General features: G+C 44.4%; 58 protein-coding genes, 2 pseudogenes and 1 riboswitch (2 of these 61 cut by a window edge). Of the genes and pseudogenes, 16 read left to right on the top strand and 44 right to left on the bottom strand.

Going from position 1 to position 57,671, the window contains the following annotated elements; translation table 11 throughout:
* The 10 genes from DXA18_RS04895 to DXA18_RS04850 form a co-directional block, all read right to left on the bottom strand.
* Nucleotides 1–521: the 5' portion of a phosphatase PAP2 family protein gene (locus DXA18_RS04895; protein ID WP_118382937.1), read on the bottom strand. 190 nt of this gene lie to the left of the window's left edge; only the first 521 of its 711 coding nucleotides appear in the window; the start codon lies at nucleotides 519–521; its stop codon lies off the left edge, out of view.
* A gap of 116 nt (nucleotides 522–637) precedes the next feature.
* A complete protein-coding gene (locus DXA18_RS04890) occupies nucleotides 638–1,768 on the bottom strand; it encodes a glycerate kinase family protein (RefSeq protein WP_118382936.1) in 1,131 nt (376 codons plus the stop codon).
* A gap of 19 nt (nucleotides 1,769–1,787) precedes the next feature.
* Complete coding sequence (locus DXA18_RS04885) at nucleotides 1,788–2,447, bottom strand: YczE/YyaS/YitT family protein (RefSeq protein WP_243007040.1); 660 nt, start codon at nucleotides 2,445–2,447, stop codon at nucleotides 1,788–1,790.
* A 94-nt stretch (nucleotides 2,448–2,541) separates the two neighbouring features.
* Entirely contained in the window at nucleotides 2,542–3,015 is a 474-nt protein-coding gene (locus DXA18_RS04880; protein ID WP_118382935.1) for a virulence RhuM family protein, read from the bottom strand.
* Between the two features lie 325 nt (nucleotides 3,016–3,340).
* Nucleotides 3,341–3,973: a hypothetical protein gene (locus DXA18_RS04875; protein ID WP_118382934.1), complete on the bottom strand. Its 633-nt coding sequence runs from the start codon at nucleotides 3,971–3,973 to the stop codon at nucleotides 3,341–3,343.
* Nucleotides 3,974–4,024: 51 nt separating this feature from the next.
* Nucleotides 4,025–4,867: a KilA-N domain-containing protein gene (locus tag DXA18_RS04870; RefSeq protein ID WP_118382933.1), complete on the bottom strand. Its 843-nt coding sequence runs from the start codon at nucleotides 4,865–4,867 to the stop codon at nucleotides 4,025–4,027.
* 53 nt (nucleotides 4,868–4,920) lie between these two features.
* A complete protein-coding gene (locus DXA18_RS04865; protein ID WP_118382932.1) occupies nucleotides 4,921–5,214 on the bottom strand; it encodes a hypothetical protein in 294 nt (97 codons plus the stop codon).
* Nucleotides 5,214–6,923, bottom strand: coding sequence for a 23S rRNA (uracil(1939)-C(5))-methyltransferase RlmD (gene rlmD, locus DXA18_RS04860; RefSeq protein WP_118383024.1), 1,710 nt, complete (start codon nucleotides 6,921–6,923; stop codon nucleotides 5,214–5,216). Before rlmD ends, DXA18_RS04865 begins: the two co-directional genes overlap by 1 nt.
* A gap of 31 nt (nucleotides 6,924–6,954) precedes the next feature.
* Nucleotides 6,955–7,911, bottom strand: coding sequence for a 3'-5' exoribonuclease YhaM family protein (locus DXA18_RS04855; RefSeq protein WP_118382931.1), 957 nt, complete (start codon nucleotides 7,909–7,911; stop codon nucleotides 6,955–6,957).
* 57 nt (nucleotides 7,912–7,968) lie between these two features.
* Nucleotides 7,969–9,261 carry a S1C family serine protease gene (locus DXA18_RS04850; RefSeq protein WP_118382930.1) on the bottom strand — a complete coding sequence of 431 codons (1,293 nt, stop codon included), beginning with the start codon at nucleotides 9,259–9,261 and terminating at the stop codon, nucleotides 7,969–7,971.
* Between the two features lie 124 nt (nucleotides 9,262–9,385).
* Between DXA18_RS04850 and DXA18_RS04845 the strand changes: the two genes are divergently transcribed.
* The 4 genes from DXA18_RS04845 to DXA18_RS04830 all read left to right on the top strand — a co-directional run bounded on the left by DXA18_RS04845 (nucleotide 9,386) and on the right by DXA18_RS04830 (nucleotide 14,505).
* On the top strand, nucleotides 9,386–11,761 hold the full coding sequence (locus DXA18_RS04845) for an endonuclease MutS2 (protein ID WP_118382929.1): 2,376 nt from the start codon (nucleotides 9,386–9,388) through the stop codon (nucleotides 11,759–11,761).
* Between the two features lie 53 nt (nucleotides 11,762–11,814).
* On the top strand, nucleotides 11,815–12,516 hold the full coding sequence (locus tag DXA18_RS04840) for a response regulator transcription factor (RefSeq protein ID WP_118382928.1): 702 nt from the start codon (nucleotides 11,815–11,817) through the stop codon (nucleotides 12,514–12,516).
* A gap of 11 nt (nucleotides 12,517–12,527) precedes the next feature.
* Nucleotides 12,528–13,976 (top strand): sensor histidine kinase, encoded by a 1,449-nt coding sequence (locus DXA18_RS04835; RefSeq protein ID WP_118382927.1) that lies wholly within the window; start codon nucleotides 12,528–12,530, stop codon nucleotides 13,974–13,976.
* Between the two features lie 100 nt (nucleotides 13,977–14,076).
* Nucleotides 14,077–14,505: a sugar transporter gene (locus DXA18_RS04830; protein WP_118382926.1), complete on the top strand. Its 429-nt coding sequence runs from the start codon at nucleotides 14,077–14,079 to the stop codon at nucleotides 14,503–14,505.
* A 112-nt stretch (nucleotides 14,506–14,617) separates the two neighbouring features.
* Here DXA18_RS04830 and DXA18_RS04825 read toward each other — a convergent pair whose 3' ends face one another.
* The gene (locus tag DXA18_RS04825) at nucleotides 14,618–15,844 is read right to left on the bottom strand and encodes a substrate-binding domain-containing protein (RefSeq protein WP_118382925.1); all 1,227 of its coding nucleotides are present in this window, start codon (nucleotides 15,842–15,844) and stop codon (nucleotides 14,618–14,620) included.
* A 272-nt stretch (nucleotides 15,845–16,116) separates the two neighbouring features.
* Here DXA18_RS04825 and DXA18_RS04820 point away from each other — a divergent pair, with 272 nt between their 5' ends.
* Both DXA18_RS04820 and DXA18_RS04815 read left to right on the top strand, forming a co-directional pair.
* A complete protein-coding gene (locus DXA18_RS04820) occupies nucleotides 16,117–16,287 on the top strand; it encodes a DUF362 domain-containing protein (protein ID WP_118382924.1) in 171 nt (56 codons plus the stop codon).
* Between the two features lie 183 nt (nucleotides 16,288–16,470).
* Nucleotides 16,471–16,836, top strand: coding sequence for a hypothetical protein (locus DXA18_RS04815; RefSeq protein ID WP_118382923.1), 366 nt, complete (start codon nucleotides 16,471–16,473; stop codon nucleotides 16,834–16,836).
* A 110-nt stretch (nucleotides 16,837–16,946) separates the two neighbouring features.
* Here the strand turns inward: DXA18_RS04815 and dnaB are convergent, their stop codons facing one another.
* The 7 genes and pseudogenes from dnaB to DXA18_RS04775 all read right to left on the bottom strand — a co-directional run bounded on the left by dnaB (nucleotide 16,947) and on the right by DXA18_RS04775 (nucleotide 26,637).
* The gene (gene dnaB / locus DXA18_RS04810) at nucleotides 16,947–18,290 is read right to left on the bottom strand and encodes a replicative DNA helicase (protein WP_118382922.1); all 1,344 of its coding nucleotides are present in this window, start codon (nucleotides 18,288–18,290) and stop codon (nucleotides 16,947–16,949) included.
* Nucleotides 18,291–18,300: 10 nt separating this feature from the next.
* A complete protein-coding gene (rplI, locus tag DXA18_RS04805) occupies nucleotides 18,301–18,747 on the bottom strand; it encodes a 50S ribosomal protein L9 (protein ID WP_118382921.1) in 447 nt (148 codons plus the stop codon).
* A 1-nt stretch (nucleotide 18,748) separates the two neighbouring features.
* Nucleotides 18,749–20,803 (bottom strand): DHH family phosphoesterase, encoded by a 2,055-nt coding sequence (locus DXA18_RS04800; protein ID WP_118382920.1) that lies wholly within the window; start codon nucleotides 20,801–20,803, stop codon nucleotides 18,749–18,751.
* 240 nt (nucleotides 20,804–21,043) lie between these two features.
* Nucleotides 21,044–22,647, bottom strand: a pseudogene (gene ptsP / locus DXA18_RS04790) (phosphoenolpyruvate--protein phosphotransferase).
* A gap of 3 nt (nucleotides 22,648–22,650) precedes the next feature.
* Entirely contained in the window at nucleotides 22,651–22,914 is a 264-nt protein-coding gene (locus tag DXA18_RS04785) for an HPr family phosphocarrier protein (protein ID WP_118382917.1), read from the bottom strand.
* Nucleotides 22,915–23,045: 131 nt separating this feature from the next.
* Nucleotides 23,046–24,884, bottom strand: coding sequence for an ABC transporter ATP-binding protein (locus DXA18_RS04780; protein WP_243007039.1), 1,839 nt, complete (start codon nucleotides 24,882–24,884; stop codon nucleotides 23,046–23,048).
* Nucleotides 24,856–26,637 (bottom strand): ABC transporter ATP-binding protein, encoded by a 1,782-nt coding sequence (locus tag DXA18_RS04775; protein WP_118382916.1) that lies wholly within the window; start codon nucleotides 26,635–26,637, stop codon nucleotides 24,856–24,858. The genes DXA18_RS04780 and DXA18_RS04775 overlap by 29 nt, the downstream gene beginning before the upstream one ends.
* 168 nt (nucleotides 26,638–26,805) lie before the next feature.
* Between DXA18_RS04775 and DXA18_RS04770 the strand changes: the two genes are divergently transcribed.
* Nucleotides 26,806–27,681: a damage-control phosphatase ARMT1 family protein gene (locus tag DXA18_RS04770; RefSeq protein ID WP_118382915.1), complete on the top strand. Its 876-nt coding sequence runs from the start codon at nucleotides 26,806–26,808 to the stop codon at nucleotides 27,679–27,681.
* Here DXA18_RS04770 and DXA18_RS04765 read toward each other — a convergent pair.
* The 3 genes from DXA18_RS04765 to DXA18_RS04755 all read right to left on the bottom strand — a co-directional run bounded on the left by DXA18_RS04765 (nucleotide 27,659) and on the right by DXA18_RS04755 (nucleotide 30,448).
* Nucleotides 27,659–29,014, bottom strand: coding sequence for an MATE family efflux transporter (locus DXA18_RS04765; RefSeq protein WP_118382914.1), 1,356 nt, complete (start codon nucleotides 29,012–29,014; stop codon nucleotides 27,659–27,661). The genes DXA18_RS04770 and DXA18_RS04765 overlap by 23 nt on opposite strands.
* A gap of 143 nt (nucleotides 29,015–29,157) precedes the next feature.
* Nucleotides 29,158–29,787: an SGNH/GDSL hydrolase family protein gene (locus DXA18_RS04760; protein ID WP_118382913.1), complete on the bottom strand. Its 630-nt coding sequence runs from the start codon at nucleotides 29,785–29,787 to the stop codon at nucleotides 29,158–29,160.
* A 7-nt stretch (nucleotides 29,788–29,794) separates the two neighbouring features.
* The gene (locus DXA18_RS04755; protein WP_118382912.1) at nucleotides 29,795–30,448 is read right to left on the bottom strand and encodes a Crp/Fnr family transcriptional regulator; all 654 of its coding nucleotides are present in this window, start codon (nucleotides 30,446–30,448) and stop codon (nucleotides 29,795–29,797) included.
* A 97-nt stretch (nucleotides 30,449–30,545) separates the two neighbouring features.
* On the opposite strand from DXA18_RS04755, the gene DXA18_RS04750 reads away from it, so the two are divergent.
* Together DXA18_RS04750 and rd are read left to right on the top strand one after the other, a co-directional pair.
* Nucleotides 30,546–31,316 (top strand): ATP-binding protein, encoded by a 771-nt coding sequence (locus tag DXA18_RS04750; protein WP_118382911.1) that lies wholly within the window; start codon nucleotides 30,546–30,548, stop codon nucleotides 31,314–31,316.
* Nucleotides 31,317–31,562: 246 nt separating this feature from the next.
* The gene (rd, locus tag DXA18_RS04745; protein WP_118382910.1) at nucleotides 31,563–31,727 is read left to right on the top strand and encodes a rubredoxin; all 165 of its coding nucleotides are present in this window, start codon (nucleotides 31,563–31,565) and stop codon (nucleotides 31,725–31,727) included.
* Here rd and DXA18_RS04740 read toward each other — a convergent pair whose 3' ends face one another.
* Nucleotides 31,728–32,399: a Crp/Fnr family transcriptional regulator gene (locus tag DXA18_RS04740; protein ID WP_118382909.1), complete on the bottom strand. Its 672-nt coding sequence runs from the start codon at nucleotides 32,397–32,399 to the stop codon at nucleotides 31,728–31,730.
* Nucleotides 32,400–32,482: 83 nt separating this feature from the next.
* Between DXA18_RS04740 and DXA18_RS04735 the strand changes: the two genes are divergently transcribed.
* Nucleotides 32,483–33,082, top strand: coding sequence for a flavin reductase (locus DXA18_RS04735; protein ID WP_118382908.1), 600 nt, complete (start codon nucleotides 32,483–32,485; stop codon nucleotides 33,080–33,082).
* A 36-nt stretch (nucleotides 33,083–33,118) separates the two neighbouring features.
* Nucleotides 33,119–33,543: pseudogene (locus DXA18_RS04730) on the top strand (bacteriohemerythrin).
* A gap of 37 nt (nucleotides 33,544–33,580) precedes the next feature.
* Here DXA18_RS04730 and DXA18_RS04725 read toward each other — a convergent pair.
* The 6 genes from DXA18_RS04725 to DXA18_RS04705 form a co-directional block, all read right to left on the bottom strand.
* Nucleotides 33,581–34,168, bottom strand: a complete 588-nt coding sequence (locus DXA18_RS04725) for a GNAT family N-acetyltransferase (protein WP_118382907.1) — start codon at nucleotides 34,166–34,168, stop codon at nucleotides 33,581–33,583.
* Between the two features lie 279 nt (nucleotides 34,169–34,447).
* Nucleotides 34,448–35,146, bottom strand: coding sequence for an RNA polymerase sigma factor region1.1 domain-containing protein (locus tag DXA18_RS04720; RefSeq protein WP_118382906.1), 699 nt, complete (start codon nucleotides 35,144–35,146; stop codon nucleotides 34,448–34,450).
* 110 nt (nucleotides 35,147–35,256) lie between these two features.
* The gene (locus tag DXA18_RS04715; protein ID WP_118382905.1) at nucleotides 35,257–35,883 is read right to left on the bottom strand and encodes a 4Fe-4S binding protein; all 627 of its coding nucleotides are present in this window, start codon (nucleotides 35,881–35,883) and stop codon (nucleotides 35,257–35,259) included.
* A gap of 4 nt (nucleotides 35,884–35,887) precedes the next feature.
* Entirely contained in the window at nucleotides 35,888–36,529 is a 642-nt protein-coding gene (locus DXA18_RS04710; protein WP_118382904.1) for an ECF transporter S component, read from the bottom strand.
* On the bottom strand, nucleotides 36,522–36,713 hold the full coding sequence (locus DXA18_RS15615; RefSeq protein WP_158567089.1) for a hypothetical protein: 192 nt from the start codon (nucleotides 36,711–36,713) through the stop codon (nucleotides 36,522–36,524). Before DXA18_RS15615 ends, DXA18_RS04710 begins: the two co-directional genes overlap by 8 nt.
* A riboswitch (FMN riboswitch) is annotated at nucleotides 36,698–36,822 on the bottom strand. (Overlaps the previous gene by 16 nt.)
* Nucleotides 36,823–36,942: 120 nt before the next feature.
* Entirely contained in the window at nucleotides 36,943–38,175 is a 1,233-nt protein-coding gene (locus DXA18_RS04705) for a threonine/serine ThrE exporter family protein (RefSeq protein ID WP_118382903.1), read from the bottom strand.
* 292 nt (nucleotides 38,176–38,467) lie between these two features.
* Between DXA18_RS04705 and DXA18_RS04700 the strand changes: the two genes are divergently transcribed.
* A complete protein-coding gene (locus DXA18_RS04700) occupies nucleotides 38,468–38,707 on the top strand; it encodes a hypothetical protein (protein ID WP_118382902.1) in 240 nt (79 codons plus the stop codon).
* A 76-nt stretch (nucleotides 38,708–38,783) separates the two neighbouring features.
* Here the strand turns inward: DXA18_RS04700 and DXA18_RS04695 are convergent, their stop codons facing one another.
* Together DXA18_RS04695 and moeB are read right to left on the bottom strand one after the other, a co-directional pair.
* The gene (locus DXA18_RS04695) at nucleotides 38,784–39,311 is read right to left on the bottom strand and encodes a phosphatase PAP2 family protein (RefSeq protein WP_118383022.1); all 528 of its coding nucleotides are present in this window, start codon (nucleotides 39,309–39,311) and stop codon (nucleotides 38,784–38,786) included.
* Nucleotides 39,312–39,336: 25 nt separating this feature from the next.
* Complete coding sequence (moeB, locus tag DXA18_RS04690) at nucleotides 39,337–40,464, bottom strand: molybdopterin-synthase adenylyltransferase MoeB (RefSeq protein WP_243007037.1); 1,128 nt, start codon at nucleotides 40,462–40,464, stop codon at nucleotides 39,337–39,339.
* Between the two features lie 252 nt (nucleotides 40,465–40,716).
* Here moeB and DXA18_RS04685 point away from each other — a divergent pair, with 252 nt between their 5' ends.
* On the top strand, nucleotides 40,717–41,241 hold the full coding sequence (locus DXA18_RS04685; protein ID WP_118382900.1) for a nitroreductase family protein: 525 nt from the start codon (nucleotides 40,717–40,719) through the stop codon (nucleotides 41,239–41,241).
* Nucleotides 41,242–41,244: 3 nt separating this feature from the next.
* On the opposite strand, the gene DXA18_RS04680 is transcribed toward DXA18_RS04685, so the two are convergent.
* Both DXA18_RS04680 and DXA18_RS04675 read right to left on the bottom strand, forming a co-directional pair.
* Nucleotides 41,245–41,610, bottom strand: a complete 366-nt coding sequence (locus DXA18_RS04680; protein ID WP_118382899.1) for a cysteine hydrolase family protein — start codon at nucleotides 41,608–41,610, stop codon at nucleotides 41,245–41,247.
* Nucleotides 41,611–41,664: 54 nt separating this feature from the next.
* On the bottom strand, nucleotides 41,665–43,878 hold the full coding sequence (locus tag DXA18_RS04675; RefSeq protein WP_118382898.1) for a hypothetical protein: 2,214 nt from the start codon (nucleotides 43,876–43,878) through the stop codon (nucleotides 41,665–41,667).
* A 194-nt stretch (nucleotides 43,879–44,072) separates the two neighbouring features.
* On the opposite strand from DXA18_RS04675, the gene DXA18_RS04670 reads away from it, so the two are divergent.
* Complete coding sequence (locus tag DXA18_RS04670; protein WP_118382897.1) at nucleotides 44,073–44,786, top strand: LytR/AlgR family response regulator transcription factor; 714 nt, start codon at nucleotides 44,073–44,075, stop codon at nucleotides 44,784–44,786.
* A gap of 12 nt (nucleotides 44,787–44,798) precedes the next feature.
* A complete protein-coding gene (locus DXA18_RS04665) occupies nucleotides 44,799–46,067 on the top strand; it encodes a sensor histidine kinase (protein ID WP_118382896.1) in 1,269 nt (422 codons plus the stop codon).
* Between the two features lie 3 nt (nucleotides 46,068–46,070).
* Here DXA18_RS04665 and DXA18_RS04660 read toward each other — a convergent pair whose 3' ends face one another.
* The 11 genes from DXA18_RS04660 to DXA18_RS04620 form a co-directional block, all read right to left on the bottom strand.
* Nucleotides 46,071–47,192 carry a uroporphyrinogen decarboxylase family protein gene (locus DXA18_RS04660; protein WP_118382895.1) on the bottom strand — a complete coding sequence of 374 codons (1,122 nt, stop codon included), beginning with the start codon at nucleotides 47,190–47,192 and terminating at the stop codon, nucleotides 46,071–46,073.
* Between the two features lie 46 nt (nucleotides 47,193–47,238).
* A complete protein-coding gene (locus DXA18_RS04655; RefSeq protein WP_118382894.1) occupies nucleotides 47,239–49,548 on the bottom strand; it encodes a pyruvate formate lyase family protein in 2,310 nt (769 codons plus the stop codon).
* A 39-nt stretch (nucleotides 49,549–49,587) separates the two neighbouring features.
* Nucleotides 49,588–50,349, bottom strand: coding sequence for a pseudouridine-5'-phosphate glycosidase (locus DXA18_RS04650; RefSeq protein ID WP_118382893.1), 762 nt, complete (start codon nucleotides 50,347–50,349; stop codon nucleotides 49,588–49,590).
* Nucleotides 50,331–51,380: an ADP-ribosylglycohydrolase family protein gene (locus DXA18_RS04645; protein ID WP_118382892.1), complete on the bottom strand. Its 1,050-nt coding sequence runs from the start codon at nucleotides 51,378–51,380 to the stop codon at nucleotides 50,331–50,333. Before DXA18_RS04645 ends, DXA18_RS04650 begins: the two co-directional genes overlap by 19 nt.
* Entirely contained in the window at nucleotides 51,370–52,425 is a 1,056-nt protein-coding gene (locus DXA18_RS04640) for an ADP-ribosylglycohydrolase family protein (protein WP_118382891.1), read from the bottom strand. The genes DXA18_RS04645 and DXA18_RS04640 overlap by 11 nt, the downstream gene beginning before the upstream one ends.
* Nucleotides 52,426–52,551: 126 nt before the next feature.
* Nucleotides 52,552–53,658, bottom strand: a complete 1,107-nt coding sequence (locus DXA18_RS04635) for a sugar ABC transporter substrate-binding protein (RefSeq protein ID WP_118382890.1) — start codon at nucleotides 53,656–53,658, stop codon at nucleotides 52,552–52,554.
* A 35-nt stretch (nucleotides 53,659–53,693) separates the two neighbouring features.
* Entirely contained in the window at nucleotides 53,694–54,479 is a 786-nt protein-coding gene (locus DXA18_RS04630; protein ID WP_243007036.1) for a carbohydrate kinase family protein, read from the bottom strand.
* Nucleotides 54,437–54,637, bottom strand: coding sequence for a hypothetical protein (locus DXA18_RS16055; protein WP_243007035.1), 201 nt, complete (start codon nucleotides 54,635–54,637; stop codon nucleotides 54,437–54,439). The genes DXA18_RS04630 and DXA18_RS16055 overlap by 43 nt, the downstream gene beginning before the upstream one ends.
* Nucleotides 54,637–55,338: an ABC transporter permease gene (locus tag DXA18_RS04625; protein WP_243007034.1), complete on the bottom strand. Its 702-nt coding sequence runs from the start codon at nucleotides 55,336–55,338 to the stop codon at nucleotides 54,637–54,639. Before DXA18_RS04625 ends, DXA18_RS16055 begins: the two co-directional genes overlap by 1 nt.
* Nucleotides 55,278–55,583, bottom strand: a complete 306-nt coding sequence (locus DXA18_RS16050; RefSeq protein WP_243007033.1) for an ABC transporter permease subunit — start codon at nucleotides 55,581–55,583, stop codon at nucleotides 55,278–55,280. The genes DXA18_RS04625 and DXA18_RS16050 overlap by 61 nt, the downstream gene beginning before the upstream one ends.
* Before the next feature lies 1 nt (nucleotide 55,584).
* The gene (locus DXA18_RS04620) at nucleotides 55,585–56,337 is read right to left on the bottom strand and encodes an ATP-binding cassette domain-containing protein (protein ID WP_118382889.1); all 753 of its coding nucleotides are present in this window, start codon (nucleotides 56,335–56,337) and stop codon (nucleotides 55,585–55,587) included.
* Between the two features lie 292 nt (nucleotides 56,338–56,629).
* On the opposite strand from DXA18_RS04620, the gene DXA18_RS04615 reads away from it, so the two are divergent.
* A complete protein-coding gene (locus DXA18_RS04615) occupies nucleotides 56,630–57,313 on the top strand; it encodes an RluA family pseudouridine synthase (RefSeq protein ID WP_330424406.1) in 684 nt (227 codons plus the stop codon).
* 60 nt (nucleotides 57,314–57,373) lie between these two features.
* Here the strand turns inward: DXA18_RS04615 and DXA18_RS04610 are convergent, their stop codons facing one another.
* Nucleotides 57,374–57,671: the final stretch of a ribose-phosphate pyrophosphokinase gene (locus tag DXA18_RS04610; RefSeq protein ID WP_118382888.1), read on the bottom strand. The gene runs 893 nt beyond the window's last position; only the last 298 of its 1,191 coding nucleotides appear in the window; its start codon lies beyond the right edge, outside the window; the stop codon is at nucleotides 57,374–57,376.

The raw sequence follows: 57,671 nt of genomic DNA, 5'->3' as shown, positions 1-57,671 counted from the left end.
ACAGCGATAAACTTCGATACCCATTTATACCACTTCGGAATGCGGTCACATCCACGCAGACCAATGCAGCACATCCAGCTCACCAGACAATGGATCGACGGGAACAGATTCTGCGGTGCATCCCATTGATATAGCGCTCTTACAGCCTGCGTCCAGATATCATGACCGATCAGTTCCGGTCTGGTATTGGTCGTCGGAAATACCACAAATATCACCAGACAGACCAGTCTGGAACAGATATCCGCTGTAAAGAAACGATACCTGTGCTCGTCTCCCTGTGCCGAAATAAGCAGATAATTAATCACCCAAAAAATATAACACCCTAAATACACAACAATAAACGGTGGTAAAAATGGCACCAGATCATCCAGATTTCCCGAAAGATTATATGCCGTTCTTCCCACCGTAAATAACGGTGCTCCCCAGTATACCATACAATTTACTGTAAATGCCATAACTGGTGGCAGCAACGTACAGAATATTCTTTTTGTATCGATCTCTTTTATATTTATTTTTTTCATATCTGCTATTGTAACAGGTATGAAAGAAATAACAATGCTTTTTTGAATATCTTAATAAAACTTGAGAGATTCCTTAAGAATTTTCATCTATTTTGTTATCCGCAATCAAAAATTAATTATAAGATGCGAAAAACCTGTTCCACTGTATCTGAAAGATTTCTTCTCGCATTCTGTGTATTCATTGCCTCTTTTTTAGTAGTGATGTTTCTGATAATCGGAAAAAAAGCATCAATTCCTTTGTCATTACACTCTCGGGCACCATCAGATACTACGCCCGCGAACGCTAATACTTTTAACTCCTGATATTTATGTGCAAATCGCGCAACTCCGATCGGAGCTTTTCCCATTGCTGTTTGAGAATCAAGACAACCTTCCCCTGTGATTAATACATCCGCATCTTTCAGATCTTCTTTAAATTTTATGATATCCAGAATCAATTCAATTCCCGGTATAAGCTCAGCATGCAGAAAACTCAAAACTGCAAATCCTAATCCTCCAGCTGCTCCCGCACCCCTGAACTTTGAAAAATCTTCACCGATATGTCTTGACGTGATTTGTGCATAATGCTCCATATCACGATCAATTTTATTCATAAGTTCATCAGGGATTCCTTTTTGTGCCCCATATACATAAGTAGCACCCGTTAATCCACACAACGGATTTTCCACATCACAAGCCACCCGAAACCTGCACGATTTTAATATTTGGAGAATTTTGTCATCAGAAATTGAAGCGATAGCTCCTAATCCCTCTGCACCTCTGCTTACTTCGCAACCTTTTGAATCTCTAAATTCCCATCCCAGAGCCTGAAGCATTCCTACTCCTCCATCATTTGTGGCACTTCCTCCCAGCCCTAATATAAAATCACGGCAGCCACGAGTAACTGCATCTTTTATCATTTCACCCAGTCCATACGTAGTTGCTGTTAAAGGATTCCTGTTATCTGGCTCAACAAGAACCAGCCCGGCTACGGCAGCCGTTTCTATTACAGCCATATTTTTTTCTTTTATATACCCATAATATGATTCTATCTTTTCATTATTTGGTCCTGTCACGGTTATATTAACTTTTTCTCCTCCCAGCCCCTCCATGAGTGCCTCAACAGTGCCTTCTCCTCCGTCCGCCAAAGCTCTTACCACAACTTCCGCATCCGGATACACTCTCAATACCCCTTCTTTGACCGCATTCCCAGCTTCTCGTGAGCTCATACTACCTTTAAACGAATCAACAGCAACGACCACTTTCATATCAATTACCTCCATTTTATCAAATCATTGTAAATTGCTGTAAGTGCGCCTTCGCCGCTTTGTTAAAAAAATATATCACACGTCCTACACCCAGCATCGAGAGAACCGTACCCAGACCGATTCCCATCAGTGGATTACCAAACGCCAACCCAATTGCCAACGAACAAACCACACAAAAAGCATCAAAGCAATTCTTACAGAATCCCAGTTCCCTATTAAATCGTTCCGCCAGACTGCTTACGATACCATCGCCAGGATTGGGAATCAGATTCATATCCACAGTCATAGCTGCACCGATACCTGTAAACAGAATCCCCAACAGCAGCACTACCAGATCATTTATAAAAACTCCGCTTTCATAACCGATCACATATTGGAATAACGCCATAAAACGAGTGAACACAATGCTTACCACTACCTGAAGCGCATCAATCCATCTCCGGTTTTTCCCCTTGATAAAAAACTGTGCCACAACCAGCACACAATAAGCAATCAGTGTCAGGTTCGCAAAATTCATCCCGGTTCCCTGACTGATCGTGTATGGCACAGACACGATTGCTGACGCTCCAAGACCTGCCTGCGTATTCAATGTAATCCCTAATGCTAACAACACCATTCCGAATAAATATATTACAACGCGCATACTCATCTGTTTCTTTTTCGTTGAATCCAAATTCAAATTAATCATCTCCCGGCATTAAAGTTTTCTGAATAATCATAGCTTTATATCTGAGCATTTGTCAACTTTTCTTATCGACCACAGCGGTAAAAAGTTAAAAAGCACCGATCAACTTGTGACCGATGCTTACATGATCAAATATCCAGTTTTTTATCTGTTTTTTCTCCAATATTTTTATTGCATTCAGGTAGTCTTCTTCCACCGTGCTGAGTGTTCGCGCTTTATATTTTTTATATTCACCAGTTGCCCAGATTCTGAACTGTGTTCCTCGTTTTGATTTTACACGATAGCCAACAGAAATAATAACATCAAGATTGTAATAATCTACATTGTAAACTTTTCCATCAGTCGCAGTGTAGGCAAATTTTGCCCACACTGACTCTTTTTCTAACTCTCCCTCTTTAAAAATATTTCTGACATGTTTTCCAATCACACTACGATCTCTCTGAAACAATTCTGCCATCTGATCAATAGACAACCAGACTGTCTCACCATCAAAAGTAGTTTCAACTTTCGTCAGACCATCCTCTGTCGTATAAATAATCATATCTGCTTTTTCTTTGTCCATAAATTAATTTTCCTCCAAAATCAGATACATTATCAACGTGAACGAGTCACTATAGCGAAATCATCATTCCTCATCTTTGCCATTTATAATACGGTAGTAATCATCCATATCCACGCCGAGTTTTACCGTGGTATCTGGTTTTCGTTTGCCCAAAAGGCACACAGTTTCAACGGTATTACCAGATTCCAACAAAATACTTTATTGATCTAGGATTTCACAAACTAATCGACCTATAACTCGTATTAAATCCTTTGTCATCCAAATTAATAGTTGTGTGTTTTATACTCTCTTGCTTAAATTCGTAATCGACATACCAGCCTAAAAATCATCTCCAGAAAAATGTATAAACAACTTCTTCTTTACTCGGCATAACTGATTCAGATGGCAGTTCTTTACTAAAACACTCTAAATATAGTTTCCGCATCAAACACAGCCATTCCTCTAGTTCCTTCTTATCTATGTGATTCATTACAGAAGTCGGATCAACCCGGACATATGACATAACACTCTTTTTATCTAAATGTGCAAAAAATTTATCCCGATATATCCGAATCACTCTAACCATCACACTGTTGTCCAGTTTATAACGTATTTCCTGGATAGTATTTAATATTTCTTTATTGCTACGAAATAACTGCTCAACCTGATTTGTGGCTTTGAACAAAGAATATTCTTTACTGTCGGCAAAAATCTTGTTTAATCCCAAAACTACTCTGTACACTAACGATTCATATAGCGTAGTCCTTACAGTGGAATACTCCGGTACATCTTTGTCATGTACTCTTTTATTCCATTCCTTATCTACAATGTTAAAAATATATATTGCAGTCTGGATGTCTCTTAATTCATTAAACAAAAGATTTATATGCACATCCAGCCATTCATTATTGCTTGCAAATTCGTAATCATAATTTGGATTATCGCGTTCAAATTTAAAATTATTATCCATTTTTCTCAATTATAATTTTTCTCTGACATTTAAGTTACTAAAATTCAGTCTGTTTTTCTTCTATTTTTCTTCCAATTTCGGCAAATTATTTAAGTTTACCGTTTGCAATGTTTGCAATTGCTGCACTGCCAACTGTCGAAGCAATTCCATCCGCTCTTTCTGATTCTTTTCCTGATTAATTAAAATCGCATTATAACTTTCCAGATTCGCAAGTACCAGTAATTGATTCAGCGTTGCTGCGTCTCGCATATTCCCTTTCACTGTTGGATTTTCATCTTTCCATTGCTTCGCAGTCTTTCCAAACAAAACAACATTCAACATATCCGCTTCATTCGCATAAGTATACACTATCTGTGCGGGCGTTAATTCTGGGGGAATGAGGTTTTCTTTAATTGCATCTGTATGTATCCTGTAATTCAACTTAGAAATTTCTCTATTCAAATTCCAATTCAAAGATAAGCGACTGTTTTCGTCTGTCTTTAGACGCCTATAGTCTTTCATAATATAAAGCTGAAACTCAGGAGAAATCCATGTTGCAAAAGACATAGCGATGTCGCTATGGGCATACGTTCCTCCATAACGCCCTGCCTTAGAAACAATACCGATGGCGCCTGTCGCTTCGATCCATTTCTTAGGTGACATTGTAAAAGCATTCGCGCCAGCCTGTTTTCTAAACCCCTCGAATTCGAGGGGTTTAAAATCTGGATTATGCAGCCTTTCCCAGAGACCTAAAAATTCTATCACATCCCGATTTCTCATCCAGTTTTGAATAACTGCTGTCGGATCATCGCTCTTATATCGGGCAATATCCGTCAAGGAAATAAATTCATTTTCAAAATCCTGCGTATAAATTCCAATATCAACTCCAGCCGCATGAATTGTATCTTTAATTATTTTCCCCATTGTACCTCCCATAAGCAAATCATAACATTTTGAAACACCGTATCTTTTTCCCTTTAAGAGAAATCTACTGAGTAACTATCTTCATCTTCCCACATTTCCCGATATGCTTCAATATAATTCCTAATACAACCGGGATATACGTCCAAATACTTTCTACATACCCATTTGTACAATCCCAGGATTTTTTCATCACACGCAAAGTCTAGTAAATAATCTAACAAATGTGACAATTCATCTTCCGATACAGTTCTGCTGCACACATCTTCAACTAACGGCAAATAAACCTCATAAGCTTTCTGATGTAATTGAACTATCCGCTCTGCAAACCGGCAAATATTTTCATCCATTAGATTTCCTCAAAATACTTAAGTGCCTCCGTTATCGCTTCCACCTTTTCTTTCGGCGGACGTTTCCTCAGCTGTTTCAATTCCTCTGTCGCATTAGGCGCATCATACATTGTCAGTCCCAAAGACCTTTTTACCTCCGCAATATAAGCGGTATGTACCTTAAACCCATACTTCTTCTCTACATATTCCTGTATCATTTTATATGTAATTTTCGGTTTCGGTTGATATTTCTTTGCTCGCTCTGCAATCGCATCCAACGATATTTTATCATCGCCTTCTCCAAATTCCACTTTTACATTGATAACACTGTCTGGTGATTTGTGGGACAGAAGCACGATACTTTCCACATGAACCGACATCGGAAACATATCTGTCGCCTTCACTTTCCTGATCTCATACCCGTTCTCCCGCAGATACTTCACATCTCGTGCCAGTGTTGCAGAATCGCAGCTCACATATACAATCCTCTCCGGCTCCATCTGAACCATGGTATCAAGTACACTCTGTTCGCATCCTTTTCGTGGCGGATCGACTACGATCACATCTGCGTGCGCATGTTCTCCCGGGTGCTCTTTGGTATAATCCGCATAGTATCCCGGCAGCACTTCTTCTGCCTTACCCACGAAAAATTCAGCATTAGGCAGCGCATTGATCTCTGCATTCTTTTTCGCATCGTCAATTGCCTGCGGAATGATCTCTACACCATAGACCTGTTCCGCTTTCTGTGCAAGGAAGAGAGAAATGGTTCCGATTCCACAGTACAGATCCCACACGGTCTCGTGACCGGTAAGTCCTGCATATTCTAATGCGGTTCCATACAGCACCTCGGTCTGCACCGGATTCACCTGATAAAAAGAAAGCGGTGATATCTGGAACTTTACTTCTCCGATATAATCTGTAATATACATCTGCCCCCACAGAAGCTGGATCTTCGTTCCCATGATGACATTCGTCTTCTCGCGGTTGATGCTGCAGGTAATACTCGTCATCCCCGGTATTTTTGTAAGCCTCTCCACCAGCTTCTCACTGTGTGGAAGTGTCTTTCCATTGATAACGAGGCAGACCATGATCTCGCCTGTACGGAATCCATAACGGATCAGTACATGGCGCACCAGTCCACTGTGATTTTCTTCATTATATGGTTCGATATGTTCCACCTGCATAAATTCCAGAATTGCGTCCAAGATTTCTTTATTCTCTTTTACCCCCAGTACGCAGTCACGCTCCGGCACCGGAATGATCTGGTGTGTCCTGCCTGCATAGAATCCGGCAGTCAGCTTTCCATCACGGTCTCTGCCAATCGGAAACTGTGCTTTATTGCGATAACGGAACGGCTCTTTCATTCCTGCTGCCGGTTCCATAATCTCATCCAAAAGTTCCTCTGGAATACCGCCCAGTCGGATCAGATTGTTGCGCACCTTGTTATGCTTAAATTCCAGCTGTTTCTCATAGTTCAATGCCTGTATCTGACAGCCTCCGCATTGTCTCGCCACCGGACAGACAGGCTCTACTCTATCTTTTGATGGCTGCAATATCTTCATCAGGCGTGCATAACCATAATGCTTCTTCGCCTTCATGACCTTCACTTCTGCCACATCACCAATAACCGCATCCTTCACAAACAGCGTATAGCCGTCTACCTTACCGATGCCTTCGCCGCCGACACCCATATCTTCAATTGTAACTGTTGTCAGATCATTTTTCTTCATACTCATCGTCTATTTATATACTCTTATCCGTCTACTTTTCCAGACTGCTCTTTCTGAGATTTGTCTCAAACAGTCGGTTATATCCAGTCCATTCTTTATCTTTCATATTCTTGCTGTCTTTGAAGATCTCAGTCAGCGTCTCCATCTTGGCATCTGCACAGTCTGCAAAGTTTAGGGCAAACGCTTCCGGCAATGCCGGTTTCTTCGGCGAGCCATACTCCAATTCTCCATGATGTGAGATGATGCAGTGCTTCAGTTCATTGGCCAGCTTCTCCGGAAAATCCGGGATCTCACGAATCGCATCATTTACCATCTCCACGCCAATCACAATATGTCCTAATAACTGTCCTTCATCCGTATAATCATTCTTTGGAAATGCAGACAGCTCTTTCACTTTGCCGATATCATGACACATTGCTGCGGTATACAGCAGATCACGATTCAGGATTGGATATGCGCCAACCATGTATTCACACATCTTCACAACACTTAATGTATGTTCCAGAAGTCCTCCTGCGAATCCGTGATGCACACTCTTCGCTGCGGAATGTCCCTTAAACACCTTTACAAATTCCTGATTATTTACGAAATAATACTCCACCACCTGTTTCAGATAAGTGTTGCCGATCTGTTTCCCGTAATTCAGAAGTTCCTGGTACATGGTGTCTTCATTCTTCTCAGTCGTCGGCATGTAATCTGCCGGATTATATTCATCCTCATATGCCTTGCGGATCTGACGGATATTCAACTGAAGGGCATTATTATAGCTGGTCACTTCACCGAACACCTCGATAAAGTCCAGCTCATCATAATCTGCGATCCCACTTGAATTCGGATCCCACACCTTACCATCCAGCGTGCCGGTCTTATCCTGCAAGATCAGATTGTCATATGGCTTGCCATTTCTCGTCTCCGCCGAACGCTTCCCTTTACACAAATACACATTACGAATTGTCTCGCCCTCACAGAGGGTATTGATATATCTCATGATAAATTCTCTCTTTCTATTATGTTCTTCTAATTTTATAAATGCTCATAACAGGTCTCATCTGAAGCTTCCTACAGTCACATTATACTGCACATCCACATAACCATCGGTTCCCTTCCGCATTCCCTTCACACGAATGCTGTCACCGGTCTTCTGCTTCATCAGCACTGTATGATATGCCGACAATGTTGTCACCGCTGTCTTAGCAACTTCCGTGATCACATCGCCGCTCTGGATACCTGCTTCCATAGCCGGTGAATCTGCTTCCACTTTCTGCACATACACACCTCGTGGTATTCCCTGGTCACTGGCAATTTCCTCCGTAACAGACACGCCGGTAATTCCAAGATACGGTACCGTCTCACCATTTGACAGACATTCGATCATCGCTTTCAGATCCGAAATCCCATACGCTGTTACCGTTGCCATATCTTCATCTCTGGCTGCTGCATCGATCATGCCAACGACCTCGCCGTTTACGTTAAATAATGCACCTGTTCCATCCGATGTACCGGAAATGTCAGTGCCGATTACCTGGTATTCCCCATCGGTACGGTTCTTTTCTGTACCGGATGACGCAATAACTCCATAACCGATAGAATCTCCATAACCAAACGGATCACCCATAGCAATAACCGTATTCCCCTGTTCCGCAGTTCCTGTACGTCCAAGAGTAGCCACCTGTATCTTCTCCGCCGTAGACGCCGCAAGACTGCTCTTATGCACTGCATACACAGCATATCCAAGTGTTCCGTCGCTCTGCTTCACACCTGCCTCATAACTTCTGCCGTCTGCAAATGTCACTTCTACAGCTTCTTCCCCCTGACATACTCTGTTGCTTCCAAAGACCAGGTATTCCTGACCATTATCCGCTATGATCACGCCAGTTACGCTATCCGTACCCGCCGCATCTGTCTCATCTGCTCCTGTTATATTCTCCGCATCAACGGTGTCATCTGCAGCTACCGATATTCTGGCCATGCTGTATTTTGCCTTGTCAGCGATCTCTGTCAGGGCTGCACTCATCTCCCGGTAATGATCCATGCTCACTACAAGTGACTGTTCCTCCTCAGCTGTGGCTGTATTCCCTTCATCTTCCTCTTCTTCCGGAATTGTTATCTCATCAGGATCTCCAAGCATCAGATCTTCTGCCCATGGTTTTAGCGCAAAAAAACCAAGACTGGCCGCCATACCAAATACCAGTCCCAGAGCTGCACACTTTATGATCGTACTTTTTCCGATTCTGCCCCGCTTCTTCTCGTCCTTCAAGGTCTCCTGCAGAAACTCATATTCTTCATGTTCTGTCCCGGATTCACCATCTCTGTCTCGCGGATCACCGTGGTTCTCCATGCTGTTCGTCTCCTTTAACAATTCTGCTATCAGTATACAATATTGCAGAATAATGTTCAATATTTATCCTTTTCTTTAAACCTCAAATACGTTAGAATAAAAAGGAATTAACAGGAGATGTAATATGAATAAGAAAACACTTACCAAACTGGAATTTTATAAAATCACAGAGCTTCTCATGAATGAAGCCACCACACCGGGTGGGCAGCGCAAATGCCGCAATCTCAAGCCTTCTACAGATCTGACGAAGATTGAGTCCATGCAGGAAGAGACCGCCGCTGCATTTACCCGTATTGTTAAAAAAGGACATCTGTCTTTCAGTGGATGCTATCCGATCGAAGAATCTATGAAACGCCTGGAAGTCGGAGCTGCATTAAATGCTGCCGAGCTTCTACGTATCGCCAAGGTGCTTACCGCAGCCGGAAGAGCCAAAGCCTATGGACGTCATGAGACCATCGAAGAACTTGCCGACTGTCTGGACAGTTATTTTGATATGCTGGAACCGGTATCTCTTCTTTCTACCGAGATTGACCGTTGTATCATCAGCGAAGACGAGATCAGTGACGATGCCAGCAGCACGCTGAAGCAGATCCGCCGTCAGATCAGCGCAATGAATGACCGTGTACACTCTACATTGACCGGTATGGTCAATGGTCCACTCCGCACTTATCTGCAGGACGCTATTATTACCATGCGTGGTGACCGTTACTGTATCCCGGTCAAAGCCGAATACAGATCTAAGGTGTCCGGCATGATTCATGATCAGTCTGCTACCGGTTCTACACTTTTTATCGAACCTATGGCAGTTGTAAAGCTGAATAATGATCTGAAAGAATTATATGGCAAAGAACAGGAAGAGATCCAGGTGATACTTGCCCGGCTTAGTTCTGATGCCGCTGATTATATGGAAGAGATCCGCACCGACTATAAGGTCATGACCGAACTGGATTTCATTTTTGCAAGAGGAAGCCTGGCACTTTCCATGAATGCCAGCCGACCGGTCTTTAATAACGAACGACGCATTCTGATCCGGGAAGGTCGCCATCCATTGATCGACCGCAAAAAGGTTGTGCCGATCACCATTTCTCTGGGTGACACCTTTGACCTGCTGATCGTAACAGGACCAAACACAGGTGGTAAAACGGTTTCGCTGAAAACGGTCGGACTTTTTACCCTGATGGGACAGGCAGGACTCCACATTCCGGCACTTGATCGCTCAGAACTCGGTATCTTTGAAGATGTCTACGCAGACATCGGTGACGAGCAGAGTATTGAACAGAGCCTCAGTACCTTCTCTTCTCACATGACGAATATTGTTTCATTTTTAAAGAAGATTAAAGACGATTCTCTGGTACTCTTCGACGAACTTGGTGCCGGAACCGATCCTACCGAAGGCGCTGCTCTTGCCATCGCGATTCTGAGTCATTTACATGCTCAGGGCATCCGCACCATGGCGACCACTCACTACAGTGAACTGAAGATTTTTGCGCTCGAGACACCGGGCGTAGAAAATGCGAGCTGCGAGTTCGACGTTGCAACGCTCCGGCCAACTTACCGTCTGCTGATCGGTATTCCGGGAAAGAGTAATGCATTTGCCATTTCCAAAAAGCTGGGACTTCCGGACTATATTATCGAAGATGCCAGAGCGCATCTGTCCAGCGAAGCAGAATCCTTTGAGGATGTCTTGACGGATTTGGAAGCCAACCGCCGATTAATCGAAAAAGAAAAAGAAGAAATTGCATCTTACAAAAGGGAGCTGGAACGCCTGAAGAACGAGACCGCATCCCGCCAGAAGAAGTTAGATGACCAGCGTGACCGCATCATCCGCGAGGCCAACGAAAAGGCTCACGCTATCCTGTTGGATGCCAAAGAGACTGCCGACGAAACCATGAAGAATTTCCGCAAATTCGGCAAGGAGAACATCTCTGCTGCTGAGATGGAAAAAGAACGAGAACGTCTCCGCAAAAAGCTGAAGTCTACCAGCAGCAAGGTAACATTGGAAACTGCCAAACCAAGAAAGAAACATAAGCCTTCTGATTTCAAGCTTGGCGAATCTGTACGGGTTCTCAGCATGAACCTGAACGGTATTATCACTTCTCTTCCGGATGCAAGAGGCAATCTTCATGTTCAGATGGGTATCCTGAATTCGCAGGTACACATGTCCGATCTGGAGATCATCGAAGAGCAGCCTTCTTACTCTGCCAAGGGTCTGCAGCGCACTTCCAAGGGCAAGATGAAAATGAGCAAATCCTTCTCCGTCAGTCCTGAGATCAACCTGTTAGGCAAGACAGTGGATGAAGCAGTCGCAGAACTTGACAAATATCTGGACGATGCCTATATTGCACACCTAAGCCCGGTACGCATCGTACATGGCAAAGGTACCGGCGCACTCCGCAATGGTATCCATGCTTATCTCCGCCGCCAGAAGCATATCAAAGAATTCCATCTGGCTGCATTTGGTGAGGGTGATGCAGGTGTAACAATTGTCGAGTTCAAATAGCGAAGTACTCTGACAACATTTATCATAAACTCAAATAGTGGGGAGAAATAATTATGGTTAGCAAACAGAAAATACTGATCGTTGACGACGATGAAAATATTGCAGAACTGATCTCACTTTATTTAGCAAAAGAATGTTTCGACACCAAGATCGTTCACGACGGAGAAAGTGCTCTGCTCGCATTTGATGCGTGGAATCCGGATCTGATACTTCTGGATCTGATGCTTCCGGGCATTGACGGTTATCAGGTATGCCGTGAGATCCGTGCCCATTCGCAGACACCGATCATCATGCTTTCCGCCAAGGGCGAGGTCTTTGACAAAGTGCTCGGTCTGGAACTGGGAGCCGATGACTATATCATGAAACCATTTGATTCGAAAGAAATGGTCGCCAGAGTCAAGGCCGTACTCCGCAGATATCATCCTGCAAAGCCGGAAATTCCTGCTGACAGCAACAGCAAATGTGTGGAATATCCGGGACTTGTGATCAACCTGACCAACTATTCGGTCCAGGTAGACGGAGAGACCGTAGACATGCCTCCAAAAGAACTGGAGCTTCTCTATTTCCTGGCTTCCTCACCAAATCAGGTATTTACCAGAGAACAACTCCTGGACCACATCTGGGGTTATGAATATGTCGGTGACACTCGTACCGTAGACGTACATATCAAACGTCTCCGCAAAAAGATCAGTGATCACCCATCCTGGAATCTGGGAACCGTATGGGGCATTGGATATAAGTTTGAAGTCAAATAAGGACGCGCGTTATGAATAAAACACCTTCACACACCGGCAGTACGCTGCGATTAAAAATATTGGCAATTTATATCATATTTGGATTTCTGGCAATATTCACTACATCCATTCTGGTATCCGGTTATGCCCTTGATAAGCTCACGGACTATACCGCATCCCGGTTATATAAAAGTGCTAATGTTACCGCATCACAGTATCTGCCCAAATATTTTAATGAAACAATTTCCTTATCGGAAGTCCGCACACAGCTCAGTGGTATCGAATCCTACACGGATGCTGCCGTCTGGCTGGTAGACGCAGAAGGGAATCTGATCTGCAGCAAATCTCCGGATGACTACCCGGATGCGCCAACCGTCATTCCTGACTTTGACCCAACGGAAAATGTCGGAAGTATCTGGCAAAAGGGTGATTATCACGGTTGTTTTACCGAAGATGTTATTACAGTTATTGCTCCTGTCACTCAGGATTTTACAACCAAAGGCTATCTTCTGATCCATCAGAATCTGGACGAGATCAACGCTCTGCAGAATGCGCTGCTCCAGCGTGTATATATTGCCCTGATCATCATCTATCTGTTGTCATTTATGATCTTCCTGGCATTTGAACTGCTGGTACACCGACCACTGGTTGAGATCACCCAGGCGGCTACACAGTATGCATCCGGCAATCTGAACTACGAGATTCCGATCCGCACCAGTGATGAAATGGGATATCTGTCGGCATCACTCAACTATATGTCTTCACAGCTTCGGGATATGGAGAACTATCAGAAGAAGTTCGTGGCCAATGTCTCCCACGATTTCCGTTCCCCTCTCACCTCGATCAAGGGCTACATAGAAGCCATGGCTGATGGTACGATTCCTCCGGAAATGCAGAGCAAGTACCTGAATATTATTTTATTTGAAACAGAACGACTGACAGATCTGACGAGAGATCTTCTGGAGTTAAATGCATTTGACACACAGGAACTTCTGCTGAACCGGGAATCTTTCGATATTCATGATGTGATCCGTTCCACTGCTGCCTCTTTTGAAGGCACATGCACACAGAAGAAGATATCAATCGAACTGGTTCTTGCCACCAGGCATTTGTCCGTATTTGCTGACAAACACAAAATCCAGCAGGTGCTCTACAATTTGATCGACAATGCGATTAAGTTCAGCGATCCGGACTCTATTATTACAGTTGAAACCACCGAACGCGGCGAGAAAGTCTTCGTATCTGTCAAGGATAACGGAGTCGGTATTCCGCGTGATTCGCTGAATAAAATATGGGAACGTTTTTACAAGACAGATTCTTCTCGTGGCAAAGATAAAAAAGGAACCGGACTTGGTCTTTCCATCGTAAAGGAATCCATTCAGGCTCACGGTGAGAATATTAATGTAATCAGTACGGAAGGTGTCGGAAGTGAATTTACCTTCACCCTTCCAAAGAGTAAAGATAGCGCACACTGGTCATAGAAATTATCAATAATTAAGCTTTTAGTATGATAAAAATCAATTGGCTTTTATCCCTCCTAAGAACTATACTAATAATAGTATGAATAAGGAGGTATGTAATATGTCTATTACAGCTGAAACCGCGCAGGCTCATGCAAAGGATCCTGCCGTATTATGTTGCCGTGCAGAGGCTGGTATTACAATTGAGCCAGCTAACCTCGAGGATCCGGCTATTTTTGACGAACTGGTTGATTCAGGTCTTCTGAACCTTGATGGAGTACTTACAATCGGACAGGTACTCGGAGCAACTCTGACTAAGACAAGTGATTCTCTTAGTGCTCTGACTCCTGATAATGTAAAAGGCTACAAAGAAGCCGGCGCAGTAGAAGAAGCTGCTGAAGAAGCACCGGCTGAAGAGTCTGCTCCTGCTGAAGCAGATGCTCCTTCCGTAAGTGGAAGCGTTCAGGGAATGGTTACTACCATCAAAGGTGGAAAAGTAGTCATCTCTATCAAAGAAGGAAAAGATATCTATCTGGAACTTCCTATTTAGTATTATATTAGCTCATTTTAGTTTATTTCACATGTGTAGCAAAAAAGGTGCGGGCAAATGCCGCACCTTTTTCATATCACGCTCTATCTTCATTCTGACCGGTTATATCCGGCTATTTCTCTGCATACAGAATATCTTGTACTGTCCTATCTTCTATATTATCCGGCGTTACCCAGGTATACCCCGTGTTAACATTCGCTTCATTTCCCATATTCAGAACACATCTTGCTTCTGCCACAACCGTTGCATACCCCATACCATATGGATTCTGAACGATCATCCCTGCGATTCTGCCATCTTTCATCGCATCGATCTCTTCCTGATCCGCATCATATCCCATGATTACAACATCCTTCATGTCTTTTCCTTCACATGCTGTCAAAGCCTGCATGGTAGTGTCTCCATTGGTTGCAAAGATACCTTTCACATCCGGATTCATCTCCAGAATATAATTATAAATGTCTTCATCCGTAATCTGTGCGATTGCATCATCGAGTGCCGTCTGCTGTTCCTCATCAAGTTCCTGACCTTCCACTGGCACAATATCAAGCTGCTGTTCTGCGATCGTCTTCTTTATATCATCGATCTGATCCATGTAATATGGACCTGCCACCGACATATTCGGATGATTATTCTGAATCTCTGCAATAAAATTATTTACTCTTTCCTGCGAAGTCAGGGACTTGCTGTCATGAGCGATCACAACAACCTGTCCGGCATCTCCAAGGCTCTCCACCATATGTGTCGCTACTTCTGTGGATGCTTTCGCATTATCCGTCATTACACTGGCCATGATTCCCTGATAATTACCCACAGAGTCAAATGTTATCAGCGGGATTCCGTTCATAGTCGCCAGATCAAACTGCACTTCACAGGACTTGGAATCTACTATTGCGATTGCCAGTGCCGCCGGATATCTGTCCAACTCTTCATCCAGAATACTGACCTGCTCATCCACATCGTCTGACTTACCAGGTCCACTGTATACTACCTTGATCTTATCCGAACCTTCATACCCAAGTTCTTTATTCAGATCAGCAACTGCGTCCTCGGCACCTGCTTTGATCGTTTTCCAATAGGTCTCAGAACTGCCTTTACCAATGATCGACAAATATGTACCTTTTTCCAGCTCTAATCCATCCACATTACCATATGCTGCCGGATCAATCAGATCCAGTTTCGCCTGCTTTGCCTTTTCAGCCTTCTCTTCAGCAGTCTCTTTCTTCTCTCCATTCTGCTGGGTCGAAGATGTATCCGCTTTCTCTGTCTGCGTACTGCATGCACATGTAAGCATTGCCATGCATATACCAAGCGCCGCTACTCTCCATCTCTTTTTCATGCTATCTCTCCCAATAACTATTTCTTCTTAATCTGCCGATGTCGTATAGGTAACTCCTTATTACGTGTATCCTCTGACATCACATAATATGTTATACACCAAAACTGTGAAAAAGTCTTGAAAAATTTCTTAAAAAATTTATTAACATTGACTTTGTATCTGTTTTTAAGCAGGATTTAGCTTGTATATTTCCCTCATTTGTATTATGATTAACTAAAGCTGAGGTATTCAGCCATAATGATTATCACATATTATATAAGGAGGTACTTATCATGGCATACGTAATTAGTGACGAATGTGTTTCTTGTGGTGCTTGTGCAGCTCAGTGTCCTGCAGAAGCTATCAGCGAAGGAGATGCTCATTTCGAAATCAACCCAGATGCATGTCTTGACTGTGGTGCTTGTGCAGATACATGCCCAATGTCAGCTATCTCTGCTGAGTAATTTCGCAAGAATAATAAAGAGTAAAAGCAGCCTGTTCGCAATTGGACAGGCTGTTCTTTTTTTGCCGCAAACCTTCCATTGTCACTTCCTGTCAGCCAAATCTATTATCTTCCCGACTCCCTTTGACAAATGCTTCCGTTTGGACATGTTATACTCTGTCTACATGAACTAAGGGGGGATTATATGGGCAACGTATTAAATACATTAAGCAGCGCAACGAAAGAAGATGCCAAGCTTTATAACTGCATCAAAGAACTATATGACCAGGGTGTGCCGTTTGAAGAGCTGAAAGCTCTGATTCCGGATATGAAACGCACCCGAGAACAACTCCGCATCAAGCGTATGCTGGAAAACAATAATGAAATGCTGGTGTCTATGATTACCAAAGAAATGTCTTTTCTTCTGGATGCCAAAGAACGCCAGCAGGAAGAAGAATTCCGTAAGCTTGACCAATTGATCCGCCAGCAGCAGAATTACCGCAAAAATGCTGCTCACAGCAGTGCTGTAACAAGACTTCGCAGGCTTCTGCTTCCCGGTACATCAATATAGATCATCATTCTTTTACTCGATACAGTACGCAAACGGGGCCATGATTAATCAAACAGTTTTGATTACTAATAAAATCTGTTTGATTAATCATGGCCCCAAAAACATATCTGTTAATTCTTTTCCCAGGTAAGATTGGCAAATTTTGTGTAATCCGGCAGCCATGCCAGATTCACTGTACCAATCGGACCATTTCTCTGTTTAGCGATGATGATCTCCGCCTGATTCGGTGTCTCTGTATCCTTATTATAATAATCATCACGATAAATAAACATTACCACATCGGCATCCTGCTCGATGGCTCCTGACTCTCTAAGGTCAGAAAGCATCGGCCGGTGATCCGGTCTCTGCTCCACTGCCCGGCTCAACTGCGACAATGCAATGACCGGCACATTCAACTCTCTCGCCACTGCTTTCAGTGAACGAGAAATATCCGAGATCTCCTGCTGTCTGGAATCACTTCTACCGCCAATACTGCCACTCATCAACTGCAAGTAGTCGATAATGATCAGGTCAAGGCCGTGCTCCAGCTTGAACTTACGACATTTGGAACGAAGTTCTGTAACTGAAATACTTGGTGTGTCATCGATGATCAAATGTGACTTACCGATGATTCCGGCACTCTCGATCAATTTCTCCCAATCGGCATCTTTCAGATTACCCGTTCTGAGACTCTGAGAATCCACCTGTGATTCCAATGAAAACAGACGGTTCACCAACTGTTCCTTTGACATCTCAAGACTGAATACAGCTACATATCTATCGCTCTTGAATGCCACATGCTGGGCGATATTCAGAACGAACGCAGTCTTACCCATAGATGGACGCGCCGCCACAAGAATCAGGTCTGACGGCTGCAATCCGGATAATTTGTAATCCAGATCCAGGAAACCTGTTGGAATACCCGTTACCGTTCCTTTATTTTTAGATGCTTTTTCAATCTTCTCTAATGCATTAAGTACAACGTCCTTAATCGGGACAAAATCGCCTGCATTACGATTCTGCAGCAGTTCAAACACCTTTTTCTCAGTCATTTCCAAAATCTCTTCCATCGGCTGAGAAGACACATAACAGGTATTAGCTATCTCTTCATTTAACTTGATCAGCTTACGCAGGACCGATTTCTCATATACGATCTGCGCATAGTATCTTACATTGGCAGAAGTCGGCACAGCTGCCACCAGCTCGCGGACAAATTCCAGACTAGATATCTCTTCCGGTACATCCTTTTCTTTCAGGCGTTCCTGAAGTGTGATCAGATCTGCCGGCTTGCCTTCATTAAAAAGTTCTACCATGGATTCAAAGATCACACCATATGAAGTTTGATAAAAATCCTGCCCTGTAATGATCTCTGACGCTGTCAGAATAGCCTCTTTGTCCATCAGCATGGCTCCGACTACTGACTGCTCTGCCTCAATACTGTGAGGCAGCACCCGCTTAATCAGCGCTTCCTCCATGGCGACCTCCCTACTCTTCTACAACGTGTACTTTCAGTTCTGTAGTTACCTTTGGATGAAGCTTAATCGGTACATTGTGTACGCCAAGGCTCTTGATCTGTTCTTTTAACTGAATCTTCTTCTTATCGATCTTCAGACCGAGCTGCTCCTCAGCCGCCTGCGCAATCTCTTTGGAAGACACGGAACCAAATACCTTACCGCCCTCACCGGTCTTAATAGACACTTCAATCTTGCCTTTAGCAAGCTGTTCTCCCAGTTCTTTTGCTGCTTCCAGATTCTCCTGTGCCACTTTATCTGCATTAGCCTTCTGAAGCTTCAGATCATTCATATTCTTGCCATTAGCTTCAATGCCTTTCTTCGTTTTCAGAAGAAAATTCCTCGCATATCCATCATTTACATTTACTACATCTCCTTTTTTGCCAAGAGACTTTACATCCTCTAATAAGATTACTTTCATTTTATATATCTCCTTCCTCGATCATTCTGTCAATCTGCGCTTTCACACAGTTCACCGCCTCTTCCATATTCGTGTGGTCAAACTGTGTACCGGAGGCATTCATGTGACCTCCACCGCCCAGACGTTCCATAATGATCTGTACATTTACTTCATCAATGGAGCGTGCACTCACATAGATACGTCCCTGGTATACCGTCAATACAAATGAAGCGCGGATACCTTCAATATCCAGCAGTTCATTAGCCGCCTGTGCCCCAATAATCGTCGGGCTGTCCACCCGCAGATTCTGACCCCTGGCGATTGCAAACTGCTGACGATATACTTCTGCATTACTGATAATCGATGCCTTAGCCCGATAAGAATCCATATCATCCCGGAATATCTTGCGGACATATGGAATATCTGCCCCACATCTTCTCAAAAATGCTGCCGCCTCAAAGGTTCGTACACCGGTACGGTTCGTGAAATTATTCGTATCGATCATCATACCCGCATACATACTACTTGCTTCCAGCGGCGGGATCTTTACATCCTCATCGATATACTGCAGGATCTCAGATACCATCTCACATGCAGATGATGCATATGGCTCAATATATGACAGCATGGCATTATCAATATTATCACTGCTCTGTCTGTGATGATCCAGCACTACAATGGTCTTCGTCATCTGCAGCAGTTCCGGGCACTCCGTCATCTGCGGACGATTCGTATCTACGACGATGACCATCGAATTATTATTCATCAGATCCTTTGCTTCCGATGAACTGATAAACATATCTTCCGGATAATCCGGGTTGTTAATATAGTCTTCATACACGGAACGAATTGAATTCGTCGGCTTATTCAATACGATATGTGCTTTCTTACCAATTGCCTCTGCTGCACGATAAATACCAATCGCTGCTCCCAGCGAATCTACATCTGTCATCGTATGTCCCATAACCAGAACATTTCCACTGGTCATCATATACTCACGAAGAGCTTCCGCCTTAACACGCGCCTTAACACGCGTGTTCTTATAGCTCATTTCCCGCTTGCCACCATAATAGGTAATACCGTTACAATCCTTGATAACTGCCTGATCGCCACCTCTGGCAAGTGCCTGATCGATAGCCACACGGGCGTAGTTATAACTCTGTGAATAAGAGTCGCTGCTGAGTCCCAGACCCATACTGAGTGTAGCCGGAATCTTGTTGCCCACACTGACCGACTTCACATCTTCCAGCAATGAGAAACGATCTTCTTCCAGTTTCTTGAAATCTTTCTTCTTCACTACAACAAAATACTTATCTGTCTCGACCTTTTTGACAATACCATTAACCTTCATGAAATACTGGTTAATCTTTCGATCGATCAGTGCCAGCAACAGACTCTGACGAACCTCTTCCACACTCTCGATCACTTCGTCATAATTGTCAATATAAAGCATACCGGCAACCAGTCTCTGTTCTTCATTGGCACGGATATATTCATTACGTTCCGTTACATCCTGCATATGCACTGCAATAAAGTACTCCTGCTCTTTCGGCATCTCCATCAACTGCTCAGAATCGCTAAATCCTTTTACAGATATCTTTCTTAGCTCTGCAAGATATTCTCTGTCCTCATAGCGCACCTCGCGCTGTACTTTCTGGTCTTCTTTTTTGGGAAACAGACTGCGGTTGATCTCTGGAATATACTTTGCAAGGCTTCCAGACACTTTACCTTCTCCCTCAAAGATCGCATTAAATTCATCATTCACCCACAGGATCCTGCCATCTTCCATCAGCAGCGCATATGGTACTGACAATTCCTTCAGCAACGTATTCTGTACAACACCATACTGTGCCGAGAACTCTACCAGATCTCGAAGGATCACCGCCCGGTTAAAAAAATACAATGCTCCTACGATCAACATATAAATCAGAACAAAGATCAGCATGATAAATCCCGCTCTGTGATCAATCTTATAGATCCATACATTCATTGCCAGAAGAAGTACCGACATGATTGCCGGCCACTGCATATATAACTTCAACTGTCCTTTCAGCTGTATGTCCCGTTTGTCCTTCATGATGACTCCTCCATCGGCACACAATCGCATACGCGCGCCCTTTCTGGGCATGTGACTCCACTATGCGTACATTATACTACCTTTTTCAGGGAATGGAAACTATATATTTACGCAAAAAAGTCATTTATACAATATTGTCAACACATCTCGTAAGCCTTGAATAATCCTGGTGATGCAAGAAAGCCCTCAGGCTCAACCGTACCTGAAGGCTTTCCATAATCCTTTTAAACTTACTCTTTCTTACTCTCTGTTAAGTATCTGCTCTCTTACGTAATCGATACTTCCAGCGGACATACTAAACTCATCCAGACCAAGATCCAGAAGGAGTTCGACTGCTTTCTGATCACCAGCCATCTCACCACACATACCGACTTTGATGCCTTTTTTGTGTCCTGCCTCAATTACCTGCTTAATTGCACGTACAACAGCCGGATTGAAGTAATCGTACATCTTGGCAATCTTCTTATTACCGCGGTCAACAACCAGAATGTACTGTGTCAGATCGTTCGTTCCGATACTGAAGAAATCAGCCTCTTTTGCGAATTCATCTGCAAGCATTACACTGGCAGGTGTCTCGATCATCATACCCATCTCGATATTCTTATCGTAAGCCTGTCCTCTTTCGTCAAGCTCTTTCATACATTCTTTCACAAGTGCTTAGCATTCTTAAGCTCTTCCATAGCAATGATCATTGGGAACATGATTCTCACATGACCAAATGCACTTGCGCGCAGGATAGCTCTCAGCTGTTCTTTGAACATATCCTTCATGTCCAGAGAAATACGGATTGCTCTCCATCCAAGGAATGGATTCTCCTCTTTTTCAAATTCATAATAAGACAGTTCTTTGTCTCCACCGATATCCAGTGTACGGATTGTCAGTTCCTGAGACGCAAGCTCTGCTGCCTCTTTGTATACCACAAACTGCTCTTCCTCTGTCGGGAAGTGTGTATTCTGCATGTAAAGGAACTCACTACGGAACAGACCTACACCATCAATATTCATCGGAAGTGCATTTCTGATATCCTGTACATTACCAACGTTAGCACACAGATAGATTCTCTTGCCGTCCTTGGTAACTGCCGGAGTACTTCTCAGGCCTTCCAGACGTGCTCTTTCCTGCTCATAAGCAGCTTTCTTGTCCAGATATTCCTTCTCTGTATCCTCGTCAGGTTTCACAACAATAATACCCTCTCCGGCATCCATACAGATGTACTCTCCATCGTCTACCTTAGAAAGGATACCCTTTACACCTACCAGTGTCGGGATTCCAAGACTCTTGGCAATGATAGATACGTGGCTTGTAACACCGCCTTCTTCTGTGATGATACCTTTAACCAGTGCCGGATTGATCTTAACTGTATCAGACGGATACATATCCTTCGCCATAACGACTACAGGCTCAGTCAAAACTCCCAGATCCGGAAGCTTAACGCCCTTAACTACTGCCATCATACGCTTACCAATATCACGTACGTCTGCAGCTCTTTCTTTCATGTACTCGTCATCCATAGATGCAAAAATCATAGCAAACTCATCAATTGTGTTGCTGATTGCCTGCTCTACATTAGACTTGCTGTCCTTGATCTTGCTCTCAACGCCATCCTGAAGCATAAAGTCGTTCGCAATTTCCAGATGTGCCGCAAAGATCTCATTCTTTTCAGCAAGCTGACCAAGTTCTTCTACAACAGCATTCTTAGCTGCCTCGAACTTCTCAATCTCAGCCTGAACCTGATCATCGGCGATCGTACCGGTTGCCGGAGTCAGATCTGGCTCAAGATACATATATACTTTTTCAACAACGATGCCTCTGGACGCTGTCTTCTCAACACGAATCTGTTCCATATATTACTCTCCCAGTCCACTTTCAATAGCTTCTACTACAGTCTTAAGTGCTTCTGCTTCATCTTCACCATCACACTCAACTGTGATTTCTGTTCCACATTTGATAGCTGCAGACATAAGGTTCAGAACGCTCTTAGCCTGAAGTCTCTTCTCACCTGCCACAAGAATAATGCTACTCTTGAACGGAGCTGCTGTCTTTGCTAATGTTGCTGCTGGTCTAGCGTGGATTCCTGTTGGATTTGAAACTGTTACTTTCTGAGATACCATAATATCTTCCTCCCTTATTGCTTGTTATATTTAATAAATAATAGTGTATACTTCCAGTCATAACTATACACATTGCTAATTGTTAGTATAACCTTTTCACGAATACTTGTCAAATTATTCTAGGCAAAATATTAGTCAAATATCTCCATCATACACTCTTCCTCAAACTGTCTGGAATAAAGGTTATAATAATGTCCTCTTCTGCCAATTAATTCCCGATGTTTTCCCTGTTCTATGATCTTTCCATCCTTCATCACCAGGATCAGGTCTGCATTGCGCACCGTTGACAGTCTGTGTGCGATCATAAATGATGTATGCCCTGCCAGCAGTTCATCCGTTGCCTTCTGAATCAGCTGTTCTGTCCAGGTATCAATCGAAGACGTCGCCTCGTCCAGGACAAAGATCGCAGGCTTTGCAAGAATCGCTCTGGCAAATGAGATCAGCTGCTTTTCTCCGGTAGAAAGACGGTCGCCACCTTCGCCAACATCCGTATCATAGCCCTGCTCCATACGGTCAATCACCTGATCTGCTGATACCCGTCTTGCGGCTTCTTCGACTTCCGCATCCGTAGCATCCAGTCTCCCATATCGTATATTTTCCCGTATCGTGCCGGAGAACAGGTGCGGATTCTGCAGCACATATCCGATCTGACTGTGCAGCCAGAGCTGGGAACGTTTCCGATAATCCACGCCATCAATTAAAATCTCTCCGGATGTAGGCTCAAAGAATCTGCCTGCCAGGTTCACAATTGTCGACTTACCAGCTCCCGTATCCCCTACGATTGCCACTGTTGTTCCGACCGGTATCTTCAGATTCAGATGTTCCAGTACATATTCTTTACCATCCGGATACCGGAAACTCACATCCCGGAACTCGATATCCCCGCGGATCGGTTCCCAGTTTTCCCGCTTCGGCTCTGCCGAATCACCATACCTTTCCAGCACCTCCGGTGTATCGGTAATATTCGGTTCCTGCTCCAGCAGATCCGCCACTCGTTCTATATTGGCCTGGCAAGAAATCATATCCGACAGGAGTCTTGCCAGCTGCTGGATCGGTTCAAAGATTCCCACTGCGTAAGACAGAAATACCGACAACGTACCCAGTGCAATGATCTGATGCTCCACAAAATATCCGCCACGCGCCAGCACGAATGCTGTCACCACGGAACTAAAGAACAAAATCATCGGCATATAGATTGCCGTAAGTCTGGCGAGTGTCATGGAGTGCGACTTCATCCGTCCGGTCACATTACAAAATGTATGATCATTTAACTCCTCCATCGCCAGCGTCTTACTGGTTTCCACTCCGGTGATCCCTTCATTAAACGCTCCTGTTATTTCTGAATTGACCTCCCGGATATCCCGGTTCCAGAACAACATCTTTTTCTGAAAAACAAAAGTCAATCCTGCAATAAACGGAACTACCAGCATAATGATCGCTGCCAGCTTCCAGTTCAATGCAAACATGATGGCAAATACACCAAGCACATACCCGAACGCCCAGAACATATCTACCAGCCCCCAGGCAATCACCGATGCGATCTTTGAAGTGTCACTCATCACCCTCGCGTGGATATATCCCACCGGAGTTGTATTATAATAAGAAAACGAAAGCTTCTGCAAATGTACAAACTGGGCTCTCTTCATATCTCTTCCCACGTTCATTTCAATCGTAATTGCCGCTCGGACACTGAAAAACACACAGACCATCTGCATAATGATAACCCCCGCATATGCGATTACAAACAACTGGATTCCGTGCAGTGTATCCGGCACGATAAAATGATCGATCGCATAGCTCTGGAATAGCGGAACTGCCACATCCACAAGAATCAGCAATATATTCAGACTAAATGTGGTCGCAAATTCCTTACGATATGGGCGGAAGAACGGAAACATCTGTTTCCAGATTCCGATACTGAGGCTCTTCGGTTCTTTTTTATTACTCTGCATCAGAATCACCTCCCTCATTCAGAAGTCTCCTGTCATCCTGATTCAGCTGGATCTCATAGATTTTCTGATAAATACCTCCGTGGTGGATCAATTGTTGATGCGTGCCACACTCCTCAATCACGCCATGATTCAGCACCAGAATCTGATCTGCTTCCATCAATGTCGTAATCCGGTGTGAGATCAGAATTACGGTAGCTTCTTTCATTTTCGACCGGAGTGCACGTCGGATCCGCACATCCGTATCCGCATCCACTGCGGAAAGTGAATCATCAAAGATCATGATCGGTGCCTTCGCGATCAGCATCCGCGCGATTGCAACTCGCTGCCGCTGTCCGCCGGACAAGGTCACACCACGCTCACCCACGATCGTATCATATCCATCCGGGAATGCCATGATCGTATCATCCACGCAGGCAATCCTTGCAGCCTCACGGATTTCATTCATCGTCGCATCAGGATTAGCAGCTGCGATATTATCCCGAATGGTTCTTGAAAATAAAAAAGGCTCCTGCAACACCATTCCTACATGACTGCGTATCCAGCTTCTCGGAATATCACGGATATCCACACCCCCGATCTGTACCGTTCCCTTCTTCAACTCATAAAGGCGATCCAGCAAATGTACGATCGTTGTCTTACCGCTTCCCGTTCCACCAAGAACACCGCAGGTTGTCCCTTCTTTTATATGAAAGCTCACATCTTCCAGTACAGACTGATTCTCTTCATAGCCAAAGCTTACGTGATCAAACACAATGTCCGTACGCTCCGGAATCACGCCACTCTCAGCCATTTCTTCTTCTGCCGAATCCAGAATGTAATTCACCCGGTCAAATGACACGCCCGTCTTACTCATTTCCGACAGGATCCTTCCCAGACTTCGCACAGGCCATACCAACGTCGTATTATAAGATGCAAATGCAATAAATTCTCCGGCTGTAATAGATCCATGCACCGCTTCGATCGCACCAAGCGTCACGATCACAAGCACCTGTAATCCGGTAATCAGATCACCCACTGCCCAGTACAATCCCGACAATGTACCAAGCCGGATCCAGAGTCTGGCAAATATCTCATTTTTCTCATCAAACTGATCAATTTCAAACCTTTCTCTTCCAAATGCCCGCACTACTCGCACACCCGTCGCATTCTCCTGCACCACCGTTGACAGATCTCCTTCTGCCTCATCCGCTGCCGTATAATTCTTCGCGATCAGATGATAAAATATGCCGGAATACAGTACAACAACCGGTGTAAAGGCAAGTGCCACCACTGTCAGCTTCATATTCATTGTAAGCATCATTGCCAGCGACACCACCAACAGGAACACCGTACGAAACACTTCCAGCACCTGGGTAACTACAAAGTTTCTTATTGTCTCTACATCTGCAGTGCAACGCTGTATAATATCGCCTGTCTGCACACCATCATGCCACTTCATCGGCAGTCTCTGCACATGTGTAAACAGAATATCACGCATATTCTTTGCAAAGGTCTCTCCCGCCTTTGCCGTCTGACTTCGATACAGATAGATCATAATTCCATTCACAAGAGCAATGCCGATCACCTCTAGCGAAATCAGCCAGATATGCTCTTTCAGGTACGGAATTCCATCTTCCACAAGCACACGGTCAATAGTAAATCCAAAAATTCTCGGAATCAGCGAATTCAGAAGCGTAGACGCAAGTGATGCCAGCAGAATAATGATAAAACACCCTCTGGTGCCCTTTGAAAATCTGAGGATCAGTTGTATTTTTCCATTCTTGTCTCCCATACACACTCCCTGTAACTTCCTGTATAGTCTTATACGATTTTTGTTATTGAGTTTATTATACATGAAGCAGTATACTATGTATATAACGTAACGCCGATTGTAAAAGTACACCTTACAAAATACTTTACAGGCATTTTCACACAATCAAATGAAAGGATTTTATCAATTATGAAATCAAGATGGAATTCACACTGTACTCAGTGTCTGCTGAAAAAGCACCTGACAAATTACCCGGATACAGCCACGGAAGAAGAACGGCTCACCTACATCCGCCGACTGTTCTCCATTCTGACAGACATAGCTCCCGGTGAAAGCTCCCCGGTCATCGTCAACCGCATCCTTACCCTTCAGAAAGAAATGTTTGATCAGTTCGTCGATTATACCGATATCAAGAAACATTTCAATCAGCTTATGCTGGAACAGGAAGACTGGATCTATGCTGATATTTCTTCTGCCACTGACCCGATCCGCCGTGCTTTACAATACGTCATGAAGGGAAATTATATTGACTTTGGTGTGCTGTCTGATGTAAACAGCGAAAAATTAATGGAACTCTTGTCGCAGGCGAAAGACCAGACAATCGATGAGCTGATATTTGATGAACTGATGCAAGATCTTACATCAGCGAAAAATATGGTACTACTGACCGACAACTGTGGCGAGATCGTATTAGACAAGCTTCTCATCCGCACGATCATGTCTCAGTTCCCGGATCTGCAGATCCACGTCATCGTCCGCGGCGGTCATGCACTGAACGATGCCACCATGGAAGATGCCTGTCAGGTCGGGCTCCCGGATCTGGTTAAGGTCATCGGCAATGGTACCTGCCTGCAGGGAACTTATCTTCCGGACATATCAAAAGAAGCCCGTGACCTTCTGGAACAGGCGGATGTAATCCTTTCCAAAGGCCAGGGCAACTTTGAAAGTCTGCAATACTGCGGACTGAATATTTATTATCTTTTCCTATGTAAATGCGATTTATTTACCAAACGCTTCCACACACATTTATACAACGGCATTCTTACGAACGACCGTTATGTGTAATCCTGTGAAATACTATCGTAAAGATGATGCCTTTGACCACTGAAGTCAGAGACATTGCCCACCAGATTCCATCCAGTCCCAGCGGTGTGACCGCAAGTGCCATTGCAAATGGGATTCTGGATCCAGTAAACACGATACTGATGATGCTGCACAGTCTGGTTCTTCCAAGACCGGACAGTGCACCTATCGTCATCAGTTCCACGCTCATAAATGCTTCACTGATTCCAATGATTAGAAAATAACTCACTGAGATCTGTATCGCTTCCGCTTCATGGAAGAATATCTCTGACAACGGTTCCGGAAAGATGAAAAAGAGTGCCATGATCAGGCATCCCCATGCTGCGATTGTGCGGAATGCGATCCAATATCCTTTACGGATTCTGTCCATCTTCCCTGCCCCATAATTCTGCGCAGAAAATGCATTGATCGACGCCGCGAATCCATCTGCCGTATTCCAGGACAATGCTTCTACCTGTCCCCCTACCCTCTGGACAGCCACCGCCGCCGGGCCAAAATCTGCCACCATACGGGTGAGTACCATGGAAATCGCACAGTATGCAGTACTTTGAAGTGCCGTAGGCACACCAATCCGAAAGATCCCCTGATAATATTTCTTTTCCGAAGGGCGAAACAGATAACATTCTGACAATACATTTTTCTTGCCGTCTCTGATCACACCAAGTACCAACACCGTCATTACAATAAACTGTGCCAATACCGTTGCAATCGCCGCACCGACTACTTCCAGTCTTGGAAATGGACCAACCCCCAGTATCAACAGCGGATCCAATACTACATTTACAAAAAGTCCCAGAAAGTTCGCCACGAGCGGTGTCTTCGAATCTCCCTGTGCCGTATAAATTCCCGTAAGCACGACCGTCAGATAGGAAAATATCACCAGTCCGCAGGTAATCCGTGTATATACTACCGCATATCGTACCGTCTCAGCATCTCCCACATGAAAAAGTGCGATCAGTTCATCCGTAAAAAGGGTACAGACTGCCGCAAATATAACAGCAAATATAACCGTAAGCTGGACAGCTGAACAGGCATACTGTCCTGCTTCATCACGCCTTCCACGTCCCAGCGCCTGGGCTACATTCACCTGTCCTCCCATTTTCGCCAGAGCAGACAATCCCTGCGACAGCCACACGTACATACCGCCCACACCGACACCGGCCACTGCGCGTGAACCAAGCATTCCAATCCACGCCATGTCCGTAATGCTGTAAAATGTATTTAAAAAGGACGTTGCCATGATCGGCAGCGCCAAAGCAATCAACGCTTTCAAAATCGGTCCTTCCGTCAGAACCACCTGTCTGTTCTTACTCATGTTCTTCTCCAATCAATGCTCTACCATAGACATGATAGCATAATCATCCCTTGTCGTAAATCGGATATCCGGCTTTTAAATACTTCCGATATCATAGACCGGTTCCTGCCTTTCACGAAGCACAAACCGGTCATCATCGAACTTTAAATCTGATTCTTCTTAATGCAGGCATAAACTGATTCTGCTAAGCTTTTATGTTCTTCCGGCATCAGATGCAGCGCATCCTCTTCGGATGGCTTGGCTGCCTGTGCCGCATCCAGGAAAATACATCCATTCCGGTCAGCTACTGCCTTGTAGCAGGCCGGAAATTCTTTAGATCTTGTTATCGCGCTGTCATCAAAATGATCTCCGAATGTCAGCTTGCTGATATTTTCCCCAATCTCCGGCGGTGACATCAATATGATCTTCGGGCAGAACTTCTGCTTCTCTGCTGCAAAATCACAGATCTCCTTCACCAGTCTCTCCGCACCTGCTGCGATCTCTTCCGTACAAAGTCCAAAGTCCATCTTCAGGTCATTGGTTCCAAGCATCATCACCACTGCATCGACCGGCTTGTGGGAATTCAGGCATGGCTTGAGATATTCTAGGCCGCTCTTCCATCCCTCTCCCGGCGCCTTATACATCGTAGTTCTTCCGTTACATCCTTCTTCGATTACTTTATACTCGTCTCCCAAAAGTTGCTGTAACCGTCCTGTCCAGCGAATGTCCTCCGGCCATCTGCCGCCAGTCACAGGATTATAACCATACGTATTAGAATCACCATAACAAAGAATTGTTTCATCACTCCACCGATCCTTTCTTCAAAATCCGAAACATATTCTTGTGAAAATCCAGAATCCCTTCCTGCTTCATTTTGCCAAGTTCTTTTGACAGAGCGCTTCGATCCAGATTCAGATATTCTGCCATCTGCTGCCTGTTAAATGGAATCTCGAAAATCTCACCGTCCGCTTTCAATGACTGCGCCGTCAGATACGTAAGCACACGCTCTCTGATCGTCTTCGGCGTCGTACAGAAAATGCGCTGGGATAAGATCAGATTCTTCCGCAGCGAAATCTGCAGCATATTCTTCTGAATCTTCTCCTGCCAACCGCTTCCTGTATTTGTTAGAATCCAGCGGACATCCAGCCAGAGTACATTCGTATCATCAGCCGCAGACACTTCCACCATCATCGGTTCCTCACAGAACGCATACGTCTCCGCAAACACTTCGCCTTCTCCCACTTCACTCAGGATACTTTTATTCCCCCATGGATCTACGGTCTCAATATGGACACGACCTTTCGTCACAACCCCCAGTTCGTGTATCACATTTCCCATCTGACAGATTCGCTCATTCTTCCGATACTCTGTCTCCCACAGACAATTCATCTCTTCCATTTCTTTCCATTCTGCATCGCTCACGCCGCGAAATAACGGATTCGCAATATCATTCATATTCCGTCCCCTTTCGTGGTTATAACCACCGATTTTTCATTTTCATTATAATAAACTAAGTCCAGTAACACAAGATTAATATTAGGAGGAATCACTTATGATCAGAAGAATTATTCATATAGACGAAGAGAAATGCAATGGATGCGGAGCCTGCGCAGATGCCTGTCACGAAAGTGCTATTGGCATGGTTGATGGAAAGGCAAAACTCCTGCGAGATGATTACTGCGACGGGCTGGGCGACTGTCTGCCGACCTGTCCGACCGGCGCCATCACATTTGTAGAACGAGAAGCCGCGGCATATGATGAAGCTGCCGTGCTCGCCAACCAGAAAGCAAAGCAGGAAAAGGCTACCGTCCAGGCAAACACGCAGTCAGCACCTGCTGCCAAGCCTGTATTCTCCGGATGTCCCGGCTCCAGAATGCGTACCCTGCACACGGAAGTCTCTGCCAGTGAGACATCTACAGAAACTGACAACGGGACATCCACACCGGCTGCTCCGCTGACCTCTCAGCTTGGCCAGTGGCCATGCCAGATCAAACTGGTCCCGACACACGCGCCTTACTTCAACGGAGCTAAACTCCTGATCGCGGCAGACTGCACCGCATACGCTTACGCCAATGTGCATCAGGAATTCATGAAGGGCAAGATCACGATCATCGGATGTCCGAAGCTGGATGCCGTTGATTACAGTGAGAAATTAACTGAGATCATTGCCGGAAATGACATCAAAAGCGTTACCGTGCTCCGCATGGAAGTACCATGCTGCGGCGGTCTGGAACAGGCTGCTATCACCGCATTGAAGAATAGTGGCAAATTCATCCCGTGGCAGGTAGTGACATTCTCTATTGATGGAAAGATATTAGAATAAATCCATAAAAAATCACTCAAGCGACCAGAGCCTGAGTGATTTTCCTTTTTTATCGCCATAAGATTACCCACTTCACGGTCAGAATCCTGTGGAGCTGCACGCATACCTAAACGTATATTTTTTCTAATTCAAATTATTTTTAAATATTTTTAGATTCGTAACATTTGTTACATACTTTATCCACATTTCCGGTTATCCTATAGACACAACAAAGAAAACAAATCAAACAACAAAGGAGTGTCAGTTATGAAAAAATATATTTGTGAACCATGTGGCTATGAATACGATCCGGCAATCGGTGACCCAGACGGCGGTATTGCACCGGGCACGGCATTTGAAGATATCCCGGACGACTGGGTATGTCCAGTCTGCGGATTAGGAAAAGACGTATTCGTTCCTGCCGAAGATTAATTACCCATTTTCGCCAGACACCTTATCGTAGTCCAGAATCTGTATTTTATTTCTGGAAGACAGGCGAATCAATCCCTCGTCCTGGAGCGCAACCAACATCCGGGACAGGGATGGTCTCGTCGCATTCAGATACGAAGCCAGTTCTTCCCGATTCATATGCAGCGTCACGTTGTAATCGGAATTACAGTTTTCCAGCAGAAATGCACAGATTCTCTGACGGAGATTACCGCTTGTAAGCACTTCAATCTGATGATTATTCTTATCCACTTTTTCAGCGAAAAGCTGAAGCATATTAAAGATCACCTTACTGTGATGCACACAGTTACGCTCGCATCTTCCTCCAAAGAAGTTCTGTGAGACTTCCAACAGTGTCGCTTTCTTCCTTGCTCTGGCATAACAGGAATATCCCGGCTGACGTAAGAACAGTTCAACCTCACCAAAATATTCCCCTTCAGCCAGCATGGACATCCGCGTGATCTTTCCATTCAGATTAATACTTCCAACTTCCACTTCTCCCTCAAGAATAAAATACAGCTTCTGCGGACGGTCTTCCTGTCTGAAAATGTATTCATTTTTCTGATATGTACGAGTCACTGCCTGAGAGCAGACCAGACTTTTCTGCATCTCTTCTTCAGTCAGATCTCGAAATATCTGTAGCTTTTGTAACGTCATAATACCAGCCAACCTTTTCTCTGATGATATGGTTTCATTATAGATCAGTGAAAAAAGTGATTCAATAACACGAGGTGATTTTCATGAACAACAAGGCAATGTACAACTTATCTTACGGACTCTTTGTATTAACCGCACGGGAAAATGAGAAAGACAACGGCTGTATCGTAAATACAGTGGCACAGGTCACCACTTCTCCGAATCGAATTCTCGTGGCTGTGAACAAAAATAATTATACCCATGGCATGATTCTTCGGACGGGTGAATTTAATGTTTCCATCCTGACGGAACGTGCTGCATTCAACACATTTAAGCACTGGGGATTCCAGAGTGGTTCCGATGTAGATAAGGCTGTCGGCATCACCTTCAAACGTGCAGATAATCAGATTATTTATCTCGTAGAAGAAACCAACGCCTATATCAGCGCCAAAGTCATCTCCACCACGGATCTCGGAACACATACCTTATTCCTTGCCGATGTAACAGACGCAGAAGTATTGTCCGATGATCCATCCGTAACCTACAGCTATTACCAGCAGCATATCAAGCCGGCACCGGCGAAGACTGCAAAAAAAGGCTATATCTGTACCGTATGTGGTTATATCTACGAAGGAGAGCCATTACCGGAGGATTTCATTTGCCCGATCTGCAAACATCCGGCATCCGATTTCAAACCGTTGTAAAAATAAAACGATTGTATTCATAAAGGAGAACCGCTTATGACAAACATTACATTTGACGATAATTTAATCACTGGAAACGATACCATTGATACCCAACACGAAGAACTGATCAACCGCATTCAACAATTCGTAGCAGTCTGCGAATCCGGCGATGGCAAAGTCAAAGCCATTAAAATGCTGGATTATCTGGACGAATACACCAACTTCCATTTCCAGGCCGAAGAAGAATTGCAGAAAAAAGTATCCTACCCAGAGCTTGCAAAGCATCAGGAAAAGCATGATGAATTTAAGAAATCTATCCAGGAATTATATGATTTTCTGAATGAGAACGAAGGTCCGAACGAGCAATTTATAGAACAGGTGAAAATCAACGTCGTAGACTGGCTCTTCAAACATATCAAACTTTCGACCGGTCAGTTGCAGAATATATACACCTTAATAACAATGCGGAAAGATTATAAACACCAAAAGCAATAAGAGGAGCAAATGCCCCTCTTATTACTTCTTTGCAAATAATTCAACTATCTTATCCGTGTATTTCTTCACATATATCACAAATGTCCAGATTCCAAAATAATGCTTCATCAATTCATCGCATTCTTTCCTGGTAATCTCCGGCTCTCTGTCTGCCACACACATGGCATCATACATAACGATGCCTTCCTTCACCTGGAACGGCAGCATCTTGAATCCGTTACTTTCATAGAATGCCTTACGTCTCACACGCTGCTCATAATTCTCTGCATTCGGATCCATCTCTTCGATACACAGGAAAATACGACTGTCACTGTACTTTTTCTGAATGGTCTGTAAAATTCTGCCTCCGTATCCGGCTCCACGCTTCGTATCATCTATCGCGAGATAGGATATATAGATGATATCTTTATAATACACATTATATACCAGCCCTATCAGCTCCTCATGATCATATACTCCGTAGAATTCTCCTCTGCCGTCACGCGTCAGCATCTTGAGCATCCAGAATGGTATCTTTTCTTCTCTTGGAAAGGCCTCTTTATATATATCCTTCAGTCCTTTCCGATTCAATTTGTTATTCCTGTATCCGACAAATCTAAGTCCTGACATTCTTTAACACCTCTCGCTTATCATTAGTTTCCAAACATCATAGCACACTTAGAATTGCTTTTCAATCTCTATACACATTCTATATAATCTCGGTAATCTGCCTCGCTGGCAAATAACATATATTCGTCTTCCACGTATCCCATATAACCTTCTGCCGTTGCATATCCTTTCATATTTACACCTCCGCCATTGCCTTGTTTTCAGGCTTTTTTCTCATTTATGGCTTCAGTATAATAAATAAGGTGTCCATTAATACGGACACCTCAAATCTTTTTTCATTTATTCTTCGTCTTTGATTTCTTCTCCGGCAAGCTTCATAATATCTGCCACATCATCCTCGGATATCTGCATCCGGTCTGCAACTTCATCTACAGATACTTTCCTTCCGTACTCTTCTTTCATATTGCGAATGGTCTCGTCAAGATCAGATACCTTTTGCACCATCTTGTCTTCCTGACGCTTCGTCTCACTCTGCGACTCCAGTGTCATCTGCATATCCATGCGGACTTTCTCAAGAATCTCTTCTTCCACGGGCTCGCCTTCTGCTTCACTCATTGCCATCATCAGACTCAGGCTTCCCTCCTGGATCAGATCTCCGATAAATGCGCCCGCTGTGTGCACTTTGATTGCTTCTTCTACTACCTTCGGAAGGTAATAATCCAACATTGCTTCCTGCTCATTCGTCACATCCATGTTGCTGATATCCTGCAAGTACTCTGCCACATACGCCTTTTCCTGCTCGGTAAGGCTGGCTTTCGGATCTTCCTCTTCGGCTTTCTCGCTGGCATGACCTGTATATCCCGCCACCTCAATCTTCTGTGCCATCAAGAATTCTACCACCAGCTCCATCTGTTCTTCCGTAAGATTCTCGTCACGGAAAAATGCTACCAGCTCTTCCTGTGTCATACGGTTACCCTGCGCTGCTGCTTTCGCAAGAAGCTCCGCTAATTTTTTCTGAAATTCTTCTCTGTCCGCCATATCTATAACCTCTCGTATTTGTCCATGTAAATATAATTACCTCAGAACCATATGCTCAATCATGCTCTGAGCGCTAAACCTATTGTAATATGACGCAGACAAACTTTCAACTACATTTCCCCGGCAGTAATTGCTCCGACCGGACAGACCTTTTTGCAATTGCCGCAACAGATACAGGTCACAGGATCGATCACCGCATGCCCGCCATCCATCCGGATGCAGGCGCGCGGACAGGCATTCTGGCAGGCTCCGCAGCCGATACAGCCTTCCTCTACTTTATACGTTTCGCCCTTTACCTGTTCTCCGCCAAATGCGAAATTCTTCTTCTCAATCCGCTCTGTCTGCAACGAGAACCATTCGCCCTGACCACGGAAGATCTGAAATACCGTCAGCACGCCTCGGGATTCTTCCGTCGGGTAAATATCATACATGTACGGATTCTTTTCAAAAAGTTTCGGCAGTAACTCCGGTCCAAGTTCTCTCACCTCTCCGGCAACAGATACCGCCACACTGTGCATGGTATCCGTTCCTTTCAGAGCCGTCAACGCAATATGCGGTGAACAAATCAATCTCTTATAAAATCCCTTTCCCGTGGCAGTCAGAAAATATATACTGTCATCATCACAATCCATCAGGTCAATGGCGCAGGTCACAGGATGCCCATCCTCGTCTGTTGTCGCCATGATAGATGTATGTATTTCCTCTACCACATATCGGAAAATATCTTTAACTTCCACTGAATTACCTCATTCCTTTCATTGCCGGAGATACACGCTTATACACCAGCATCGTAATCACTGATACGATCAGACCTTTAAGAATATTGCCCGGCAGCGCACTGTACAACACTACATCCAGTTTGGTATGGATAAATGGAATCACCTCAGCAAATGATGCAATTACCTGATCAATCGGCATGAAGATCTGATACATCGGAAGCAGCACAAAGTAATTCATAATTGCCGCCATAATACCCATTGCCACACTTCCTGCCACACCGGATACTACTGCCATCTTTCTGGTCTTTTTCTGCTTATAGATCAGTCCTGCGGTAAATACCAGGCTTGCACCCATCAGGAAATTCGCCAGCTCACCGATTCCACCGGTTGAAGTAGACAGTGCCTGCAGTACATTCTTAATCAGTTCTACAACGGTGCCTGCCACCGGTCCTAATGCAAATGTAGTCAACAATGCCGGTACATCCGATGCATCCATTCTGGCAAATGACGGTGCTAACGGCATCGGCACTTCCAGAAATGCAAGGATATAGGAAATTGCCGCCATCAACGCAATTACCGTAAGATAACGCGCCTTGCCTGTGGTCTGTGTACCAACTTGTATTGCCGCTGTTTTTGATGTGTTCTTTTCTGTTGTGTTACTCATGATGTTCTTCCTCCCATTCTTTCAGGGGAGCTCTGTACATAGTTGTGTAATCAATGTCATCTCGTTTGTTGCACGAATAAAGGCAGTCCCATTCGGGGACTGCCTGATCTACATCTTTATACGGATATCGGAATCTCCTGATTCCTTCATCGATATCTGCTCTTCTATGTACATCCTCTTTCATCCGGACTATAACCGTCGGTACTGGAATCTCACCAGTTCGGCTCTGACTGTGTTCAGAGTTCGCAGACTTTACTGCCGGTGGGGAATTGCGCCCCGCCCCGAAGATATTGTATTTTCAAGAAAAGGTTAGCACTTTCTAATCCATGTGTCAACCCTAGATTTTCGCGTAATGTGCAATTAAGAATGGAAGCTGTACTCATAGTATAACTTCCATTCTTTATATTCTCCCATTACATCCTCCTGAGATGATATTCCCTCTTCATTCCATACATAATGCTTCTGGATACTACATCTACAATAATAAATCCAAACGCGATTGCCAGACAGGTTGCAAATAAAACCACGGTCTCGCCAAATGCCTGTGAAATGTCTCCTGCCACACATGCATACATCAGATAATACAGGTTCGGTCCTGGGATCAGCGGAAACACCGATGCTGTCAGGAATATGGTCGATGGCGCCTTATTAACACGCGACATGACAAATGCATAAAATGCCACAAAAATCGCCCCCATCAACGTCGCCAGGAAATTACTTGGTTTTATCGCATATACCACCACATAAATCCCCCATGTAAAAAATGCCCCAATACCACTATACACTACCTGTATTCCTCGTATCTTAAACCACCATGCAAATCCGGTACATGCAATCGTACAGGAAATAAGCTGGATCAGTATACTGTGATTCAGGATGAATGTATCTGTTGTGCCCTCATGGAACATCAGCAGTGCTATCGCGATTCCAAATGCGATACCCGCAGCGCCAAGCATCGAACTCATAATATGTAAAAATCCTGATATAAAGTCACTCTGAAGGATATCCCGGATACCATTTGTCGTACTGAGTCCACTGATCAACAGCATGACGATACCGATCATAATCCGATCCGGATGATCCGCAAGTCCAACCCTGCTTGCCAGAATAATGATGAGTTCCCCCATAAATGCCATCAGCGTATTGTATACCATCAGGTTATCTTCTCTCTTCGACAGCAAGTCACCCACATATACGATCAGAATTGACACAACCGCTGCTACCAGCGCATCCTTCGTATTACTTCCAAAGAATACTGCGAATCCTGTACCACCCATAATGCCCGCCAGATAACGGGTGATCCGCTTCTGCTTCGGTCGGTTCATAACTTCCAGATACTTCTCATGCAGCTCCTTTTCATCCGGTGTATTCTGACAGACATACCGGCAAAGATTGTTCAGATAATCCAGTCTGTCAAAATTCGGTTCTCCTCCATTGACATGACGGATCTGTGTGATAATCTCACCTTCCGGAGTCTCTACCGTCACCTGTATATTACTCGGAATAACAAATACATCCGATTTTACAAACCCATAGCTTCTGCACATCCGATAAAAGCTGTCTTCCAGACGGAAGTTCTCTGCTCCGCTCCTGAGCATCCCCTCTCCAATGTCCAGAATTCCCTGTACGATCTTATAATAATTCATTCCAATTCATCCTTTTCCCAAGTTCTATAACAATTCCATTCAGCCCCTCCATACAAGAAAAACTGTTACTTGCATGCAAGCATGCTATAACAGCCTTTCTTGTGCGAAGGAGCTGAACAGTAACCTTTTATTCCAGATTGTATCATGATTTTTTCAATGCGTAAAATGTATTTATTGGTTTTTTCTATAACTATTTTAAATAACATTATTATTTTTTCTAATATTACTTTCTTTTCCTGTACAGTTATAATGGAAATAGGTATAATAACGCGTTCTGAAAGGAGTTCGACATATGAGAGCATTGATCGTAATTAAAAAAATTGGAAAAAGCTTTACCGAGTTTCTCTGCCGAGACTGGACACCAGCCGAGAAGATTCTCGTAGCCACCTGTTGTGTACTGTACGGAATGATCCACGGCTTTCTGATCTCACCGATAAAAAAAGGTGTATCGATTGGCTGTAATAACGGCAATAACAGTGATAACTGTTACGGCGGTCTTGATGATGATTTCATGTTTGACGACGAGTATTAATCCATTATATCCCCTTATGAATCAGGAGACTGTTCTGCTTATATTACAGACGGTCTCCTGATTTAGGTTCTTATCTTCACCGTTTCCATTTCAAACGTGGGAGCACGCCTTCTTCCAATCGATATCCGATATAGGCCGCAATGCATCCAGTTATAATTCCTCCCAAAATGTCTGTCGGATAATGTACGTACAGGTATAATCTGGAAAATGCGATCAGCACGGCAAGTACCAGTGCCGGTTTCCACATCTTGTTCTCTCCGGCAAGGTAGAGTGCCATCGCTGCCGTAAAGGACGCCGCTGTGTGTCCGGATGGGAACGAATAATCATGTGGTCTTGCGACCAGAAGCTGTATCGATGTATTCACATCAAACGGTCTGATTCGTCCAACCAGATTCTTCAGGATTCCATTGCAAAGCACGACATCCACGCACAGCGCCAGCATCAGAATCACTCCGGTCCGTCTGGTCTTCGGAATAATCAACAAGATTACCGCCAACAGAATCCATATCATTCCTGCATTTCCAAGTTTTGTAATCACGCACATAATCGTATCCAGGATTGGTGTTCGCATATGTTGTATTGCATTTAAGATACTAATTTCCACATCGTTCACTTCTCTCTTTGATAAACTACATCGACTGGATTTCACATCCTTTTCTCCGGTATTCTGCCGCATTGCCCTTCACGCTCTTGATGTCCGCGTCCTTTCCACACACACGGCATCTTTCATTACGATTCGGGAATCTGACAATACGGTTCTCCATCGTCAGTCCGTCAAATACATACATTTTATTGGTCAGCAATTCACCTGCACCGGTAAAATATTTCACCGCCTCCAATGCCTGCACGCTTCCGATGATTCCCGCCATCGCACCGATCACGCCCGCCTGCGAACAGTTCTGGACACTGGACGGCTCCGGTATCTCTTCAAAGATGCATCTGTAGCAGGTACACTTGCCATCCGGCACATAGGTCATTACCTGCCCCTGAAATCTCAGGATGCCCGCATGGCAGAACGGCTTGCCCGCCAGTACACACGCATCATTGATCAGGAACTTTGCTTCAAAATTATCCACTGCATCGATAACAAAATCATACTCCGATATGATCTCTTCGGCATTCTGCGGCGTGATGAATTCCTTATATGCTTTCACCTGAATCCCGCTGTTGAGATGTTCCAACACCTGTTTTGCAGATTCTGCCTTATTCTGATCCACCATCGATTCACTGAAGATGATCTGTCTCTGCAGGTTCGACATACTCACGGCATCCGCATCCATCAGCCCGATCGTGCCAACTCCTGCACCCGCAAGATACAATGCTGCCGGTGCACCTAATCCACCTGCACCTATGATCAGCACTTTCGCATTCTTTAATTTCAATTGTCCATCCATTCCGATCTGCGGCAGAATGATCTGACGGTCATAACGGAGTAATTCTTCTCTGCTATATCCAGAGGTATGTTTCAGAAGCCATGAACGATATCCACCCTTCAGGTTATAAGCATCATATCCCATTTCCCGGAGTTCCTGCGCAATCTCGTAACTGGTCTCACCATATGTACAGTATACAACATACTTTTTATTCTCCTGTAACGGTATCTGTTCTTTCACTACATCCATATTTTCAAACACTTGCGCATTTTCTATATGACCATGCTGATACGCAATCGCTCCGCGTGTATCTATGTAGACAACATTTTCCTTTTTCCAATCTGTGATCTGCTCCAGCGTCACTTCTATCTCTTTTGTATTCAAAATATTTGGCTCCCTTTCGTTCATTTTTAGCTATTTATTGCCCCAAATGGATTGGCAAGATACGATACTCGATTGTCCCATTCAATGATGAGCACACTGATTATCTCTCAACCGGCTCATGCACTCATATCAACAATTATAGGCGAATTTTTCTCGTATTTCAACAGATATGGTACTATGTCAACAGCCCACTTGTTTCACAACTTTCTCTGTGCTACTATGAGCTTATCAAATCGTAAAGGAGATTGTATTATGAGTTTATTAGAAATGCTTCAGAAAAGACACAGCATCCGCAAATACACAGACGCCAACATCAGCGATCAGGATCTGCAGACCATCCTTCAGGCAGGACTTCTGTCTGCATCCGGCCGTGCTGCACGCCCTTGGGAATTTATCGTAGTACGTAACAAAGAAACTCTTCAGAAAATGTCAGAAAGCCGTGTTGGTGCTGCCAAAATGCTTGCCAATGCTAACGCCGCGATCGTCGTTATTGCTGACGAAAGCAAGACTGATGTATGGGTAGAGGATTGTTCCATTGCCATGTCTAACATGCACCTCGCTGCCTCTACACTCGGCATCGGAAGCTGTTGGATCCAGGGACGTCTCCGCATGACACCAAATGACACCACAACCGAAGATTATCTGCGTGACCTGCTCGGCTACCCGGCTGACTACCGCCTGGAGGCAACACTTTCTCTGGGTATGCCTGCAGAAGAAAAAGCGCAGACCGAACTGTCCGCGCTTTCTGCCGATAAGATTCATTATGAAAAATACTAAAGATTATTCATTTATCACATCAATCTGACACATTTTCATGGTTAAAAGAGCCGCCTCATGGCTCTCAGGCGTAACACCTGCACAGCAGGATGCATCTACGGTGATCTTCACTTCCGGGAACTCGGCTTTCAGGATCAATGCGTTCGATACCACACAGATGTCTGTACATAGACCGACCATCTCAATCTCATCAAATGTCCACTCATTCCAATGTGACCATCCAAAATTCGGTTTGTCTATGTACTCTGCGCCGTCCACTTCCAGACCATCCGCGATCATCCATCCCTTCGTTCCCTTGATGCAATGCTCCACCGGAAGCTTCTTGCCCTCCGGCGTCTTTTCTTCGTCAACAGCAAATATCATTTTCATATAAAAATCCCAGGAACTTTAATCGCTCCTGGGATTTAACTTTATCCATTCTTATTATATGGTTCTGCGCCGCCTCAAGATTACACAGATTCCACTCAGCACAGCTGCTGTCATCAGCATTACCCATACACCTGCATGACTGGTATCTCCTGTCTTCGGAACATTCGATACCGGTTTCACATCAGCTTTCTTATCCGCAGCCTTCTTATCCACATCATTCTTTCCAGATGGTTTTGTATTATCTTTCGATGATGCTAACTTCGCAATTGTCTCTGTCTCCAACACTTTTCTGCAGACTGTACACTCTTTGTGTCTGCTGCCTGCTTCTGCTGTTGTCGCTTCTTTATCTACAATCCACTCAGATGATGTATGTGCATCAGCTTCCTGTGTTATCACTTCTTTCGTCTGAGCTGTAAATGCGCTGTTAGCAAATGTTACTGTATACACAGTCTTCTCCGGACTCTTGCAGCCATCCTTTGGTGTTACGCTTGTAACCGCTGTACCGATCTCACTCTCCCGATCATTACAGATCTTACAGGTTCTTACTGCTGTGCAGGTCAGATTATCTTCGTTCCATGTGTATACCGACTCTGCGTAAGAATGTCCATTCGCTGGTATAGTAACCTCAGACTCTGTTGTCTCATTCTGTGCTTCAGCGTCAGAATATATTTTTCCGCATGTACATTTGTAATATGCTTGATGCCCTTCTGTTGTACAGGTTGCTGCTACGGGATCCACTTTCTGAAGATGATTCTTACACACATGACCTAATGGCGCATTGATCGTATAACCACATACCGTACAGGTCTCTGCTTGATCTTCCGTTGCAGCTCCGCTTGATACATGTGCTTCCTTAGCACTCGTCTGTTCACATCCCTCATTCTGGCATTCTTTCCAGTGCCCTGTCTGATCTGATTTCAAGATAAAGTTATGCTCTTTCGCTGGTGTTACAACATTTCCGCAGATTTTACATGTTACTGCGGTAGTACAGTCTCCATCATCTTCATTCGGTGTATGTGATGCATTTATTGTAACTGTCATGCTTGTGCTATTACCGGCAAGGTCTGTCACTGTAATATTGTGCGTTCCGGCTGATAATGTATAAGTTCCGTTCGCTGTAGCAATTACCGTACTTCCATCTTTCACTTCCGCCAGATGACTGTCCTTTACAGTAATCTCCTTTGACACACAGTATACTCCGCCATCCTTTACTCCACTGACTGACGGTGCAGTCTTATCAATCTTATAAGAAATGCTTCCTTTATATATCGTTCCATTTGAATTCTTCTTAATATAAAATATTCCACTGCCATTGTCTGTTGCATCCGTAAATGAAATGCTACTGCCAAACTGACTGGCTGTCTTTCCGATCGTATAACCGGATGCCGCTGTAAGCTTCACTTCTCTGTTAGACCATCCGTTATTATTCACTCCGGATACGACGTACATATTAGATGCGGCATCTTCATAGGTTTGGAATGTTGTATCCTTGCCATTATATCCTTCCGGATAGACGTTGTTGCCGCTATACAGTGCGTATGACTTACCTTCCGCTGACAACACTCCTCCATTGTTGGAAATCGTTCCTATTGCCCAAATACCATAACTGTACCTGTTTGCACCTGTTGCATTCTCTGCTGTCGCTTTTACTCTGCCACCATTCATGGTAAATGAGCCCCTGCACGCAATACCGAAAGCATCTCCTTCCGTAGACGTAGCTGCGCTTGCAGTAATCACACCGCCATTCACAATTATATCTTCCGATATATCAATACCGTTGCTTTCTCGTGCAGTCTTTCCTAGCGCAGTAATTGTACCGCTATTTACAGTCAGACGGTTAGCTTTGATACCATAGCTTACTCTATCCCCACCACCCTTGGTTGTGAGAGAACCATTTCCTTTAATCGTAAGACTGCCTTTCACATAAATTCCACAATTCCAGCAATAGGCATTTGAAAATGTATTATCAACAGAATTGTTACCTATAAGCTCAATTGTCAAATTGGAATATGCATAAATACCTCCACTGTAACTTCCATCTACCCAGCCATCTTTGGAATAACTATAACCATTTAAAGTCAGCGTATTTGTAGTTGGATTATAGCTCCATCCATCCCCGCTTGTTCTGTCACTGGTAACTCTTGCATAGTCAACCACCAGACCATAATCTGTCGCCGCTTTTGCTGTAATCGACAGTCCCGGCAGCATCGTCACGATCATCGCCAGTGCCATAAGACATGCTCCGACTCTTCTCTTCATCGTATTCATCTGTTTTCTCCTTTGAACTTTTTCAAATTCTCCCCATATATACTTCAATATTATACCGTTATTATTGTCATTTTCTCCCTATATAGCGCGAAATGCAATTCTGACGGTGTGAACTGCATACGAATCACATTGAAAGCAGATGGATTTTCATATAAAATAAAAAGAGATATTATGCAAAGAATTGGAGTAAAATTATGCTTAAGATAGCCGTATGCGATGACAGTCCGCTGTTCTTGGAACTCGCAATTAAATTTATTAATAAATGGTCAGAAGAAAGACAGTTCCCGGTCAGCATCTCTTCTTACAACAATGGAGATGACCTGCTTGCTGCCAATGCCGATGAACGCATGGATATCATATTTCTGGATATTATCATGCCTCTTTTGAATGGCATGGATACCGCAAGAGAACTTCGTCAGACAGATAAAGCTGTTAAAATCATTTTCCTGACTTCTTCCCCGGAATTCGCACTGGAGTCCTACGAGGTAAAAGCACAAGGCTACGTTCTGAAACCCATTGTTTATGAACAGCTCAAAGATATGCTTGATGAATGTGCACATGCTATTACCGATGAACCTGCACATATCATCCTCAAAACTTCTTTTGGTTATCAGAAGTTATATCTTCATGACATTGAATATGCCGAAGCACAGAATAAAAAAGTTGTTTTTCACCTTTGCACAGGCGACACACTGGAAGCATCCGAGCCTCTTCATTCATTTGAAAGCAGATTTACAGAAGATAATCGTTTCTTCAAGTGCCACCGAAGTTATCTGGTATATCTGCAGAATGTAGATCATTTCACCACAACACAGATTACAATGAAATCCGGCAGGTCCATCCCGATCGCCCGTGGTTATGCAAAGGCTTTCAAAGAAGCATATTTTGCACAGATGTTCCGGGATTAAGAGGTATTCACTATGCTTACAAATATTTTAAGTCTGATCCATAATGCAACTACATTACTGTTTGGCGTCTATGCATCCGCAGCATTTCTCGGCGTACGTCTTAACCGAAAAAATAATCTTCACTTACTGATTTTTTCCTGTCTCACAGGCGTTGTTTATGCACTTTCTTTTCTGTTATATGGAACATCATTTACCGAACAGGTATATCCTTTGATCATTCATATCCCATTGGTGCTTTTTCTTACACTTTATTATAAATATAATTTCGTTCTGTCCATACTCTCTGTTCTGACTGCTTATCTCTGTTGTCAGATCAGTAACTGGATTGGCATTGCTGCTTTGACTGTATCACATCAAGAATGGATCTATTACAGTGTCCGGATCTGTGTAACTATCATCGTATTTATCCTGCTGATACATTATGTGTCAGACATCACATCCCAGCTTCTCCAAAAGAATGCCAAATCTCTGGCAATTTTGGGCTTTATGCCATTTGTTTACTATATTTTCGACTATGTAACCAGTATTTACACTTCCCTGCTTTATTCCGGGCTTGAGATTGTCGGAGAATTCCTGGGATTTGTACTCTGCATCACCTATCTGATGTTTCTGTTTTTGTACTTTAAGGAATATGAAACCAGCAAAGAAATCGAACAGCGGAACCAGTTAATGGAAATGAAACGAGTCCAGACCGAAAAAGAACTGGAAGCAATCCGCCGTTCTGAACGCGCCGTGTCTATCCTTCGCCACGATATGAGACACTTTTTATCAAGCATTGTATCTTATATTGAAAATGATGAAAATGACAAAGCCCTTGCATACATCCGTGAAGTGATTCACACATCTGATCAAACCGCCATGCAAAGGTATTGTAAAAATGAAATTGTAAACTTAATCCTATCTTCTCACAGAAATGAAATAGAACATCATAAGATTTGTTTTGAATATTCCATTCAGCTCCCGGAAGAATTATCTATTTCGGATATCGATATGACAGCTATTCTTTCCAACGGTCTGGAAAATGCAATTCATGCTGTATCCTCACTTCCGGAAACTGAACGATTCATTAAATTAGACTTACATATAAAAGAGAATAAATTACTATTATCCCTGAAAAACACATATGCCACCCCACCAGAGATTATCGACGGACTGCCTCGGACTTCCGAGATCGGTCATGGATTCGGTACGCGCAGCATCTGGTATGTAACTGAAAAGCTCGGTGGAAATTGCCAGTTTTCTGTTGCAGATAAATACTTTGTTATGCAGGTAATTATATAATTTTCAAAGTACAGCGCTCATCCCTTTCGGCATCTGTCCGATCTGTGCCCCAGCACCGTATTTCCGTGCTGCATAGAAAAACGCATCCATATTCTCAAGAGGTACTCCCATCGATACCTGACACCCTGTATTCAGCATGAACCCTTTTGGGTTCTCTGCTCCGGTACGTAAGGACCCTTTCACAGCCTCGATCACATCATCAATGGTTCCGTTCCGCATCACGTCCACCGGCGGTACATTGCCGGTCAGGAACATCCGATCACCGACAATTCGCTGAAAATCCAACATATTTTCACAGTTATCCACGCTTAGCATTGTAAATCCACAATCTGCGAGATCTTCCCAGATTAGCTTACTGTGTCCGCAGATATGAATCGTAGGTTCCGATCCCGTAATATGAACAATGCCATCGTGAAGCTTCTTCAGATATGGACTGGAAAATTCTCTGAAATACCGCACGCCTAGAATATCTGTAGTAGTAACAGGATCTGAAATCGACCAGGATGTAATTCCCAGCTTTTCATACCCAGCCCGTACATATTTTAGATTACACACAACAATTAATTCTAACAGCCGATGTAACTCCTTCGGTGCCTTCCGCATGTCCCGCAACACATATTCAATCGGTCGCATAGCAATCGCTGTCGTAATCGGTCCTGCCATACCACCACTGTATTTCAACTCTGGAAGTCTCTGTTTCATTTCCCGCACAGTCTCAATCTTCTTCTGCATCCATGGATTGCTTTCCACCTCAAATTCTTCCAAAACGTATAATTTATCATATGTATCTAAAAAACGTCTGCCAATATCATTTTCTCCGCGATCTGATACAATTTCCTCTGAGCCAAGGGCGATTCCCATTCCACGAAGTCCCAATTTGAACGGAATCGATGCATCACCGTATAATTCCTGCTTCTTCCTGAGCTGCGCTGCACGAACATCCAGGTTGTTATACAGATCATGCTTGGAATATCCCCATGCCACACCCAGGGCATCATCCGCTGACAATAACCTGTGCGGAATGCAGTCCACTTCTTCTCCTGCCATGTATGCTTTCATCCGTTCGCCAGGTGTCATTTCCATTTTCTGCTTCACCAATTCTCGGTAAAGTTCTTCCTTTGTCATCCCATAGCCTCTTTCCAAACCTGTAATATCTTTCAACCAAATGCACTTACATCACATGTTCTGTCCGCTTGATGATCTCATCCTGCGTTGCCTTTCTGAGCGAGCAGAAATATGCACTGAATCCCGACACCCGCACGATCAGATCCGCGTAATTCTCCGGGTGCTCCTGTGCTGCCGTAAGTGTCTCCACTGACACTATACTGATCTGTATTTCCATGCCACCCTTATGAAAATACGTCTCAATCAAACTCCGCAATGCCCGTTTCCCGGTCTCTTCTTCTAATAAAGATGGCGTAAATTTCACATCTAATACCATGCCATTGCCAGCTTCTTCCATCGGAAAATTCGTAACCGAATTAATCAGTGCAGTTGGTCCATGGGTATCCTTTCCCTGGGATGCTCCAGACGAGTTAGACAAGGATTCTCCACTCTTTCTTCCGTCTGCTGTTGCGCCTGTGTGCATGCCCATAATAGCATGATCTTCTACTGTATATAATCCCAACCGGTATGGACCACCCCAGTAATTCCGGTATTCCTTCAAAATGTCTGATACCATTCTTTCCATCTTGACCGCGATCCGATCGGCATCCTGTTTTCTACACTGATCGTTACCGTATTTCGGTGCACGCGCTGACATATACTGCAGCATATAATCGGCATTTTCAAAATCATGATCTGTAATCTCCACACATTCCTCCAGCGTAAGCATGTTCTTATCATAGACCACATCCTGGATTGCCGCCAATGCATCTACTGCTGTCCCAATGCCTCCCAGATTAAATCCCACGCCGGTATATCTCGCACCGCCTGCCATAACATCCTTTCTGCTGCCTATACAATCTTCCGTCAGCACAGACAGATACGGAAGGGGATATTTCTCTGCATACAGATGCTCGATGCGGTTCAGATTGCGGATAATCTTTCGTACCCAGTATTCCAATTCGTTCAGATACGCTTGTTCAAGTTCTTCATAAGTTTCAAATTCAACTAAGCTTTTCTGATTCTTCATCCGGAATGTTTTGTCACTACAGGTATCTTTCCCCTGATGTAGAAGCAGGTTCAGAAGCTTTGGCAGATTCAGCCTTGCCAGCTCCGTCATCGCATTTTCCTTCCCCGAAATCGCCATTTCCACGCAGCCTACAAATCCATAATTCCACACATCTTCTTTCAACACACCATTTTTCATCTGCGCTTTCATGCAGCACGGATCATAAAAGAGCGCCGGAAATCCCATGCCCGTTCGGATCAATGCAAGCACTGCCTGCCATGCCTCTTCCGGCATATCATCTGTCCACCGGAAATTCACCGACGGCTGATCCACACGAAGATTTGCTGCAGACTCCAGACACAGGTAAGTCAGATCATTCACCGCGCATCTGCCATCCGCATCACATCCGCCAAGAGTCATATTCTGATAAGCTTTTTTCTGACAGCTGCATTTGAGCCAGAAAGCCTCGATCAATTCACCCGTTTCTTCATAATTAAGTCTTCCTGCATCCACATCCTTTTGGTAAAACGGATACAGATAATAATCAATCCTGCCAAGAGAAATGCCCGATGGAATATTCTCGCAGTACATCATCTCATTGGCAAGCGTCAGTAACTGCAACGCCTCATAAAATGTCTCCGGTGCCTTTGTCTCTATATTCATCAATGCGTCCCGCATTCGTTCCAAACATTCCCTCCTGGTTCCGAATCCGTCGTCATAATCATTATTGTCAATTTTATTATTTCTTTTTAACTTATTTAATTGCCTTTCTGTTTCTTCCAGATAGCGGTGCATGTAACTCATACATGCTTTTAATACAATACAGAACGCATGTGCCGTCTGCTTTTCTTTTTCACTCTGCGCTTTTCCAAGCTGTTCTTCCACCCGCGAGAGCAATGCTCCCCATCCAGTGTTAAGAAGCATCTCATATCCGGCAAGCGTATGTCCCGAATGCCAGTGTTTCACAAGCCAGGTCTCCACAGCATCCGCAAATTCATCCAGCTCATCTGATGCAGATTCTGATTGCAATTCTTTTGTTTCTTCTATTTCTCGCTCCATGTCCATCTGGAACTTCGCACGCTCTGCCGGATCAAAGTCTTCTGATACCTTCATTGGGAAATTCACATTATATGCATACTGAAACAAATACCCTGCCAAAAGATCATCCTCTGGTATAAGAATCTCCTTTTTCGCCAGTGTATTTGCAAATCCATATGCATACTGTTCTTCCACAGATGCCTCCGGGTGTTCCCGGACCGCCTCCCGGTATGCATCATCACGCACCGGAATCTCGGATGTTCTGGCATATTTCTTTCGATTTTCTTTTAATACCTGTATCCGTCTGGTGACGGTCCGTTTTGTTCTCATGTCTTTATCCTTCCTACTATCAATTTACATCCATTATGCTCATATATCTTCTGCAAAGTGCGCATTGGCAATCAATGACTCCAGTTGGATCTCTGACGATCTTCCACCTGTCAATTCATCAATCTTTGCATTCACCGCCGGATGAAAATAGCACCCTTGCTTTTCCTGTTTTTTTCCGTAAATAACTGCATCTTCCAATATACCGCGATCCTGAATCCGTTTCTCTACCGGGATAGGGTTCAGGCACAGCATATGAGGTGTGGCAGTCTTTACCTCAGGAAGTCTTGTTCCAGATGCTTCCCGAGGCAGAAACACATATCCTCCCGGCAGTGTTTCATCAGACACACATACCCGGACACCTGATTTTTCTGCCTGTTCAACCGAGTATAAAAAATCAAACATATCTTTAAATGACGTTGCCAGCATCGACACTTTCGACTGCATCAACGCCCGCAGATCATTGCATTTCTCTGCGCACTGATCTGGCACTAATCCTCCGATTCCACAAGTCACCACAAGCGGAATCTTTCTGTCTTCACACACCCGCATGGCTCCCGATGCGGTCAATGCGCCTGACCTCCCTGCACGAACTGCCTGATCGTAATTAAAATAATTCACGCGCCCATAGTCTGCTGCCCGCTCCCGAAACTCACAGAACTCGTCCACATTTCCTACAATCGTCTGCCTGTGATCCAGCCATGCAATCTTCCATTTTTTATCCAATTCTTGTTTCAAACGCTCACTGCTGATACTTTTCAGGCCATGTGTCAACAGCGCCGACTCTATGATAAATTCTCGCATGCTGATAACACTGCTCCTGCCTGCAGTTCCAGATCAAATCCATTCTGCTCATTTAAGAAATCCAGATAGTCTTCCGGAAAACTCCTGCTTCCGCGAAACGTACCGCACAGCGCTCCCACAATACTTGCGATCGCACTGGTCTCATCTCCGATATTTACTCCATCGCAAATGCATTTCATGCTATCACCGCGCTCTGCGATAAAAATACCGATTGCTGTCGGTACCGTCTCTGCAATCGCCGGTCCGCTTCCGATGCGGTCACGCAGCTCATCAACCGGATTCTTATCGTCTGAAGTATGGAGTGCAAGGTCAATTGCCATATCCAATCGTTTTGCAACCGATGGTCCCGGATACACATGAATATCTGTCCGTTTTCTGGCAAGCGCTTCGCCCTCCCTGCATCCATATTTTGCTGCCTGCACAATGTTGTATACAGTTGCATCATACTTCATAGCCTCGCAGATTGCTGCCGCGATCGCGCATGCTCCTGACACTGACCAGGGATCATCGTGGGAAGATATCGCAATCTCCATTGCATTTTCAATTGCTTTATCCACATTTCCATTGCTGAACAAGCCCGCCGGATACGCTTTTACCGCAGCTCCATTAGAGGACAGTGCATAATAGTGTCCCTTAAACAGCTTATTGCCCAAATGTCCGATATAATCCCAGGTATTCATTTTCTTCTGCCGGTTCATCTCAATAATTGCTTTTCTGGTGGTCATGCCCGCAAATGGTTCAAAATACTCGGTATCTCCCCACTCCAACAGGGATTCCATTGCGATCTCTCTGGTAATCTTACCATCTGCCTGCACGATTGCATTTGTCAACATATACGGTATACTGAATGCATCCGTCACCTGACCCGGCTTTCGTCCTCTCGCCTGTACGTCTCTTGGCGGTTCCTGAAAAGATTCCACACGTCCGCCAAAGATCTCCTTGATCTGTCCGGTAGACTTGGCCTCTGTAGCTGCTCCCATCGCATCTCCCGTCGCTGCGCCCAGCAGGCACCCCAATATCTTATCGTACATTCTGCTCACCCCGTTTCTGTCTGATACCTGCAATCCGCTCTACATCGTCTGCCATTTTACGGATCTCAAATCCATTGATTTTTTCCATTGTCGGTAAGAAATGCTCCGGAAATGCTGCTGATCCCGACAGTGCTCCTGCAATTGCTCCCGCCATGGTCGCTACTGTGTCTGTATCGTATCCCGCATTTACCGCACCGATAATTGCATCCATCGGATTCCCGCTGCCTGCAGCGAAGAAGCCAAATGCACTCGGAATTGCTTCTGCTACATGAAGTCCCATGCCGATCCGCTCTGCAATCTCGACCATTTTCTCTTCCTGTGTCCCCTTGCCAAGTCCGATATCTACCGCCATCTCAATTCGTTTTACTACCGATGGGCCAGCTACATCTCTGCCCATTTCTCTGCCGATGCGTGCTCCCTCTTTCGCACCGTAGATCCCTGCCTGAATAATGCTGTACGCATCCGCATCCGGTGTTACCGCTTCCGCAACCGCTGCTGCCACCGCACTTCCGCCGGAAATCGCCAGATAATTATCATGTGTTACCATGGTTACTACCGCTGCGTCATAGATTGCCTGATCTACATTACCAGGATTAAACAGACCGATTGGTGCAATCTTCATGGCCGCACCGTTGGTTGCCTGTCTCGGAAGTAGCTGGATCGCATCAGATTCCGGTATCTCCTCTCCCTTATAACGGCGAATCGCCATACGAGTTGTCGGTCCCGCAAAACGGTCAAAAAATATCGGGTGTTCTGACCAGTCAATTAATGCCTCTTTTACCACTTCGGACGTAATCTCACCATCGTGGTCGATAATATGTCTGGTAATAAAATACGCCGAACTGAAATCATCTGTTGCCTGCCCCGGCTGGTTGCCTTTGGCAAATGTATCCATTGGCGTCACTTCAAAATCTGTCACCTTGTGTCCGAAATACTGAAGGATCTGTTCGGTCGTCCGGCTCTCAGTTGCTGCTCCCATGGCATCGCCGGCTCCTGCTCCGATCAGACATCCCAGGATTCTGTCATTTAAGCTATACACATTCATCACCTCGCCTCTATTATAGCACGCGGGCAGCCACTGTTCCTGCCCATATGCACGAAAGGGGAGATGTATTACACATCTCCCCCTTATGATCAAGCGGGTATTTCCGCCTCATTACTTTCCTAACGCTTAGTGCCAGTCAGACATCTCAGCTACGTTGTCAGCATTAACCAGTGCCATTGGTGTGCTGTCGCCAATGCTTGTTACTTCCTGTCCTTCCAGGGCTTTCAGCATCATGATAACAGCTTCTCTACCCATAAGGTATGGAGACATAGCTACTGTTGCATCATATGTTCCGTCTTCGATTGCTGCTTTAGCTTCTTCTGTGAAGTCAACACCAACTACCATAACCTGATCTTTCATGTCTTTTTCCTGAAGAGCCTTTACAACACCAAGTGCCATATCATCGTTACCACAAGCGATACCTGCAAGATCCGGGTTAGCTTCGATAATAGCTGTAGCTGCATCATATGCTTTCTGTACGTCGAAATCACACTGCTCAACTGCTACTACATCATAACCGGCTGCCTCAAATGTCTCTTTTGCTCCATCTCTACGAGCGTCTGCCTGTGTACCACCTTCGTTACCAGCGATAACAGCTACCTTCTTGCTGTCGCTCTTGTTATTATCAATGATGTACTGAGCTCCCATTTCTCCCTGAGACTTGAAGTCTACCGTGATCATACCTGTCAGAGATCCGCCGGCTTCTTTCAATGCATCAGCATCCACTTCGTTACCTGTTGTGATGATCGGTACTTCATCCTGATTAGCTTTTACAATACCGGAAATCAGGCAGTCACCTGTCAGTGGAGATACAGCGATTGCTGCGTAATCTTTAACGAGCATATTTTCCAGAATATTCAGCTGTCCAGCTGTATCTGTATCAGAATCCGTTGCCTGCACGTCAATATCTACGCCATACTCTTTGGCTGTGTCTTCGTAACCTTCCTGCATAGTTACCCAGAAAGAGTTAGCCAGTGTACTTTCGATAGCTGCAAGCTTCACTCCGCTGTCTTTCTTCGGCAGTGGTGCAAAGTCTTCGTCTACCTGTGCCATCGCCTGAGTAAACAATGTGTCTTCTCCTGACGCAGCATCTTCCTTTGCGTCATCTTTCTTTTCTGTGTCTTCTGTCTTAGTATCCTCTTTCTTCTCGTCTGAAGAACTGCTTCCGCATCCTGCTACCATTGCGGATACCATTGATACACACAATAAAATGCTTACTAATTTCTTTTTCATTTTGCTCCTCCTTGTTTAACTCTTAGTAAGATTTATTATTCAATGAGGTTCTCCCCCATTAAATGCAATACATCCTGTACGGTTGCACGGCTTCTTGGTCCCGCGATCGTACATTTGACAGCTGCCGTTGCATTAGCGAACTTCAATGCATAAGCTTCGTCTTTTTCTTCTCCAAAATATGAATACAGCAATCCACCGATAAAGCAGTCTCCTGCACCTGTCGTATCTACCGGTTCTACTTCATATGCCGGAGCATGATACTCGTGTTCTCCATCATACCAGTAAGCGCCCTCGCCTCCTGCTGTCAGGATTACTCCTTTTTTTACATGATATTTATCCTGAATCATGCGCATCGCTTTGTAAGGATCTGTCTCTCCGGTCATCTCCTCGTATCCGGCACGTCCACTGATAAATACAGTACACAATTCCATCATCTTCTCAATCTCTTCACGGCTTGTCCCACAAGTTTCCATGAAACTTGGCACACACTGCATATTGTAAATGACAGGCTTACCCTGCTCCAGTGCTTTCTCTGCCAGCCAGATGGCTGCTTTCGGCGAGAACATATCATTGTAGAAAATATCCATGCCATCCATAATATCAGCCGGAAGCTCCTCCGGAGTCAGTGTGCATACCGCATCTCCCGCATTTGCAAAAATACAGTGTTTACCGCCCGGTGCCGTAATAATATAAGTATGCAAGGTAGTTCCTTTTTCTTTTGTTACCACATATCGGTCATCCACATGATCTGCTACCAGTGTCTTACGAAACTGGCTTCCTACCTCGTCATCACCGATCTTACCGGTCTGATATGCTTCCATGCCAAGCTCGCACACGCTACTGATACATTGGATGCGCTGCCGCCCGGAAGCATTTCTTCATGATGAATCAAGGCAAATCCGTCATCCTTTGGAAGCTCATAGCTGTTCAGCACTACATCCATGGCGATCGCGCCCAGTGATAATACTTTTTTGTCCATTATACTTCACTCCTTTTTCTGCGATTGCTCTCCGAAATGAGTACCGCTATTACTAATATCACACCAGTCAGCACTTCCTGATAATGAGAAGATACTGAGAGAAGTACAAGTCCGTTCTTCAGAATATTCAGGATCAGGCAGGCAACCACGGTACCTGCTACATTGCCCTTGCCGCCCTGCATACTGGTTCCTCCGAGAACCGCTGCCGCAATGGCATCCATCTCATATCCCTGCCCAGCCAGCGGCTCTGCCGAATTCAGTCTGGCTGTTACAATCATGCCTGCGATACCTGCGCACAGTCCACAGATCGCATAAATCACTATTTTTAACTTCTTAACATCTACGCCGGAACGATTCAATGCCAGTGCACTGGTTCCACAGAATAGACAATAATTACCAAGCACTGTCTTATGCAGGATCACTGCTCCGATCACTGCGATCAGCAATGACAATACGATCGGCACATTGATCGGCCCGATCTTACCTGAACCCAGGAATGTAAAAATATCCGAAAATCCGTAAATCGGCTTGGAATTGGTCCATACCAGAATCACTCCCCGAAGCACTGTCATACTTGCAAGCGTCACAATAAATGAACTGATCTTACCATACGCTACCAGCGCGCCATTGACCACACCGATCAGGCTGATACTGCAAGTCCTAAAAGTGCAGCCGCCAGTGACGGCACGCCTGCCACACACAGCATACCCATGATCATACCGGAGAATCCAATGATCGCACCTACCGACAGATCAATCTCTCCCATACAGATCACGAATGTCATTCCCACAGACAGCACCAGATAAATAGCTGACTGATTCAGAATATTCCTGCAATTCTTCCAGGAAAGGAAAAATGGCGATGCAATAGATAATGCCATGATCAATACGACCAGTATTGTGATCAGAAAGATCATATATGAATGTCCCTGTAATTTCTTTTTCACGCTAAGCACCTGCCTGTCCCTGTTTTTCTTTTGCGCCTGTAATCATAGACACCACCTCGTCCATGGTCGTCTCACAGGTCTTCATCTCGCCGATCACCCTGCCCTGCCGCATAATACAGATCCGATCCGAAATATCAAATACCTGCGGCATATTGTGGCTGATCACAATTACCACATATCCATCCGATGCCAATCTGCGAATCAGCTTCAGTACTGCATTCGTCTCATTCAGTCCCATCGCTGCTGTCGGTTCATCAAAGATAAACACCTTACCGCCGCGATTCACCAGACGCGCTACTGCTACGCCCTGTCTCTGACCACCACTCAGATTCCCAACCGGAATCGTCACATCCGGAATTCTGATATCCAGATTCCGAAGCAGTTCTTCTGCTTTCTTATTCATTGCCTTCTTTTTCAAAAATCCGAATCTGGAATGCTCATTTCCCAGGAACAGGTTCGATGTCACATCCATCGTATTACCCAGTGCCAGATCCTGATATACGGTGGACACACCTGCCTCGATTGCCCCTCTGGTAGTCAGACCTGTGTATTCCTGATCACCTACTTTGATCTTGCCCTGATCTGGTCTCAATACTCCGGACAGGATTTTGATCAGCGTGGACTTACCTGCGCCGTTATCACCAACGATTGCAAGTACCTCTCCCTCATACGCTGCTACAGACACCCCTCGGAGTGCCTGTACATGTCCGAAATCCTTATGCAATTCGATTGCTTTTAAATATGCCTCACTCATAAAAACCTCGTATATATTGATATTTTCTATAACCCATCTTTTTAATTGGTTTATAACTTTTATATTTTAAAATACAAATCCTTTTGTGTTTCTTTTCACTTCGCACAACTATTATATCACTCGTTTTATAGTCTGACAAATCGGCTTTATCTATAAGTAAGTCGTATTTATTTGTGTTATCTATAAATTTATAGGATTTTTTATAACCACTCTATCACTTGCACATTTTTTGCTACTGTGTTTAAATTAGGTTGGGGCAAAAACACTATCATCATAATAAGGGGAGATATTTATGAGACAGGAATTACAGATATTATATGAAGATCCAGACATTATCGTCTGTTTCAAGCCGCATGGTCTTGCCACCCAAAGCCATCGTATCAGCACTCCTGATCTGGAGCACATGATCCTGAACCATCTGGCTGAGACAGAACACCGTTCTTCTTCACACAAACATAGATCTGCACCGTATCTGGCCGTAGTCCACAGACTGGATCAGCCCGTATCCGGTATTCTGGTATTTGCCAAGAATCCAAAGGCTGCCCGGAATCTGAACCATCAGTTAACAAATGAAGGCTTCGGCAAACACTATATGGCGCTGGTCGACGGCTGTCCGTCCAAAGAGACCGATACACTCGTCAATTACCTTGTCAAAGACAGCAAGAGCAATACTTCCAGAGTATGTGACCACCACACCCATGGTGCCAAAGAGGCACGCTTAAGTTATCGCATTCATTCCAGAGAAGCCGAACAGACTCTCCTGGAAGTCACCCTGGACACCGGACGCCACCATCAGATCCGTGTACAATTAGCCCATATGGCTGTCCAATCGTCGGCGACACCAAATACAATCCAAATGCGCAGAAAAAAGGATGGCAGGAAATCAAACTCTGTGCATACAAACTCGCGTTCCACCATCCGATCACCGGAACTCCGCTGGAATTTCAGGTGCCATTTTCATAAACTATTAACTTAAAATCGGCGATTCCGTAATGGAACCGCGATTTATATTTTCACTTTATTAACCTGCTTTTATTTATGGAAGCACTTCCTCACCATTGTTATACATGTTTACTACATGCTGGATACGATCTGCCGGATCCAGAATGCTTCCGATAGAGCTGTCATGGTTCAGTGTATCGATCAGAAGCGCAAGATACTTGCTCATATCACAGTTAATGTAGTACGGCTTAGAAAGAAGCTCCGGTGTCTGATAGATCAGGTTCGTTGTCAGCACACCATTCAGAATGCCTTCTTCATATGCTTCATCAAATTTGTCCAGTCCGCTTGTGAACAGACCGAATGTAGCTGCTGCATAGATTCTCTTAGCCTTG

The sequence above is a fragment of the Dorea sp. AM58-8 genome (assembly GCF_003464045.1).
Classification (GTDB): domain Bacteria; phylum Bacillota; class Clostridia; order Lachnospirales; family Lachnospiraceae; genus Claveliimonas; species Claveliimonas ammoniilytica.
Note: the sequence above shows the minus strand (reverse complement) of the source record. Positions and strands in the feature narration are given on the sequence as shown.

Excerpts from the sequence above, each read along its gene's own strand:
- rplI (WP_118382921.1), bottom strand. The coding sequence starts at position 18,747 with ATGAAAGTAATCTTATTAGAGGATGTAAAGTCTCTTGGCAAAAAAGGA.
- DXA18_RS04820 (WP_118382924.1), top strand. The coding sequence starts at position 16,117 with ATGGCATACGTAATTAGTGACGAATGTGTTTCTTGTGGTGCTTGTGCA.
- DXA18_RS04765 (WP_118382914.1), bottom strand. The coding sequence starts at position 29,014 with ATGAGTAAGAACAGACAGGTGGTTCTGACGGAAGGACCGATTTTGAAA.
- DXA18_RS04840 (WP_118382928.1), top strand. The coding sequence starts at position 11,815 with ATGGTTAGCAAACAGAAAATACTGATCGTTGACGACGATGAAAATATT.
- DXA18_RS04735 (WP_118382908.1), top strand. The coding sequence starts at position 32,483 with ATGAACAACAAGGCAATGTACAACTTATCTTACGGACTCTTTGTATTA.
- DXA18_RS04865 (WP_118382932.1), bottom strand. The coding sequence starts at position 5,214 with ATGGATGAAAATATTTGCCGGTTTGCAGAGCGGATAGTTCAATTACAT.
- DXA18_RS04640 (WP_118382891.1), bottom strand. The coding sequence starts at position 52,425 with ATGAATGTGTATAGCTTAAATGACAGAATCCTGGGATGTCTGATCGGA.
- rlmD (WP_118383024.1), bottom strand. The coding sequence starts at position 6,923 with ATGAAGAAAAATGATCTGACAACAGTTACAATTGAAGATATGGGTGTC.
- DXA18_RS04650 (WP_118382893.1), bottom strand. The coding sequence starts at position 50,349 with ATGCGAGAATTTATCATAGAGTCGGCGCTGTTGACACATGGCCTGAAA.
- DXA18_RS04645 (WP_118382892.1), bottom strand. The coding sequence starts at position 51,380 with ATGTACGATAAGATATTGGGGTGCCTGCTGGGCGCAGCGACGGGAGAT.
- DXA18_RS04680 (WP_118382899.1), bottom strand. The coding sequence starts at position 41,610 with ATGAAAATGATATTTGCTGTTGACGAAGAAAAGACGCCGGAGGGCAAG.
- DXA18_RS04870 (WP_118382933.1), bottom strand. The coding sequence starts at position 4,867 with ATGGGGAAAATAATTAAAGATACAATTCATGCGGCTGGAGTTGATATT.
- DXA18_RS04700 (WP_118382902.1), top strand. The coding sequence starts at position 38,468 with ATGAGAGCATTGATCGTAATTAAAAAAATTGGAAAAAGCTTTACCGAG.
- DXA18_RS16055 (WP_243007035.1), bottom strand. The coding sequence starts at position 54,637 with ATGGACAAAAAAGTATTATCACTGGGCGCGATCGCCATGGATGTAGTG.
- DXA18_RS04815 (WP_118382923.1), top strand. The coding sequence starts at position 16,471 with ATGGGCAACGTATTAAATACATTAAGCAGCGCAACGAAAGAAGATGCC.
- DXA18_RS04830 (WP_118382926.1), top strand. The coding sequence starts at position 14,077 with ATGTCTATTACAGCTGAAACCGCGCAGGCTCATGCAAAGGATCCTGCC.
- DXA18_RS04725 (WP_118382907.1), bottom strand. The coding sequence starts at position 34,168 with ATGTCAGGACTTAGATTTGTCGGATACAGGAATAACAAATTGAATCGG.
- DXA18_RS04825 (WP_118382925.1), bottom strand. The coding sequence starts at position 15,844 with ATGAAAAAGAGATGGAGAGTAGCGGCGCTTGGTATATGCATGGCAATG.
- DXA18_RS04835 (WP_118382927.1), top strand. The coding sequence starts at position 12,528 with ATGAATAAAACACCTTCACACACCGGCAGTACGCTGCGATTAAAAATA.
- DXA18_RS04770 (WP_118382915.1), top strand. The coding sequence starts at position 26,806 with ATGAAATCAAGATGGAATTCACACTGTACTCAGTGTCTGCTGAAAAAG.
- DXA18_RS04845 (WP_118382929.1), top strand. The coding sequence starts at position 9,386 with ATGAATAAGAAAACACTTACCAAACTGGAATTTTATAAAATCACAGAG.
- DXA18_RS04755 (WP_118382912.1), bottom strand. The coding sequence starts at position 30,448 with ATGAATGATATTGCGAATCCGTTATTTCGCGGCGTGAGCGATGCAGAA.
- DXA18_RS04705 (WP_118382903.1), bottom strand. The coding sequence starts at position 38,175 with ATGAATTATTATAAGATCGTACAGGGAATTCTGGACATTGGAGAGGGG.
- DXA18_RS04800 (WP_118382920.1), bottom strand. The coding sequence starts at position 20,803 with ATGAAGGACAAACGGGACATACAGCTGAAAGGACAGTTGAAGTTATAT.
- DXA18_RS04630 (WP_243007036.1), bottom strand. The coding sequence starts at position 54,479 with ATGGAAGCATATCAGACCGGTAAGATCGGTGATGACGAGGTAGGAAGC.
- dnaB (WP_118382922.1), bottom strand. The coding sequence starts at position 18,290 with ATGGAGGAAGCGCTGATTAAGCGGGTGCTGCCTCACAGTATTGAGGCA.
- DXA18_RS04710 (WP_118382904.1), bottom strand. The coding sequence starts at position 36,529 with ATGAGTAACACAACAGAAAAGAACACATCAAAAACAGCGGCAATACAA.
- DXA18_RS04775 (WP_118382916.1), bottom strand. The coding sequence starts at position 26,637 with ATGGGAGACAAGAATGGAAAAATACAACTGATCCTCAGATTTTCAAAG.
- DXA18_RS04665 (WP_118382896.1), top strand. The coding sequence starts at position 44,799 with ATGCTTACAAATATTTTAAGTCTGATCCATAATGCAACTACATTACTG.
- DXA18_RS04685 (WP_118382900.1), top strand. The coding sequence starts at position 40,717 with ATGAGTTTATTAGAAATGCTTCAGAAAAGACACAGCATCCGCAAATAC.
- DXA18_RS04660 (WP_118382895.1), bottom strand. The coding sequence starts at position 47,192 with ATGACAAAGGAAGAACTTTACCGAGAATTGGTGAAGCAGAAAATGGAA.
- DXA18_RS04785 (WP_118382917.1), bottom strand. The coding sequence starts at position 22,914 with ATGGTATCTCAGAAAGTAACAGTTTCAAATCCAACAGGAATCCACGCT.
- DXA18_RS04635 (WP_118382890.1), bottom strand. The coding sequence starts at position 53,658 with ATGAAAAAGAAATTAGTAAGCATTTTATTGTGTGTATCAATGGTATCC.
- DXA18_RS04675 (WP_118382898.1), bottom strand. The coding sequence starts at position 43,878 with ATGAATACGATGAAGAGAAGAGTCGGAGCATGTCTTATGGCACTGGCG.
- DXA18_RS04850 (WP_118382930.1), bottom strand. The coding sequence starts at position 9,261 with ATGGAGAACCACGGTGATCCGCGAGACAGAGATGGTGAATCCGGGACA.
- DXA18_RS04780 (WP_243007039.1), bottom strand. The coding sequence starts at position 24,884 with ATGAGGGAGGTGATTCTGATGCAGAGTAATAAAAAAGAACCGAAGAGC.
- DXA18_RS15615 (WP_158567089.1), bottom strand. The coding sequence starts at position 36,713 with ATGAAAGAGGATGTACATAGAAGAGCAGATATCGATGAAGGAATCAGG.
- DXA18_RS04855 (WP_118382931.1), bottom strand. The coding sequence starts at position 7,911 with ATGAGATATATCAATACCCTCTGTGAGGGCGAGACAATTCGTAATGTG.
- DXA18_RS04880 (WP_118382935.1), bottom strand. The coding sequence starts at position 3,015 with ATGGACAAAGAAAAAGCAGATATGATTATTTATACGACAGAGGATGGT.
- DXA18_RS04620 (WP_118382889.1), bottom strand. The coding sequence starts at position 56,337 with ATGAGTGAGGCATATTTAAAAGCAATCGAATTGCATAAGGATTTCGGA.
- DXA18_RS04750 (WP_118382911.1), top strand. The coding sequence starts at position 30,546 with ATGATCAGAAGAATTATTCATATAGACGAAGAGAAATGCAATGGATGC.
- DXA18_RS04670 (WP_118382897.1), top strand. The coding sequence starts at position 44,073 with ATGCTTAAGATAGCCGTATGCGATGACAGTCCGCTGTTCTTGGAACTC.
- DXA18_RS04720 (WP_118382906.1), bottom strand. The coding sequence starts at position 35,146 with ATGGCGGACAGAGAAGAATTTCAGAAAAAATTAGCGGAGCTTCTTGCG.
- rd (WP_118382910.1), top strand. The coding sequence starts at position 31,563 with ATGAAAAAATATATTTGTGAACCATGTGGCTATGAATACGATCCGGCA.
- DXA18_RS04740 (WP_118382909.1), bottom strand. The coding sequence starts at position 32,399 with ATGACGTTACAAAAGCTACAGATATTTCGAGATCTGACTGAAGAAGAG.
- DXA18_RS04655 (WP_118382894.1), bottom strand. The coding sequence starts at position 49,548 with ATGAGAACAAAACGGACCGTCACCAGACGGATACAGGTATTAAAAGAA.
- DXA18_RS04615 (WP_330424406.1), top strand. The coding sequence starts at position 56,630 with ATGAGACAGGAATTACAGATATTATATGAAGATCCAGACATTATCGTC.
- DXA18_RS04890 (WP_118382936.1), bottom strand. The coding sequence starts at position 1,768 with ATGAAAGTGGTCGTTGCTGTTGATTCGTTTAAAGGTAGTATGAGCTCA.